The following is a 55966-nucleotide window of genomic DNA, read 5'->3' on the forward strand; positions in this document are numbered from 1 at the left end:
AGCATTTTTCGTTTGATCATTCGCATAAGGTAGGGCGGGACCGCCGGGCACGCCGCGTTTCCCTCATCACACAGTACGACTAACTAAACGAAAAAGGATCTAGTCTCCACGGTCGCTGGCTAAAGCACAGCGCTACAAACCCTACAGTCCCCGCTCCTCCACTTCCTCCTCGTCCCAACCAAAATGGTGGCCGAGCTCGTGCAGGAAGGTTGTCCTGACCTCGTCCTCGAAATCGAGATCCTCGTCCTCGCAGTACCACGCGATCGCGCCCAGGTAGAGAGCGATCACGCCGCTGCCGTCCACGCTGCCCGTATCGTCTCCGTAGGCAATGTATTCACCCAGCATATACATCGCTTCCGGATCGATATGCGGAGCATTCGGATGGTAGCGCTTGTAGAGGCAAGGCACCTTCTCAGCTGCCGGACGGATTTCGTCCGGCAATTCGCTCAGGCAGGATTCAACGATTCCCGTCGCAATGCGTTCGAGTTCAGGCCAATCGTATCGAGGAAGTTTCATTCGGGCAACAGGGTCGGCGCGAGCGCCGCTCCTCGTCAAGCAAGACCGCAGCGAAATCTAGTCCACGAAGATTTCGTCTATTTCGACCTGACGCAGCTCCCCATGCTTCTTGAGCTCCTCCATATCGATCGCCGCAGACGGACCGAGGATCGAAATCATCTTAGGCTGCCCCTTGATCTTTTCGTTGTAGAATTCGAACAAGCCGTCGAGGTCGCCCGCCATGATCCGTTCGTAGCGCCGCTCCCGCGGATCTCCTTCGAGTCCCACGCGTTCCCACGCCTTCACCGCTCCCAAGACGTCGCGGAAGCCGATTTTGGATACGCGGAACTGGTTATCGAGCGACTCCTTCACCACAGTGAAACGATCTTCCGACCGCGGCATGGTATTCCATAGGTCCAAGTAGGCCTCCAAGGAATCCACCGTCTTGTCCGCCTGGGTTCCGATGAATCCCATCACCAGATTTTCGCCGCCCTTAAAGCTGGAAACCAAGTAGTGGGCCCAGACCGAGTACGCCAAGGCCCGCGCCTCGCGCATCTCCTGGAAGACGATGCCGCCCATGCCTCCGTAGAAGTATTCGTTGAAGGTTTCGATCAATGGCCGCTGCGCTTCGTCGTAAATTCCGCCGGGAAACTCGATGCGGATCTGCGACTGAGCGGTTTCGTAGTCCACGTAAACGATCTCGTTGGCTTCCGGCTCGTGCAGCTTCGGGAGCACCGGCTCCGGAGCAGGCCTCAAGGCGCGTTTGGTCTTGGACAGCTTCTTCAGTTTCTTGGCCACTTCCTTGATCGGCATCTTTCCGACGTACAGGTAGTCGTGCTGGTATCCAGAAAGTCGATTCAACTGCCCCATCAAGTCTTCGACGCTGAGAGCCTTAATTTCTTCCGAGGAAAGCGCCGTCAAAAACGGCGACTCCTCCCCGTAGCGCGTGTAGTTGCGCAAGGCGTTGAAGATCATGTTTGGCTCCTTCATCGCATCCTGCTTCTGCTTGAGCTGGATCGCGACAAGCTCCTCGAGCACTTTGGCGTCGCCTTGCGAATCGTTCAGCACCTCCTGAAACAAGGAGAGCGACTTGTCGAAGTTCTCCTCCAGTCCACTCACGCTCAAGGTCGTATTGTGCTCGCCCACCGAAAATCCGAAGTCCGCTCCGATGGCGTACCAAGCCTTCTTCAGCTCCGGCGGCGACAGCCTCGAAGTGCCCGACTTGTCGAGCAAGGCCGCAGTCATCGGCAGCTCGCGAATCTCGCGGCTCCCCATCTCGTACACCTTGGACAAGGCAAAGAGATCGTTGGCCGGATTCTCCACGTAGAAGAGGCGGATCCCCTTGGCCAGCGTCATCACCTGGTAGTCCTCCCCTTCCTTCAGGAACTCGGGCTCGATCGGCTCCGACTCCATGGCGAGCACCTTCGCCGCAAACTCCGAGCGCTTGCTGCGATCGATATCGATCGGGTCAAACTCGGGCTTGGGCACTGTGGGCGGCGTGTAGTCTCCATCTTTCCGATACGCCACCACATAAGGCTGCGAGAAATACTTGTTGGCCACGCGTACCAAGTCCGCCTTGGTCAAGGCGTCCATGCGGTCGATCTCCGCCACGACATCCGCCCAGTCCTTCTTTTCCCCGAAGGCCGTGCTGATGATGCGCAGGCGGCCCGCGTTGGTTTCCATGGCGAGCTTCTCGTTCTTCTTAAAATCCGTGACGATGGCCGGCAGGATCCACTCGTCGAAGTCGCCCTGTTTGATGATCTCCAATTGCTCCAGCAAGAGTGCTTCCACCTCCTCTAGGCTCTGCCCTTCCTTGGGAGACCCGTAGAGGAATTGGCTGCCCGCATCGTTGCGAATGTAGGGAAAGGAACCTGCCTGGGCGACGCGTTGCTGCTGGTTCAGGTTCAGGTTGATCAAGCCGGCATTGGCATTGTCCAGGATCATATCGATCAGCTTGAGCGCGGGCTCGTCCTCATGCCCCGTAGGAGCCGTATCGAAGCCCAGCATCACGTTCTCCTGCCCCGGATAATGAACGGTCACGCTTTTCTTTTCCGTGATGGGCGCAGGCATGGGACGCGTAAACTCCGGGACGTCTCCAGATTTCCACGACGAGAAATGCTTATCGATCACCTTGATCGCTTCCTCCACCTCGAAGTCGCCCGCCAGAGCGATCGCCATATTGTTGGCCACGTAGTGGGCATCGAAAAACTCGTGAATCTTCTTGAGCGAGGGCTTCTTCAAATGCTCGACCGAACCGAGCGCCGTTTGGGAGCCGTAGGGATGTTCTCCATACAATAGCGAGAAAAGCGCTTCCTGGATCAAGCGATCCTTGTTGTCCATGGCTCGATTCTTCTCCTCGTAGACGATTTCCAGCTCCGGCTGAAAAAGGCGGAAAACCGGATTCTGGAAACGGTTGGACTCGATCATAGCCCACTGCTCGAGACGGTTCGACGGCAGCTCCTCCAAGTAAACCGTGCGGTCGGGAGCCGTGTAAGCGTTGATGCCCTGCCCGCCGAGACTGGAAATGAGGGTGTCGAATTCGCTGGGGATCGCGTACTGGGCCGCCAATTGCGACTCCCGATTGATCTCGGCATAAATCTCCGCTCGCTTCTCCGCATCCTCCTCCCGGAAATGCTCTTCGTAGAGCTCCGTGATGCGATCGATATGCGGCTTCTCCTTTTCCCAGTCCGAAGAACCGAGCTTGGCGTTGCCCTTGAACAGCAAGTGCTCGAGGTAGTGTGCCAGTCCGGTGGCGTCCTCCGGATCGTCCTTGGAGCCCGCCCGAACCGTAATCTCGGAGCGGAAGGTCGGTGTCTCGTGATTCTCGGTGAGATAAACCGTCAGCCCATTATCCAGCTCGTAGATGTGAACCTGCATGAGGTCGTCTTCAAGCGGAGCCTGCACCAGCTTATAGCCGGCCTGCAGGGAAAAGATGGGCAGTAGGAGAAGCGCCAGAAGAGCGTGCTTTGCTTTCATAGTCATCAAGGGGTTGGCTGTTGGAAAATTGGTTTTTGCTCGGAACTAAGAGCGTACGAGGAAGCGTTCATGGTTCGCCACCGTGGCAGGATGGACTTCCACCCAGTGCCCAGGAGAGACCTCAATATACTCTCCAGGTTGCGAAGCAACGTCCTCGGAAACTTCGATAGGGCTGCGCCGAGCGAAGGCGCAACCGGGCGGGGGATCGATAGGAGACGGAACGTCGCCCCGCAAGACCACCCGATCCTTCCGGACCGTCGGGTCCGGAACCGGGATGGCAGAGATCAACGCTTTCGTGTATTCATGCATCGGATTCGCGAAGAGCTCGTCGCCATCCGCAAGCTCCACGAACTTCCCCAAATACATGACCCCAACCCGATCGGATATGACGCGCACCACCGAAAGGTCATGGGCAATGAAAAGGTAGGAAATCCCCATGTCGCGCTGCAAATCCATCAATAGGTTCAGAATCTGGCTCTGCACCGATACGTCCAAGGCCGACACCGGCTCGTCGCAAACGATCAGCTTCGGCTCCAAGGCGATCGCTCGGGCGATGCCGATTCGTTGCCGCTGGCCGCCAGAAAATTCGAAGGGATACTTTTCGAGCGAAGATTGCGGCAGGCCGACCTTGTCCAACAACGCCCGCACGCGGCGGATACGTTCCTGCGCATCCCCAATCTTGTGGATGATAAACGGCTCTTCCAATATCTGCCCCACCGTATGGCGGGCGTTGAGCGATTCGGCTGGGTCCTGGAAGATGATCTGCAGATCCCGTCGGAAGGGCCGCATTTGCGACTTCGACAGGGATTCGATCGACTCGCCTTCGAAGCGTATCGAGCCCGCCGTCGGTTGCAGCAAGCGGCAGATCGCTTTGCCCAAGGTCGATTTGCCACAGCCCGACTCGCCTACCAAGCCCAGCGTTTCGCCTGGCTTGATGCTGAAGCTCACGTCGTCGACGGCCTTGCAGAAACGTTTCGCACGAGCGAACACGCCTTCCTTCACAGGAAAGTGAACCTTGAGGTTTTCGACCTCCAACAAGGGAGTACAATCAGATTGCGGCATAGGTATTCGGAAAGTTAAGACACTCGCACGTAAGGACAGTCCTCGACCCAATGCCCTTCGCCCACTTGCACCAGCCCCGGCTTCTCGCTGCGGAACGCTTCAGATTTCAAATACTCCTCGATTTGCGGGTGCGGCGAACGGGGCGCGAATCGAGCGCCGACCGGCATGTCCGCAAGCCCCGGAACAGTTCCCTCAATCGTATTCAATTTCTCTTTACGCGGCGAATCCACCCGCGGGATCGAATTCAGAAGTCCCTTGGTGTAGAGGTGCTGCGGGTTTTCGAAGATCGACCGCACTGGTCCCTTCTCAGCGACCCGGCCCGCGTACATAACCACCACTTCATCGCAGGTTTCCGCGATGACTCCTAGGTCATGCGTGATCATGATGACCGACATGCCCAAGCGATCTTGCATCGACTTGATCAACTCCAATATCTGGGCCTGAACCGTCACGTCCAAGGCAGTCGTCGGCTCGTCCGCAATCACGAGCGAGGGATTGCACGCGAGAGCGATGGCCACTACCACGCGCTGCCGCATTCCCCCGGAAAGCTGGTGAGGATACTCGCTCACTCGAACCTCAGGAGCAGGGATTCCTACCAGGCGGAGCAGATCGACAGCCCGCTGCAAGAGCTCTTTGCTGGACAATTTCTCGTGCAGCGAGATGGCTTCCATCAACTGAGGCCCGATGCGGTGCACAGGATTGAGAGCCGTCATGGGCTCCTGAAAAATCATGCCGATCTCCCCTCCCCGAATCTTCCGTAGTCTCTCTTCGGATACCGTTGCCAGATCTTCCCCCTTGTAGAGGATTTGTCCGGAAAGAATATTTCCAGCCGGCTGCGGCAGCAGGCGCATGATCGACATGGCCGTAACGCTCTTCCCGCATCCCGATTCGCCTACGATGCCAAGCGTCTTTCCCGCTGGCACGTCGAACGAGACTCCGTCGACCGCGACCACGCGGCCCGCATCCGTATCGAATGCGGTTACGAGATCGCGAACGGAAAGGAGCGGATTTCCTTGGTCCATGTTAGATGCCATCTAGTCGGCCGACTTGTATTGATCGTAGACCTTGACCGACTTCTCGAACGTCTTCCCCTTCTTGAGAGCATCCAAGATTTCGCGCTTTTTCTTAGGATCCATCCAGGACAAGCTAAACTCGGAGGGCGAATCGCTGGTCATGACGTTAAAGTCTTCCGGATACTCTCTCCAACTCCAGTAACCCGCGCGATAGAACGGTATGTAGAAAGCGGGTACGAAGACAGCTTCGTCGTGGATCAGCTGCTCCATCTGATGGGCGAGCTTAATCATCTCGCCGGTGTCGGAGGAGTTGCGATACTTTTCGATCATGGCGTCCAGTTCCGGTACCGCCATGGAGTTCAAGTTGTTGGTCTGCACCTTAATCGACCCGTCGGGATTGTAGGCGTTCAAGGAATGGAATGTTTCCCAGTATCGTGGATACATCTCCGCCCCATACCCCCAAGCCATGAAGTGGATATCGTGCTGCTTCTCGATCGCGCGCTTGTATCCAGCCGTGCTGTCGAGTACCTGCAAGCGGAGGTCGAGCCCAGCCTTGGCTGCCTCTTCCTTGATGATGGTAAGCGGCTCCTGGAAGGTTTGGTAGCCAGTGGTCAAGGAGAAGGAGAGCTTTTCGCCCTTGCTGTTCTCTAGGATTCCGTCGGAGCCACGCTTGTCGAAGCCTGCCTTCGCAAAGGACTCAAGCGCCTTCTCGATGGAAAAGGGACGCGCCTTGATGTCCGGGTTCGTAAATTCGCCGTAGCCTACGGCCGTGTGGTTGAGGCGCTCGTAGTCGCCCCGGAAATACTTGTCGATAACGAGCTCCCAATTCGAAGCATGCTGGATGCCGATACGGATGTTGCGATCGTTCAAGAGGGGCTTAGCGGTATTGATCCACATGCCATAGGGCGGACGAGGGCGCTGGTTGTAGAAGACCGCTTTCTTTATATAGCCGCCTTCGACTAGCTTATCGTCATCCGGCAACTTGTCGTACCAGTACTTCGGGAGCGAAAGGCTCGCGGCGTCTAGCTCCCCCTTCTTGAACATTTCAAACGCCTTCTCCACATCGCGCACCACTTGGAGGCGTCGCTTGTCGTAGTTGTAGCGGTAGCGAATGTTTCGCTTGTCTTGCGCCCACCAGTCCTTCTGGCGAGTGAAGACGATAGACTCTCCCTTGCGCACATCCCCTTCTTCGATGACGTAGGCGCCCGTCGTCGGCTCGAAGCGCCACTGGTAGCGCTCAGGGAAATCGTCTCCCAGCTCGCCGTAGAAATGCTCCGGGCGAGGAGAGAGGCCAAGAGCGTAGGTAGCGAAGTCCGGCTTCGCGATCGATACCTGAATCGAAAAAGTCTGGTCGTCGTACTTGGTGATGCCGCGGTAGGAGCGGTTGTAGAAATTGTTGTACCAGGGAGCCTTGATGTAGGAACTCTGCATGAAGAAGAACATGAACAAGAAGTCGTCCGCCGTGACCGCTTTCCCATCCGACCAGCGGGCCGAAGGATCGAGCTTCACGTATACCGTCTGGTTCTCCTTGTCCACGGCCCACTCTTCCGCCAACTCGGCAAAGAAAAGCGGCCCGTCCTCGCCCAGCTCGGTGGAGTTCGGATGCTGGCGGGCGATCTGCAGGGCATTGTAGTCGAGCAGGTAGGTGCGGAAGCTGCCGTTGGCGTCCGGGCCGATGGTGCGGAGCGTGCGCGGAAAGTCTTGGATCGAGCTGTAGGACGTGCCGCCCTTGACCGCTTTAGGCGAGCCGATCTCCGGCAGGTCCGAGCCGTCCTTCCAATTCAATCCGTCCGGCAGGTCGGCAGGCGTCTTGAAGTTGAAAAACTTGGGGAATTCGCCAGCGGCGATTCTCTTATCGACCTCCTCTTGCGTCACCCGCCCCGCTTCCAGGTCCTCGAACAGCTCCGGAGGCAGGGAAACCTTGGTCTGGTAGTACTCTTGCACCTCCGCCTTCATGGCTTCGATGCGCGCTTGCGTTTCCGGATCCGCAGGAGTCGCAGACTCGTCTTTCGACGAACAGCCAGCAAGCAGTCCTCCCAGCAAAAGAATCGGCAAAGGGGTGAATTTGAGAAGGTTGAAATGCTTCATACGTAGTTGAACGATTAACGGTAAACGGTGAATTTCTTAGGATCAAAGGCTTCGCGGATCGCCTCTCCAACGAAGGCTACCAAGGTGAGAATCGTCACCAAAGTGAAGAAGGACGAGACCACGATCCATGGAGCGGTGGTTAGGTTATCGGTTCCTTGCTTGAGCAATTCCCCAAGGCTGGGCGTAGGGGGCGGCAGGCCGAAGCCGAGGTAGTCCAGCGCCGTAACGGCCGTGATGGCGCCCACGATGGTAAACGGCATGAACGTCACCAAAGTCGCTAGCGTATTCGGAAGGATGTGACGGAAGATCACGCGCGTCGTGCTGGCGCCTATCGCTTCCGCTGCCGCGACATAGTCCCGAGCCTTCTCCTTGTAGGCTCCCGTGCGCATGTAGTAGGTCATTCCCATCCACGAGAACATCACCATCACGGTAAGCAAAATAATGATACGGGCCGAAACGGGAACCGAACTCGGCACCACCGAAAACACGATGATCACCACGTAGAGGAACGGAAGATTGGACCAGATCTCGATCAAGCGCTGACCGATCAAGTCGAACAAGCCGCCAAAATAGCCCATCAGGCATCCGATCGCGATTCCGATCAGGTAGGTCAGGATGAGGAACGCGAAAGAGAAGAAGATCGCGATCCGAAAGCCGTAGAACAACCGAGCCACGATATCGCGGCCTGTCGTATCCGTCCCCAACCAATGGCCCTCGGAAAAGCTCGGAGGAGCCGGCTTGAAAACCCCTTCGTATTCGTTGTTCTCATACGGATTATAGGGGATGATCGGAAGCAGGACCCAGTTATCGCTCCCCTCTTCCTCGAAGCGCTCCTTAAGCTCCCGGTAATTGGTCTCGTACGAATAGCCCAATCCAAAGGTATCTCCCGGAATCACGGCGCCATAAGTCGGAAAGTACAATTCACCCTCGTAGGAGACGACGATGGCGCGGCTGTTGATAAAAAGCTCCGCAAAAAAGCTAAACGCGACCAAAGCCAGTATCGCCAGAAAGGAGTAGTAGCCGCGCCGGATCTGCTTGAAGCGAGCTACCTTCTTGGCCGTCAAGGGATTGAATTTGAAAAGTCTCATCTCTCGTATTCGTGGGCTGCGTCTACTTAAAACGGATACGTGGATCCACAAGGGCTACCAAAGCGTCGGAAATTACGTTCCCCAGCAAAAGCAAAAGGCTGGACAGAAAAACGATGCCCATCACCACCGGATAGTCGCGGTCGAGCACCGCGCTGATCCCCAGGAGCCCGATCCCATCGATATCGAAAATCGTCTCGATCAAAAACGATCCCGTCAGGATCAGGGATACGTTTTGCCCGAATGTCGTCGCGATGGGAATCATGGAATTGCGCAAGGCGTGATGGAAAACCGCTGACTTGAAGGACACGCCCTTCGCCACTGCCGTGCGCATGTAGTCCGCCGCCATGTTATCCATCAAGTGGTTCTTCATGAGCAAGGTCGTTACCGCGAAGCTCCCCACCAAATAGCAAATCAAGGGCAGGACAGCGTGGTCCACGATATCGACCGCCTTTTCCCAGAGGCTGAGCTCCTCGAAGTAGATGCTCTTGAACCCACCCATCGGAAACCAACCCAGCTCCACCGAGAAGAACAGAAGGAGCAGCGAGCCCAACGCGTACCCAGGAATCGCATACCCGCAAAAGACCAGAATCGACGAATAGGTATCCAAGGCGGTGCGGTGCTTCAAGGCCTTCAACATCCCCAGCGGAATACAGATCCCGTAGGTGATGATCATCGTGGTCAGGCCGTAGAAGATCGAAATCGGAAAACGTTGGGAAATTTGCGACCAAACCGAGTCCTGGTAACGGGTCGAAACGCCAAGGTCTCCGCGCACCAACTTGCCCAGCCAGGAAAAGTAGGCGACAATCATCGGCTTATCGAAGCCGTAGTAAGCCTTCAGCTCGTTCAGTTGGTCTTCCGAAAGCCCGGTCCCCTCGCCTCCGCGAGCGCCTCCGCTCCCTCCGCCGCCTTGCGAGGCATCGGCGATCTGCGCCTCCATGATCGCCCTCTCCATAGGCCCTCCCGGCACGAAGCGAGTGATAGCGAAGACAATCAAGGTCACCCCGATCAGAGTCGGTGGAATGAGCAGAATTCTTCGGAGAAAGTAGTCACGCATAACTGGGTACAGGCGAAAGGTACGAAAGTAAAAATAAGGGAGGGCATTTCCCCAAAAAGCAAGTCCGGTAAGTCAGCAAGTACCGCACCACCCTGCTTCCAAGGCTTGCTACAGCTAGACAGGATTCCAAGATGCATCAAATGTACGATCGATCCGCTGCATATTACGACCTCATCTATCGGGAGCTGAAAGATTACCGGTTGGAAGCGGAGAAGATCGACACCCTGCTAAAGCGCTTCGACTCATCGGCCTCCCGGCTGCTCGACGTCGGCTGCGGCACCGGCGAGCACGCGAAGCGCCTTTCCCAGGATCACGGATACAAGGTCGACGGCGTGGACATCGAACCGACGTTCGTCGAAATCTCACAAGAGAAAAATCCCGAAGGCCGGTTCGTCACCGCGGACATGAAGGACTTCGATCTGGGACGCAGCTACGACGCCCTCCTCTGCCTCTTCAGCTCCATCGGATACTCCGGATCGCTCGAGGGGCTCCGCCAGAGCTTCCGCTGCTTCGCCCGCCACTTGAAGCGAAACGGACTGCTCCTTTGCGAGCCATGGGTCGACAGCGACCACTGGTCCCCCGGGCTCATCGACACCACCGAAACCCGCGACCCCGCGAGCGGCCTCGAAATCAAGCGCGTACGGGAGGCCAGCACGGAGGGAAAGCAATCCGTCCTATCGATAACCTACACCGTCGCGGTCGACGGACGGAGCGAATCCTTCGCCGAAACCCATCGCCTCGGGCTTTTCAGCAAAGCGGAAACGAACGAAGCGCTCGAGCAGGCAGGCTTCGAATTGCTCTCCGACAACTTCGACCCAATACGAGGCCGGCTCTTCGTCGCCACTAGGCGATAATCTCCATGCAGTTGGCATCGGATCAGAGTCAGCTACAACAAATACAAGTCGCCGCGCCGAAGCAGGATCGCTCTGAGCAAAAATAAAGCCCGGCCCCCGAAGAGGCCGGACTTCTCCCAAACAACATAAAGAAATTCGAGCTTTGCCGAGCAGGACTCACATCCTTCTAAGCAATAATCTTTGCATAGAAACAACCAATAGGGATATCGGGATTTGGAGCAAATCGATTGCGATTCGAGTTGTAAAAAATTTGATATTTTACAGGATTTTTAAGCTTTTTACGCCCTACTTAAGGGTTAAAAATCACGGCAAAAAAGAGTAACCCTATCAGGTTTTGGCGATCGCCGCAGCGCAGCCGCCCAAGAGCCCTACTTTTCCGCCGAAAACGGCAGCGAACCGCCCTCGATATGCACTGTGCGGGTCGGGAAAGCGATGGACGAACCGCGGGCCTCCACGGCCTTCATGATCTTCAGGTTGATCCGCTGGCGGATGTCCATATGGGCCAGCCAGGCGGTCGTGGAAGTGAAGTAGTAGACCAGGATTTGCAGGGCGCTTTCCCCGAAGTCGGTGAAGTTGACCAAAATGAAATCCTGGTTCACGCCCTCGTCCTCGCGAAGCAGCTGGCGGATATCTTCCACCAGCCCCTCCATGTTTTCCGGAGAGGTGCTGTAGGTCACTCCCACGTACTGCTTGACGCGCCGCTTGGGCATGCGGCTCCAGTTTTCGATGATCTCGTTGGCCAGCACCTTGTTGGGAATGGTCAAGAGCGACTTCGACCAAGTCCGCACCTTGGTGGAGCGCAGGCCGATCTCCTCCACGTCGCCGTCCACCCGGCTGCCCACCTGGATCCAGTCCCCCACCTTGAAGGGACGGTCCGCCACGATGCTCACCGACCCGAAGAAATTAGAAAGCGACTCCTGAGCCGCCAAAGCCAAGGCTAAGCCCCCGATCCCCATGCCGGCCAGCAGCGAGCCGACCGAGTAGCCCAGGTTCTGCACCACCAGCACCACCGCGACCACGATGAGGAAGATGCGGGCCGTCTTCTTGATCAGCGGGATAAAGTGGTAGACCCCCATGTCCCTCTCCCGCGCCACGTCGACCATCACTTCGGCCATCACGTCCACCACCCGCAAGAGGCCCCAGAAGAGCACCGTCATGGTCGAGGCCTGGAAGATTCTTAAAATCACGATATCCATCCCCGGCGACAAGCTGAGCACCGAGATGGAGAGGAAAAAGCCGATGACGTAAGCCATCGCTCCGATCGGACCGGTCAAGGCAGGAATCAGCTTGTCGTCGAAGGCCCACGAAGTCCGCTCCGCCGCCCGGTGAAACCAACGAACATAGATACCCAATACGATCTTGCGCACCACGAAGGTGGCCAGCAGCAAGATGAAAAACACCGCGAGGCGAGCCCCGGAATTGCCCCCGAAGTCCAAGTCGGTCAGCTGGCTGAGCTGATCCATCATCTGCTCCCGAGCCGAAGCAAATTCGTTCGCCCCCAACACCGGCTCCACTTCCGCGGGCTCGCTCTCGGCCTCCGCCTCCTGCCCGAGAGCAAGCGAAGCAAAAGACAGACTTAGGAACCAAAACGCCAGGGCTAGGAATTTCCGAATCATCGCCACAAAGCACAAAAGCCCGGAGACACTCGACACAAGCACGAAAAAGCCGGCCCCGCTTCCGCAGGACCGGCTTCCCTCCTGATCCATCTACCCCTGACGGACCGCTAAGCGATAGCGATCCGGCGAGGCTTCTTTTCCTCTGCTTTTCCAAAAGTGAGCTTCAACACCCCGTCCTGCAGTTCGGCCGAAATTTTGCCCGCATCCACCGCGTCGCCCAGCTCCAGATTCAGGCGATAGGTCAAGCCGTCCTCCGCCACGCCGGCCAGCGGGCTCCAGTCCGCGCGATCCTTCCAGCCGCGAGCGGCGGAGATTTCCAAAACACCGTCCGCAACCGAAAGCTCGACCCCGTCCTTGGGCACGCCCGGGAGATCAACCTCCGCGGTATACTGCGTATCCAATTCGCGAACACGGTACTGAGGTCGCGCGAAGCGTCGCTTTTCCCCCGAGGTCGCATCGCGCGACGCGGTCGAGCATTCCGGTTGCTGAGTTTTGGTGATGTTGAGTAAAGTCATGATAGATAGATTTGGTTTCGATTTAGTATTCGTTTCTTCGAGACGGAGCTTAGTTGATTGAAATGGAGCGCGGCTGAGCCTTTTCGGTTTTCGGCAAAGTCAGGCTGAGCACTCCATCTTCGAAGCGCCCGGAGATGCCCGCTTCCGACACTCCTTCCGGCACGCGAAAAGCCTTCTCGTAGCGAACTTCCTTCGCCTGCTCCGAGCCCGCGGCTTCCAGCTTGCGCACCGCGGAAACCGTGACCGTGCCGTCCTCCAGCTCGATGCTCGCGTCTTCCTTCTTCACTCCCGGCAAATCGACGCGGACCAGATAGGCATCCGCCTTCTCGTACCAGCGAAGCTTCGCGTCCTGAGCTCGCTGCCCTTGGGCAGACACGCCTTCCTGCACGTCGAAGAAAGAAGGCAATCCAGCGAAGATGGTATCCAGCTGCTTTTCAAGGTCTCCCAAGCCGAGCGGCCAGTGGAGAGCGTTAGGACGAGTATTGTTTGTTCTTAGGTATGTCATTGTTTTTTCCTCCTTATTAAATTCAAGCGAGTGATGTGATGCCGCCACTGTTGCACATCCAATACCAACCACCTAAAAGCGCTCTCCCTATTAACCTTCAACGACTTGCAAAACCCACCCCAGAACAAGCGAGTCAGAATGTCCCACTTAAACCAACATTCGAGTGGGACAGTCCCGCCAATGCCCCCCTGGGGGCGGCCCACGACTTTCCCATTTACAAGCTCCCCGCGATTCTCCTCTTTGCTCAGCAGATATGAGCACGCAGCTATCCATTTTCGACACCGTCTACGACCGCACTGAAACCGACAGCCAGAAATGGCAAAAGTACGAGGGCAAGGACATCCTGCCCATGTGGGTGGCCGACATGGATTTCCACGCACCCGAGGTCGTGCTCGACGCCCTGCACGAGCGCATCGACCACGGCATCTTCGGCTACGCCCGCCCCGAGCCCTCCTGCACCGAAGCCGTCATCGAAATGCTGGACCGCGAATACGGTTGGAAAATCGATCCTAGCTGGCTGGTCTGGCTTCCCGGCCTGGTAGTGGGGCTCAACATCGCCAGCCGTGCCTTTTGCGAGCCGCAGCACGAAGTGCTCACCACCACCCCGATCTACCCGCCCTTCATCTTCGGGCCTAAATTCCAGAAGCGACCTGTAGTCAAAGCCCAGATGGCCCTCGACGGCGACCGCTACGTGATCGACTGGGACGCCCTCGAAGCCGCCGTCACTCCCGAGACCAAGCTCTTCCTCTTCTGCAATCCGCACAACCCTTGCGCCCGCGTCTTCGAGCGCGAGGAACTGCTCAAGGTCATCGACTTCTGCGAACGCCACGACCTGATCTGCTGCTCCGACGAGATCCACTGCGAACTGGTGCTCGACGGCCGCAAGCACATCCCGCTCGCCTCCGTATCGGAAAAGGCCAAGGAGCGGGTCTTCACCTTCATCGCCCCGAGCAAGACCTACAACCTCGCTGGACTCGGCTGCTCCATCGCCATCATCCCCGACGAAAAGCTGCGCAACCGTTTCGTCACCGCGAGCCGCGGCATCATGGCCGAAGTCAACAACCTCGGCTACGTCGCCTGCGAAGCGGCCTACCGCTACGCCCAGGACTGGCGCGACGAGCTACAGGCCTACCTCGCCGGAAACCGCGACTTCATCCACGACTTCGTCAAGCGCGAGATCCCCGAGATCGGGCTCTACCAGCACGAAGCCACTTACCTCAGCTGGATGGACGTATCCAAGCTCGACCTACAAAACCCGATCGCTCACTTCGAAAGCCACGGCATCGGCCTCAGCGACGGCGTCCCCTTCGACAGCAAGAAGCACGTGCGCCTCAACTTCGGTTGCCCACGCTCCACCCTCGAAGAAGGCCTACGTCGCCTCAAAGCCGGCGTAGACGCCCTGCGGTAAGAGCCTCACCCCGTAGCGCGGTGCTTTAGCCCGCGACCGCGCTGCAGGATCAATCGTCGAAACCAACCGCTCAAAGCTCCACGCTCGGCGTCGCTTTCCGTTCCGCCATATATAGCGACAGAGCGTCGCTAACGCAGGCAAGCAACAAGATCGCCTCCTGGAAGCGCAGGCGCTGCGGCTCGTGCTCCATGACGCCGAGCTCACGGTACTCGATAAAGCCCTTGGAGAGACGAATCGCTCCTGCGCGTTCCTGCTTCGCCAGAAACGGAAAGCGACGCGCTACATTATCGTCGCGCCACACCCGCTCCAAGTTTTCGGAGGAACGCAAAAGCACGCCCTCGTTTTCGAGGGCGAACGGCAACTCCTCGCCTCCCGAGAAACGCGCCCCCTCTTCCGTGCCCGGAAATTCGATACGAAATTCCAAATCTTCGGCAAAAAGCGTTTCGAAAACGAGGGATGTCCAATCCGTCCGCACCTTTTCCTTCTTCAGAAAATGGCTGTAAAGGGAAAGCGGATACCCTCTGCTTTCCCCATGCAAGGAAAAGCGCTCGCCTATTCCCTTTCCCCAACGGCTTTGGGAAACACGACGCGCGAGGCCGAACCGCTTCTCGAGCACGTGGTACTGCTTGAGCATGCGTTCCTGTTGACGCCCCAGAAATCGAGGCAGCAACAATAGGATCGCCGCCGCGACCAGACCTGCGATAAGGATCGGCATCTAGGAAACCGCTCTAGCGGCAATTCGCCACGAACATGCGGCTGCTGGTACCGCCGGCGCCGACTCGCACCGCGAAGGACGTATAGCACTTCGGGCAACGGCCCACGTAAGCGCCGCCGTCGTCGTTGAGGTAGAGCCGCCCGTAGCAATTGCAGCTGGCGAAACGCACTCCCAAAAATTTCTTGTTCTTATTCGTCGTCCTAAACGATGGCTGCATGGACATGATAGCCTCCTATTTTATAGCATATTCGAACTGGCTGGAAAGTACTTGCATGGCGCCGATGACGTTCGACCAAGAGTAGTCTTCCCGTGAATACGGTTCGTAGCACTCCACTACGCCCGACTCGCCGTCTCGCTGCCAGAGCATGAGGTAGTAGTCGAGACCGGCGCGGCCGTCGCTGTAGTTTTCGCAGGACGACAAGGTACGACTGTCAAGATAGTCGAGCGCGGGGTGCTTACGGTCGACCTGCGCTTGCAAGGCGTCCAGTTCGGGCTTGCTCGCCCCATCCGAACCGAGGGTTTCAACCACTTCCCAAACCGCGCTCTTGTAGGCAGCGACCGTGAGGAGCGGTTGGTTTTCGTCCAAGACGAGCGAGTAAACCTTTTCCGGCCCCACCGCTGGCACGTGAATGAGAGCGATGTAGTCCTTGGTGAATCGGTTCGCAGCATTGCGAGGGACGAAGGTGAGGAGTGTCTTAAGATACTGGTCGACTGCTGAAATCATAAAAACGTGGGGATCTAGGTTACGAGTTGAGCCGAACGACTAGTTCAACAGACGGAGCACCGTTTCCGGCAGCGAATTCGCTTGCGTAAGCATGGAGGTACCGGACTGCACGAGGATCTGGTACTTGGCCAGACGAGTCGATTCTTCCGCGACATCCACATCTCGGATACGCGAGTTTGCAGACTCGAGGTTTTGGCTTTGCGTCACCAATTGGGTATCCACAAACTCGAGACGCGACTGCAAGGAACCAATCTCGGAGCGGTTCTCGGCGATCTCCTGAATCGTCGCGGTTAGGTGAGCGATGGTCGAGGTTCCGGCTACAGACAGACCGTTGCTGTCAGTAAGCAGCTGAGCGAAGTAGGAGTCGCTGTCCTTCAAGTTCATGGCCGGGATGTTCATGAACTGGTCGCCCGTAGCTCCAACCACGGTCGGCAGGTCGCCACGATCGCCGAAGAGGCTGATTCCATTGAAGGTGCCGATCGGCTCCCCATCGATGGTCCAAGCAGGTTCATTGGCCCCAACCACGCTACGAAGCTGGTCCTTGAGCTGATCGAATTCCTGGGTGTAGAGCGCCTTGTCGCTGTCGTTCTTAGTGATGTCTCGAGTCATCATCGAGAGCTCACTCATACGGTTCAGCGTTTGCATCATACCTTGCAAGAAGCCGTCCGTGGTATGCAGCATGGACATGGCGTTTTGCGTGTTCGTCCTTGCCGCCAAGACACGGGCGTTTTGCGCCTCGAGCTTTTCGGATACCGCTAGTCCGGCGGCATCGTCGGACGGGTTGATGATTTTCGATCCTGAGCTTAGGCGAGCTAAGCTCTTGCTGAGCATAGCGGAGCTTCTTTGAAGACTGCTCGCCGCCTCAACTGCATTGGTGTTTGTATTAATAACCATGATACGACCTCTTCCATTAGGTTAGTTGGGTTTACTAGCTGTGGCTGAACTTCTCGCGAACGCATCATGCGTCCTGGTTGTGCGAGAGGCCTGCCGTTTGTTTTGACTGCTTCTTCGATGCCAGGCTTTTGGCCAGACCGGAGAGCTTTGGCTTGGCTGGCTGGACGCCTGCCGCCACGACGGGTGTCGCGATCGCTTCCTGGTTGGTCTTTTGCATCTCTTCGAAGAGTTCTTTGCGAACGATCGGTACGGAACGCGGAGCGTCTATGCCGATCTTCACGGTGTCCCCGTCTATACGGGTGATCTTTATCTCGATGTTCTCGGCGATGACGATCGCCTCGTTCACTTTGCGGGAAAGTATTAGCATGTCGGAGTCCTTCCTTGGGGGCTGCTGTTTCGTTTAGGATGCCACGGCGCTCTCTGACAGCAACGGATGTCGGGCAGAGAACTTCATGTAGTTGGCGGCGATCAGCTGCTTGCCCGTGAGGGTCCGGCGGTTGAGTACGATAGGTCCGACTAGATTTACGGTAGCCGACTCGATGTCGTCGTCCTTGAGGGTGACGATATTGAGGATGAGTGCGTCTTCGGAGCAGTGGATGTCGAGCTTGTCGGCGTCCGCGTCCGCGATCTCCACGTCGTAGTCGTTGAGAATCTTGGAGGGCTCGATGACCACGAAAGCGAGCTCGTGGCGGTCGATGCAACGGATCCACATGAAGGGCTCTTCTTCTTCGTTGATGAGCAACTCGAAGCGAGTAGCGTCCTCCAAACCGATCAAGCCTGCAGGGAGCTCAAACTCCATCGGCTTGATCCAAACTTCTTTTTCCGTCCGGGATTCGGGTGCGACTTTCATGAATAAGGTGGTCTAGGTGGGTGTTAGGCGTCGTGGACTATTAGAGGTAGTCGAGCAGTGACTGGTTGAGAACCTGGCCGGCGCTCTTGAGCGAGGCCTGGTAGGCGTTTTGCACTTGGGTTAGCCTAACCACAGTTTGGGCAATGTCCACGTCGGCCTCGGAAGAGATGTTTTCTTCGAGGTCGGTGTAGCGTTGTTGGTTGAGAGTGAGGTCGAACTCGATACGCATCTGGACCGAGCCTTGGCGGCTGAGGGCGAAGATCAGCTCGTCTTCGGAACTCTCGAGGCTATCGCGCATTTCCGGGGTCACCGCAGTGACCTCGCCCGTCTCGAGGGCGTCGCGCAGCTCGACCATCTTGTTGATGAAGTCCGCGAATTGCTGGTTGGTCGTTCCGTCGGTGTAGGGGCGAATCTTGCCGGTTTCCGAAAGGTGAAACTCAGGTCCGGAGGCTGCTCCCTCGTAGGAAACGGAAACGATTTTGCCGTTGCTCGGAAAGCTATGGCCTTCCGCCGGCGCCGCGACCACGTTGCCGCTGCTGTCGGTTTTGACAATGTCTCCGGTTCCCGCGTCCCTCGCGTACCGGTTTCCGTCAGCGTCCTCCATTACCATCTCGAAGGGCTGGGAACCGGTATCCATGCCACCGAAAATGTATTCGCCGTTGAACTTCGCATTGGCGCTTTGCATGGCGTGCTCGATGAGCTCGTCCACTTCCTCGGCGTAGGCCTTCATCCCGTCCGGTCCCTTGAGCCCGTCCGCCAAGATCGCGAGCTCGCTCACGCGGTCGGATATCTGCATAAAGTTCTGCAGCTGCGAGATGGTGGTGTTGTTGATGTTCTGGGCGCGGGCCGCGTTCTTGGAAAACTGCGTGATGCGGCCCTTTTCTTCCTGCATGTCCAGGATGCGGTTCGCCGATGCAGAGTCTTCGGACACCTTGGAGATGCGCTGTCCGGTCGACACCTGCTCGTTGAGCTTGTTCATGTCCTTGGTGGTCCGCTGCAGGTGACCAAGAAGGGTGTCGGGAAATGTGTTAGTGGTGACTCTCATCGTTGTGGGAATGTGAGATTATTTCGTATTCAAAAATTGGGTTAAACGAGTCGGTTCACGATAACATCCAGCATCTCGTCGATAGCGCGGATGAGCTTGCCGGTCGCTTCGAAGGCTCGCTGGTACTTCATCATATCCGTCATTTCCTCGTCGAGCGACACGCCAGAGACGGATTCCTGCTGCTGCTTGAGCATATCGAAGACGATGTTTTCGTCCTCGAGGCGAGCGTCGACCTTGGCCACGTTTTCGCCGAGGTCGGTTACGACCGAACGGTAGAAGGTGGAGAAGCTGCGGTTTCCAAGAGAGGCAATCCGGTCGTCGTCGAGCTCAGCGATGGCGAGCGTGAGAGAGTTGTCTCCCAAGTTTTGGTCCGGATCGTTAGTGGTGCGCAGGGTGCTGGAAGTCAGGTCCGCCGCCAGCGTAATTCCGGCTGCGGTGAACTCGGCCGCGTTTCCGGTATCGGCAAAAAAGTTGGTGGTCGCCGGAGCGGTCCCCGTATTGTACAAGCCATTGATCTGCGTTACGAGCTCCTTGGCGAGCCCATCGAGCCCGCGACGGTATTCCGCGATCGCGCCATCCCTTGCCTTGAGGGAACCTTCGATGCTGCCGCTCTTGATCTCGATCTGTATTTGATCGTCCCCTACCACGAACTGGTAGTTCGGATTCGAGCTGGTGGAGTCGATGAAAGCAACTTCCTGGAAGCGGCCGCGCTCCACGAGATTGAGCTGTGGCGAGTCGCCGCCGACCGTGGGAACGTAAACGCGAATCTGTCCAGAGCTGTCGGGGATTTCCTCGACCTTGACCTGCATCAGTTCGGAAAGGTCTTCCAGAACGCCTTGGCGCTGGTCCCGCAAGCTGAGAGCCTGACCGGCCCGGCTAGACTCGGCGCGAGCGATCTCGGAATTCAGGCGGGCGATCTCTTCGATCATCTGGTTCGCCGAACCGAGATCCGTACGCACCTGCAAGCCGATGTCTTCGTGCAGGTCGCTGAAGCGTTCCGCGGTGACGTTGAGCTTTTCGGTGAGGATGTCTGCCTTTTGCAGGAGGGATTCCTTTTCCGCGTCGGACCCGGGATTCGCGGAGAGGGAATGGAAGGCATTGAAAAAGTTGTTGAGGGTTTCGGCGATGCCGCCGCTGCCGCCGCCATTGGCCGTAGCGCCGTCGATGAAGGGAGAATCTCCGGTACGGTCGATCTCCTGGCCGAGGCTGGATTCCGCCTTGGCAAGGGCCGCTTGCTGAGACGTGAGCGATGCGTTCAAGCTGGTTTCCCGCAAAACCTCGCGGTCGAGCACGGCGTCGCGCATATGCTCGAAGCCTTGCACCTCGACACCCAAGCCGCGCGGGCCGCCCACCGTCTGCACATAGCCATCCTCCCCGATCACCACCCTCTGGCGAGCGTAGTCGGGGTTGTTGACGTTTGCCATGTTGTTGCCAGCAGTGGTCACCCCAAAGCGGTGGGCAGTGAGCGCTTTGCTAGCGTTGGCAAGTTCGCCTAAGATGTTTCCGGACATATGGTGTGGGTATCCAAATTTTGAATTCGCGTCGCCGAGAGGCTACTACACGAACGCTTGATAGCGGGTTGGGAGCTTGGTCTTAACTCCGACGCGTCCCTTCTTGGTGTAGGTACGGTTGTAATTTTCTGGCTGCAGCTTCTGCATGGTCTCGTGGTTGATCTCCATGGTACGGGAGAGCAGCATGAAGTTCTGGCGCGCCTTCTGGCGGGTGCGGCGGATCATGTGGTTGATCTCGTCCACCAGGGCCTGCAGCATGGGCTGCATGAAGTCGGGGAAATGCTCGATGAGTTGGGAAAGCGGCTTCTCCTCGTCCGCTCCGCAACCGCGGGCCATCTCGCGGACGAACTCCTCGCGGCGTTCGCGCAGGCCGCCCATCTCGGACATGTAGCCTTCGATCTCGGAATTGGTGGCAAGCACCAGCTCCGGGTCGCGGCTGAAGATCTCCTCCTGCTGGCGCTCGAGGAGATTGTACAAACCTCCATACTCCTGCACCTCGTTGCGAAGGAGCTCTACCAGCGGGTTCCAATCCTTTTCTTCAAAGTTATTACTCATGGGAATCTGTTCCCTTTCCTTCGTTTAGTTCTTGAGGAAACAGCTGGGCCTGCAGCACCGAAGAGAATCCGAGGGATCCGCTCTGGGTGATGCTCGAGGCCAAGGAGTCCTTGATTAAGTGTTCGTACATGGGGGTCGATCCGGCTCCGAAGAGTCCGTGTTCCGGGTCCATCGGCTTAAGGGCTTCATCGAGAAATTGACGCAGGAGAATACCTTCGAACTCTCCACCGAGCTGCTGCATCTGCTCGGCTCTCGAGGTCTCCCCGGTGAGCATCTGCTCTTTCCAGGAAGCGCCGGTGAGGCCTGACATCGCTGTGCTTGTTACGTCCATTTCGTTTATTGACTAGTTCTAAAATTAAGGTGCGGGGCCTGCCTACTTGATGATGAGCTCGGCCTGGAGGGCGCCGGCGCTTTTCATGGCTTGCAGGATAGACATCATTTCACGGGTCGAAACGCCCATGGCATTGAGAGCGTTGGTCACTTGCTGGATGGTCGGGTAGTCGGGGATCATGTGGAAGGCGCCGAGCTCTTCGGTAACCTCCACTTCCGTACCCTGAGTCACTTCCGTATTTCCGGCCTGGGCAAAGGGTCCCGGCTGGGAAACGTTTTGCGAACGGGCAATGGTGAGGCTGAGCGAGCCGTGGCTCACTGCGACGGTCGAGACGCGCACGCCGGCCGTCGCCACGATGGTGCCCGTACGTTCGTTGATGATGATGCGAGCAGGAGTGTCCGGCTCGATGCTGATCCCTCCGATCGAGGAAATGAAGTCGACCTCGCGGCCAAGGTAGATCTCCGGGATGGTGACCTGTACGGCGGCAGCGTCGACAGCCATGGTGCTCGCCGGGAAAATGACGTTGATCCCTTCGGCCAACTTGGAAGCCGTGTTGTAGTCGGGATTGCGCAAGAGGAGCTTCACGCTTCCGCCCTTGCCCACTTCCATCTCGATCTCGCGCTCCACGATGGCACCGTTGGCGATCTGGCCGACGGTCGGATGGTTCTTCTGAACCGTCGCTCCCCCTGCTCCGCCGTTTCCGCCCAAGTAGCCCCCGACCGCGATCTGGCCCTGGGCCACCGCGTAAACCATGTCGTCCGCACCCAAGAGCGGGGTCTGCAACAGCACTCCGCCCTGCAAGCTTTCCGCATCGCCGATCGAAGAAACGGTCACGTCGATGCGAGTGCCCTCGCGAGCGAAGGGCGGGATGTCGGCCGTGATCATGACTGCAGCCACGTTCTCGGACTTCAATTCCTCCGCGTCCACGGTGAGTCCAAAGCGACGCAGCGAGTTCGCCACCGCGTTGATGGTCATAGGAGAGGCGCTATCGCCGTCGCCCGCCAAGCCGATGACAAGACCGTAACCCACGAGCTGATTGTCCCGCCCGCCGTCAACGATTACGAGGTCCTTAACTCGAGCCGCTTGTACCGAAACTGCGGATACAGCGAGAAATAAAAGTGTGCGTGCTAGGAATTTCACGATGCGAATGAGAGTATTGGCTGGAAGCTTTACTTATTAGAGTACGTTAGTCACATCGACTAAGCGCTGGATCCAGCCCTTGGTTTGAGCATTTTTGAGGTCACCTTCACTAAATAGCTCAATCGAAGCGTTGAGAACATGGAAGGAGGATATCGTATTGTCCGACTCAACATCATCCCCCCTAACAATACCTCGGACAACGAGGTACTGCGCTTCACCAGACGACTTGATTTTACGCGCCCCTTCGATCAATAGGTTGCCGTTTGGCTGAACATCGACGACCATAACCGCAATCTTCGACTGAAGCAGATTGGAATCTGCGAGCGACCCCGAACCATTGAAGCTCTCTTGAGGATTACCGAGATTAACCGAAGGTAATGTCTCATTGGCAGAGTTAAACACTCGAGGAATTACAATCGAATCGATGGCGTGGTTTAAGGTAGAACTCGTGCCTGATGACTTAGAAGTTGATCGATTCGCAATCGTTTCTTCATCAACTTCAACAGTTAGAATATCTCCGATGCCTGCGGCCGTGCGATCCGCGAACATGCCGCGCTCGGTATTGCGAGGTGATTCCCAAAGAGACTTGCCAAAAACAGCCCCTGCAAAAACGAGGGCACATGTAATTAAAATTCGTATACGCATTTCAGTGAGGTGCTAGAGTTGGCTTAAAAGATGACTTCGACACGGTTTTCCCCGATAACACGGGCTGAGAACTGCTTGGAGGAATCTAGGTTTTGCAGGAGAATCAGGTCGCCATCGCTGCCGTCCTGGCGGGCCACCGCTCGCATGGTGATCGCGAGCAGGCCGCTCACGGCGGAAACCTCCACAACGTCTCCCTTGCGAACCAAAGAGCGCTCTACCAGGTCGCTCCACTTGAGCGGCTTGCCGGGAACGATATCCCGAGCGTACTCGTGGCGAAGCAGGCTTTCGAGGCTCGCGGGAACCGCGTTGGGCTCGCCGAGCAGGTCGACGGGACGGCTTTCGAAATCGGATGGCGATGCCAGTTCGCCGCGGCGCAGGTGCGTGCGCGGATACCAGACCTCGCTGAGCAAGTGGGCGCGAAACGGTACCGTCCACTCCCCTAGCACGCCTTTGGCATTTTCAACCTGGAAGCGCAGGAGGATGTTTCCGCGAGAGAGATTGGCCGGCGCGTTGTTGAGCTGCACGACGAAAGGGTGCGAGTATCCTGAAAGGTCCGGCAAGTCGCGCAGGGCGACGAGCGAAAGGTCGCCTGCGATTCGCAAATGGGCTGCCAGCTCCTTGGTGATGGCCTCCTGCACTTCGGAAGCGAGAATCGCGTCTTCGGAATAAGTCTTCTCCGCTGGAGCGGCCGCTTCCGTTCGCGCTTGAACGGTGGATACGCTTCGCATTGGCTTCACGGACTGTACCTTCTGAGTGGATACAGAAGCCACTTCCGCCATAGGAAGCGGAGCGAGAATGTCGTCGAGCGAGGCGCGGAGCGCGGAAGCGAAAATGAAGATCGCGATGCCGAGACCGAACGAGAGGCGTAGGAAGATGGAGATTTTCATGACTAGCGCTTGAGTTGGCTGACCTGCTGCATCATGGAGTCCGAAGTCTGGATCGACTTGGAATTAATTTCGTAAGCTCGCTGAGCGAGGATCATGTTCACCATCTCTTCGACGATGTTCACGTTGGAAGTCTCGAGGTAGCCTTGCTGCAAGGTACCGGTTCCGTTCTCACCCGGAGCGCCCACGGTGGGAGTACCGCTGGCTTCCGTTTGACGGAAGAGATTGCCTCCCAAGCCCAGCAGACCCGCTGGATTCGCGAAGCGCGAAAGCGTGATCTCGCCGGTGCCGAGGATATCTCCGTTGTCGGAGGTGAAGGTCACCCCGCCATTAGAGTTGATGGAGATGTTATTGAAGCCGGCTGGCGGAGTCGGAAAGCCGACGATGGGCATACCTTGGGAATTGGTGACTTGCCCGTCCGGACCTACCTTGAAAGCGCCGTCGCGCGAGTAGAGCGAATCTCCATCCGGCCCCGTGACCTGGAAAAATCCGTCTCCCACGATCGCCACGTCCATGTCCTCGCCGGTCTGGGAAACCTGACCTTGGGTGAAGACCTTGGAGGTGGAAACCACCTGCGTACCGGTGCCGACCTGAATGCCGGTGGGAACGATGCTGCCGCCCGCGTCGGCTCCGACCGACTTGGGCACTTGGTAAAACATGTCCTGAAACTCGACCTTGCTCTTCTTGAAGCCGGTCGTGCTCACATTCGCTATGTTATTGGAGATAACATTGAGATTGGTCTGCTGGGCCTCCATGCCGCTCGCTGCGGAGTATAGTGAAATGCTCATGTTCTTGGGTCGTTTGAGTTTTAGGAAATTCGATTAGTTGGCTTAGTGGCCGCCAAGGGATTGGATCGCCTTGCCGAGCACCTCGTCGTGCTGCTGGATCACCTTCTGGTTGATCTGGAAGGAACGGGAGACGTTGATCATGTTGATCATTTCGGTAGTAGCGGAGACGTTGCTCTGCTCGAGAGCGCCGTGGCGGAGCAAGGGAGCGTCGACGTTGCGATTGTAGCCTACGTCATTCGGACCCACTACGAATCCGCCGTGCGAACGGACCATCTGGTCCGGATTTTCGATGTCGCGGATGCTGAGCTTGGCCAGAGGCGCCCCACCTTGGCTGATGGTTCCGTCGCTAGCGGCGGAAAACGCGCCGAGGCCGCGACGCAGCTTGATCGGGTGGCGCGTGTCGTCCAGGACGTGGAAGCCCTGCTTGCTGACGAGCTCGCCTTCGTCGTTCACCTTGAATTGGCCGTCGCGAGTGTAGACGAGCTGGCCGTCGTCGGTGCGAAGCTCGAAGAAGCCCTTGCCCTCGAGCGCGAAATCGTACTCGCCGTTGGTGGTGACGATGGATCCGCTGGAAAAGTCTACCGCCCCGACCCCCTTGGTCTGGATGGTCGCGTGCTGAAGGATGTTTCCGAAGTCGTTCTTGATTCCAACCTTGCCCGCTTCGACGCCTTCGAAGGACAGCACCGCCTTCTTGTAGCCTGGGGTAGACGACTGGGAAATGTTCTGGGCAATCGAATTGTTCCAGCTTTCCAGGCCCGTCATGGCCGCTGCGTTTTGGTAGACTCCGTTCAACATTTGGGTGCAACAAAGCAACCCACATGCCAGATCTACAAACAGCTAAACTGCAATAACTTGCAGCTTTCTTAAAATCATACGGCAAAAAATGCCCCAAAGGACAGGGCAGTATCTGCAGCGGCTACTCCTCGTAGCTGCAGTCGATCTCCGTCACCTGTCCGCAATTGCAGGTGACCACGATCTTGGTGACGCGTCCGTCTTCGGAGACGTAGGCGACCTTGCTGCCGCCCTCTCCGCAAACTTCGCTCTCCTCCCGGTTCTCCGACTCGGGAGCCGCAAGCTGCCCAAAGCCTTGGGAAACCGCGGGGAGCTTCATGGAGTCCTTGGCTTTCTTGGACTCTCCAAGTTGTTCTCTGCCTGAAAGATAGCTATCCATTCTTAATCGGGAAAGGCAGGAGGAGCTCCCTCCTTTTCACGTTCATCCAAGATGTTGTAGAGCTCCGACAAGACAAGGCTTATCGAAACGCGATCGTTCGACTCCGCCGTCGGATGCATGAAGGGAAGCGGGTCGCGGGTACCGTGCGCGGTGACGGACTCGAACTGCCCTGCCCTCACCCCGTAGCGCTCGAGCAAGCGGCGGGTCGAGTTCGCCCGGTCGCTGGAAAGCTCCCAAGCGGTGTAGTCCCAGCCATCGCCTTCGAAGCCTTCCGAGACGTAGCCGTCCACCCGCACCATGAAGGTGTGGCGTTGCACCAGCCAAGCCAAGGTTTCGATCACGAAGGATCCCCAAGGGGTGTAGTCGGCAGAATTTTCTACGAAAAAGGGATGGGCGTCGCGGTCGTAGAGCGTGACGCGGAGGCCGTCGCTGGTCACGTCCAGATCGATCGGCTTCTGGTCGGGATTGGCGCTTTCGATATTGAGCAGGCGCATGAACTCCTGGGCCATGTCGTAGAGCACCTTGAAGTCCGAGATCTCGGACTTGCCCTTGGCCTGACCTTCCCGGTTCGAAGGCTGCCCCTCGCTCTTGGTCTCGATCACTCCCATGGAGTTGTCCATCGGCGTGTTGTACGGGTCCTGGAAGTACTTGGCCAAGTCGCGCTTCAGGTTCTCGTCCTGGGAGGTGAGCCAGAGTACCATGAAAAGCGCCATCATCGCGGTCACGAAGTCCGCGTAGGCTACCTTCCAAGCGCCGCCATGGTGTGTCCCCATTTGCTTCATCGCCGCGTCTTAGCCTCCCGTGGAGGACTTGAGGATGTTTTCCAAATCGTCCGCGCTCGGAACCATGCCGGCTTCCAGGCTACGGCGAGCGAGCTCGACGGCCATGATGGGAGCCAGTCCGCGAGCGAAGGCGCCGATGGAGCGGGACATACAAATATAGTAGGTTTCTTCCGCCTCGTTGCCGAACTCGATCAGGTTACAGAGGGGATTGATAAAGCCGTAGGCCACGAAGATACCGAGGAAGGTACCGGTCAAAGCCGCAGAGATGCGTCCGCCGATCACCATAACGCCTTGGTCCAGCACGCTCATGGTCAGGATAATACCCAATACCGCCGCAACGATCCCGATACCTGGGAGCGAGTCGCCGAGCAGGTGGAGTACGTTGATCGGACCGTGGGCCGCGTGCTTCTTGGCGTCGATCTCAGCCTTGAGCAAGGGCTCCAGCTGGTCGGGCTTGATCTTGCCGTCGATGATCGGACGCAGCGCCGAGCAGAGGAAGGACACCTTGTCCTTGTCGGCGAGAAAATTGGGATAGTTGGAGAAGATGGAGCTCGATTCGGGCGAGCTGACGTGCTCGTCGAGGGCTAGCAAACCGTTTCTGCGGCCCAGCATGAAGAGCTCGTACATCACCTTCATCAGGTCCAGGTAGTCGTCCTTGTTCGGTCCGGAACCTTTAAGGGCGCCGATAGTGGCGTGGATGGTGTGGATCAACACATCCTTCGGGGCACAGATAATCGCTACCCCTGCCGTGATGCCGAAGATGGCGACAAATTCAGGCGGGTGCATCAGCAGGCCCATATTGCCTCCTGACATGATGAACGCGCCAAAAGTCGCGGCCAAAACAATTACTGCTCCGATTATTACAAACATGATTCGTGGTCTCTCCTATCGGTTGCCCGGCGGAGAACTTTACTCACGCGGTGAATTAAACTACTTATGCATCACGGTCGTGATGTAGCTTCTCAAGCTGATGATCGCCTGGGAGTGGATCTGGCAGATGCGAGATTCCGTCAGGCCAAAGACTTCCGCGATTTCCGCGAGGCGCATGTCCTGGAAATAGTACATCGCCAAAACCTTGCGCGGCGTTTCCGGCAGCTGGTTGATACGCTCCGCTACCAGACGCGTGACCTCGTCCTTCTCCATCTTGGAGGTGACGGGCACCACGTTGTCGTCGGGAATCACTTCGTAAAGGTCCGCCCCTTCCCCGTCGTCGCCGCCAGCGGCCGCGTTGTCGAGAGGCAGGAAGCTCACAGGCCGCGTTTCCGCCATCAACTGGTCGTACTCCTTGCGGCTGATGCCGAGCTCGGCCCGGATCTCCTCTTCCGTAGCCGGACGTCCGAGACGCTGCTCGACCTCCTCGATGGTGGCTCGCAGCTTCTTGAAATTGGTGCGGGCGTTGCGCGGCATCCAGTCCATGCGACGCAGCTCGTCGAGTATGGAACCGCGGATACGCATCGCCGCGTACGAGCCGAAAGACTTCTTCTGAGCCGGGTCGTACTTCTTGAGCGCCGCAATCAGACCGGTGATGCCGACGCTGTGCAAGTCTTGCTCGTCGATGTGAGGCGGCAGGTTGATTTTGATGCGGGCCACAATGGAACGTACAAGAGGCATGTACGTCTCAAAGAGTTCCGCGTTCTGAACAGCAGGCACCGAGGAACCGCTAGCGCCGTAAGCCTTAGCGGCCTGCGCCTTCTTTCCCTTTGAACTGTCTTTCCTCTCCTTCACGTTAATATCATTCATAGTTGGTTGAGTAGTTATACGGGTTTTGAACCGCGCTCTTTAGCGTCTCGCTTTTTTCTTTCTTCAGCCTCAGCCATCGCTGCGACTGCGGCTTGACGCTTTTCCATGAGCATCTGCCGAACGTTTTTTATCCAAATTTGACTAACCCACAGGAAGAGCAGGCCGCAAAGCAGGCTTCCTACGCTGGCTTGCCCCAGGGCGCTGAGCGGGTCCTTCCCCACTCCCAAGGCCACGAGGAAGATCGAAACGAAACCGAGCATCCCCCCTAATAGCATCGTGTACATCATGAGCTATACCCTGCCTCCCCGGTTTGAGCTGCAGCCATCGGCTTGCCCCGCTTGGTAGCGGCGGCGAGCTGTCGACCGTTCGGGAACGATCGCTCCAAGAGATAGCTATAGGTTTCCATCGTGTATTCGCCAGCTGGATTCGGGCCTTCGCTGAAGAAGAGCGGCTCCATGCGGCGGTTTAGCAAAAACTTCCAAAGCTTGCCCGCCTTGCGGGTTTCCTCGAGATGGGTGAAAATGACTTTCGTGGCGCCGATCGACTCGCCCGTGGCCAGCATGTCGGCGATCAGCTCCGTCTCGTAGGCGGCATTCACCACTACGATGCGCTCATCGATCCCCAGCTCGTCGAGAGTCGCACGACAAGCGACGACCGAGCTCGAATCCGCCAGCGAATAGCCGGGCAGGTCGACCAGGAGCGGCCTGCTCTCGTCGGTCTCCCCTACTTCCTGGGCGGAACGGGCCAAGCCCACGCCCATGATCTCGCAAAAGACCTCCAGCCCGTCGCTGGGATTGGGCAGTTCCGAATCGACCTTCAAGACCGTGGGAGCGAGCCCGTTCACGAACACGTCGGCGGAAAGCATCTTGCAAAGAGCGGAGGTCTTGCCGACTCCGCTGCAGCCGATAAAGGCGCGCCGCGCCCCTAGCTGAGGCTTGGACGTATGAGGAAAACGACTACGCAGCCAATCGCAAATCTTGGCGTAAAGGTCCATGGTCGGCAGCGAGCCGATATCGCGGAAGTCCACTTCGGAGCGGATGCGCTCGATCAGCGAACGGTCGAAGCCCACGGATTCGAGCATCGAAATGGCCCGCTGCACCGCTTCGAGGGTGCCTCGCTTAACCGGATTGGCGGCAGAGCCGAGCGGAGCTTCCTGGACGTCAGCGGCATCCTCCGCTTTCGGAGCAGGCTCCTCTTCCTCGAACTGGGAAAAGTAACCGCCCGAATCGCTTTCGGATTTGCTTTTCGAATACAAGTCGCCGATCGGGCTCTTGTTCAAAGGAGCTTGCTTTTGCGGCTCGGCTTGGGCCGCGGGGCTTGGAGCGGGAGCTGGCGTATCCTTTTTCTGAATATCCTGCTTCTCTTCCGCTGGAGCGGACGCTTGGGGAGCTGGAGGGCTAGGCTTCTTCGCGGGGGCCTTAGGCTGCGGCGCCTGCCCCAGCACTTCGACGATCACCTCCAAGCGCGGCTTGCTGACCAAGCGCTTCAAGCCACCCGCTTCCACTTGCTTGACCGAGAGCACGCGGGCCTGTTCGCCATACTTCTCGCGTATGACGTTTACCGCTTCGCTCGCGGTATTGACGAGGAGCTTGATCTGCGTGCCTGCTGGGGTCGAATTTTGGCTCATGGGAGAAAGGTACCTAAATAGTGAGGATTATCAATTAGGCTGGAAACTCGCAGCCATCGGGCCGTTCGCGGAGGCGTCGGCCGCGCCGCTCGCCTGCGCCCGGGCCTGCATTTCCTGCTGAGCGAAATCCGGGAACAGTATGATAGCGTGATTCATAATCTCGGTGCTCGACGGGAGCTCCTGGTAGCTCAGGATATTGAGCTTCGGCAGCGAAGGTTCGAAGAATCTCTTGAAGGGCAAGCGTATTTCCGCAGCGGTTACAAGAATAGGTAATAGACCATTTTCGATCTGGTCATTAGCCTTTATCGCCAGCTCTCGCAGTAGGTACTGCGCCAGCTTGGGATCTAGGGAAAGCGTGTAATCCGTATTTGTGCGTTGCACCTTAGAGGCCAATACCTGCTCGAGGCGCGGATCCATGGTGATCGCCTTAAGCACGCCCTTTTCCGACTCATATTCGGCCACGAAAAACTCGCCGGTGCGACGGCGAACGTACTCAGACAAATCGTCGGGGTTCTTAGAGATCGGAGCGAAATCCCCTATGCCTTCCAGGATCAAGGTCAGGTTGCGGATCGCCACGCCTTCCTTGAGTAGATTCTGGAAAACGCGATGTATCGTACCGATGGATACGAGATCCGGCATGAGCTCTTGCACCAAAGCGGGGTGAGTCTCTTCCACATGGTCCACCAGCTTCTGGGTATCCTGGCGACTGAGCAGGTGGTGAGCATTGTTCTTCAAGCATTCGGAAAGGTGGGTGATGAGCACCGAAGCGGAATCGACCACGGAGAAGCCATTGATCTCCGCGCTCTTCTTTTCGTCCTCGTCGACCCAAACCGCGTCGATGCCGAAAACAGGCTCCTTGGTCGGGATCCCCGCGAGCTCCACCTCGCTGCCGGAAACGTTCATCGCCATCCAGCGATGCGGCATCACTTCGCCGCGGGCCACTTCCTTGTCATGCAGCAGGAAACGGTACTCCTGGCCCTCGAGCTCCATGTTGTCGCGTACCGCGATCGGCGGGACGACGATGCCTAGCTCGCGAGCGAGGGTCTTGCGCACTCCGGTGACTCGCTCCAGCAAGTCCCCGCCCTGGGCCTTGTCGGCGAGCGATAGCAGGTTAAATCCAATTTCTAGGGCAAACACATCTACTTCGATTAACTTTTCAAACTCAGCAGGCAGGTGCTTCGAACTGTTCGGGTCCTCCGCATGGCCTCCCTGGGGTCCGCCCTTCTGGCGCGACTGAGCCTCCTCTTCTAGTTCCTTCATCTTTTCCTCCGCCTTCTTCTTGTCTTGGGCGCGGTTCAGGGCCACGGCCCCTGCTCCGACTCCCACAGCCATGATGAAGAAGGGAACGAAAGGCATTCCCGGTATGATCCCGAACATGCCGAGCATGCCTGCCAGCACGCCCAACGCCTTCGGGTAAGCAGCCACCTGGCCACCGATTTGCGAACCGAGATCCTCGTCTTCGCCCGAGTTACGGGTAACGAGAAGACCGGCTGCCAATGAGATGACCAGCGCCGGAATCTGGGAAACCAGACCGTCACCGATCGAAAGAAGAGTGAAGCGCTGCAGCGCCTCCTGGAAACTCATGTCCTGCTGCCACATGCCGATGGCGATGCCGCCGAGCACGTTGATCACCGTGATCAGGATACCCGCGGTGGCGTCACCGCGCACGAACTTGCTGGCACCATCCATCGAGCCGTAGAAGTCCGCCTCCTTCTGCACCTTCTCGCGACGCTTGGTAGCCTTGACCTCGTCGATGATGCCAGCGTTCAGCTCGGCATCGATCGCCATCTGCTTACCAGGCATGGCGTCCAAGGTGAAACGCGCCGCGACTTCCGCGATACGGCCCGCGCCCTTGGTGATAACGATGAAGTTGATCGCGACCAGGATCAGGAAGATAACCGTTCCCACCAAGTAGTTGTTTCTCACTACAAAGGAACCGAAGGAATCGATCACGCTACCTGCGTATCCATCGAGCAGGATCAAACGGGTCGAAGCCACGTTCAGCCCCAGCCTGAAAAGCGTCACGCCCAAGAGCACCGTCGGAAATCCGGAGAACTCGGAAGGCTCCTTCACGTAGACGATGATCAGCAGGATCAGCAAGGACGCGCCCACGCTGGCGGCCAGCAGCACGTCCAGCATCAACGGCGGGAGCGGCAAGACCAGCAGGAGAACCGTACCGAACAAGCAAGCGACGAGCGCCGTGTCTCCACGCTTGAGGAAAGCGAGAGCCTTGGCTGGAGAAAATGACTGTGATGCGGAATCGCTCATTATTTAGTCTTCTTGAGGGCGGCGCGACGGGCCTTGAGCTTATGGAAGTAGTAGCGGTGCGTCTTGTAGACGAACGCGAGGATTTCAGCTACCGACTGGAACATCTCCATCGGGATGGCCGAACCAACCTGAGAAACCTTGTAGAGCATGCGGGCGACCATCTTGTTTTCCACCACGGGTACGCCATGTTCCGCCGCCACTGCCTTGATGCGCTGGGCAAAGGCGTTCTCGCCCTTGGCCAATACCACCGGAGCGGAGTCCACCCCGCGCTCGTACTTCAAGGCCACCGCGTAGTGTGTTGGATTTGTCACTACAACGTCTGCCGTAGCCACGTCGTCGAGCATCTGGCCTTGCATGAGACGCATCGCCATCTGCATACGAGCCTTGCGGACTTCCGGACTCATGTCCTGGTCCTTGCGCTCCTGCTTGACCTCCTCCTTCGTCATCTTCAGCCCGTCCATGGTCTTCTTGTGCTGCCAGAGATAGGAGAGGATCGCGATGATGCCCACCGCGATCGTCAGGCGGATGAAGACATAAACCATGGTATCGGTGATGAAGAGACCGACGTGCGTGATGTCGATTTCCGCATAGAAGATCGGATCCTTGATGATCTTGCGCATCGCCACCCAAAGGATAAGCCCCATGGCCGCCATCTTCAAAAGGTCGATGCCGAAGCGTACGAAGACGTCCTTGGAGACGAGCTGCTTCGCGCCGTTGATCGGGTTCAGTTTGTTGAACTTGATGCCCAAGGCCTTCGGCGTCAGGCGGAACTTCGTCTGCAAGCCGCCCGCGATCACGCCTGCCACCATCGCCGTGAGCAGGAACGGAGCGGACAAACGGCCCAGCATCATAATGATCTCGTTTAGGAAATAGCTGATGTTGTCCACGGACAGGTCCACCGAGGACAAATTCCCAAACATGGTGGAGGAGATGCTAAAGACTTGGTTCGCGATCGAGCGCCCGGCAAACATCACCACCAGCAAGCCCGCCAACAGCGTGAAGGTTACTCCAACCTCCTGAGCTTGAGGCATGTTGCCCTCGCCCCTTGCCTGCTCCAACCGCTTCCCGGTTGGCTTTTCAGTCTTCGAATCCTTATCCGTATCAGCCATCTGGTTACGCCTCCGGTCTGAACAAAATGAAGCGAAGCATCATTTCTGGGGTTTCGGAAATGTAGTTTACCGCATAGTGCGCGATAAGGCCTACCGTGAGGACCAGCACCGTAGTGCCGAGAAAGATACGAGCCGAGAAGCTCAGGATAAAGACGTTCAACTTTGGAACGACCTTACCCAGGACCGCAAACACGAGGTTCACCAAAAAGTTTACCGCAATGATAGGAGCCCCCATCAAGATGCCGATCTTGAAGATATCCGCCGTCTTGAGGATGATGTAGTCCGCCGCGTAGGAATTCAGTCCGAAGTAGCCGACCGGAGCGATCTCGAAACTACGCATAAAGGCGATCAAGATATCGTACTCGCTGCCTGAAAGCAAAATCGCCAAGCCGAGGAAGTAGATAATCGTGCCCAGCGGATTTCCTTGGCTCGCGGATCCGGGGTCGAAGGCTTGGCCCGGCTGCAGGCCGATTTCCACCGTGATCACGTGCGAAGCGAAATCGAGCACGAAAAAGATCATGCGAATCGCAATCCCCATCAAGGCGCCCACCACGAGCTCCTTGGCGAACCAGAGGGCAAGGCTCCAAACGTCCGGCGGCATCACGATGTCGAGCTCCACCATGGGCAGCGCCATCATGGCGAACGCGGAGGCCAGAGTGATCTTGGCCACCGCTGGGATCGAGCCATGCGAAAAGACAGGAGCTGCCAAGAAGAGCCCGAGCACGCGCGTCAGGATCAACAAGAATACAGCTATATCGTCTATCGTCATGATTCAGTGGATACGTATTTCCGTTTACTTCCTAAAATGCGACCTCGGGGATCTTCTGGTAGATTTCGATGGTGAATCCCATCAAGGTTTTGAGCAGCCATGAGGATCCGATGATCAAGATCCCGCCCACCGCGAAAAGCTTTGGAGCGAAGGAGAGCGTCTGCTCTTGGATACTGGTGACGGACTGGATCAAGCTGATGACCAAACCGACCACGATCGTGGTAATGAGAATCGGGCTGACCAGCATGAGCGCGTTGGTCACAGCCTGACGGAAAAGTTCGATAGCGGTTTCGAGGTTCATATGTTGAAGCTTTGTACCAGAGATTTAATTACGAGCGTCCAGCCGTCCACGAGGACGAAGAGCAGGAGCTTAAAAGGGAGAGAGATTACGACCGGCGGCATCATCATCATACCCATCGCCATCAGCGTGGTACCGACCAGGAAGTCGACCATGATGAACGGGAGGAAGATCAAGAAGCCCATCTTGAAGGCCGTGCGGATCTCGCTCATCACGAAGGCCGGCACCACCACCCGCATGGGCAGGTCGGAAGCCGTAGTCGGACCGTAGTCCGCCAGGTCCAGGAAAAATTCGATATCGGTCACCTGAGTTTGCTTCAACATGAAGTCGCGCAAGGGACCCGAGCCCGCTTCGAAGGCTTCCATGGTCGTGATCTCCTTCGCCATCAGCGGCTGCAGCGCATTGTCGTTCACATTGCTGAGAACCGGCTGCATGATGAAGAAGGTAATAATCAAGGAAAGGCCTACGATGATCTGGTTGGAAGGCGCTTGGTGAACGCCGATCGCGGTACGCACGAATCCGAGCACGATGATGATGCGGGTGAAGCTGGTCATTAGCACCACGATCGATGGTCCCAAGGTGAGCAAGGTCATCAGGAGCAAGACCTGAATCGCCGCTCCCACGTCCTGCGTTCCGCCGTCGCCGCCCATGTTCACGCTGAGCTGCACGCCAGTGCCGCCGATCGAACCGGCGTCTTGGGCATCCTGAGCCGACAGCCCGCCCACGAAGGAGACAGCCAACAAAAGTATCCAGATAACGGATAGACGATGCTTCACGCCTGCCCTCCTAGATTCGCGGCGTCCTCGGGAGCTTCCACTTCCGGGAACTCCTCGCTGCTGTTCTGCAAAGTCGTCAGGTAGTCGATCTTGCCCGGCCCGACCCCGATCAGGATCTTTTGGCTGCCGTATTCGACCACGGAGAGAAACTGGCGATTGCCCAGCATGCGCGTTTCCGCGATCTTCAGCTTCCCTTCCGACTTGGAAAAGTTCTTCCGAATGATGCCGCTGCGGAAGAGAAACCAAACCACCACCGCCAAGGCCCCGATGATGACGGCGTAGCCGAGCAAGGTGATCAAGGCGCCCGAAGAGGCCGAGTCCCCGGAGAACAAGCCCTGCATGGCCTGAGTCGACGACTCGTCACCCGCTTCTCCCGCAGGACGAGGACCGCCAATGACCTCGTCTCCGTCGATTGCGGAGGCGAACTGGCAAAGGGCTGAAGCCGCTGCGATAGAGAGCGCGGCAATGGTTTTGCGGAATGACATAGGAAATAGGTGGTTGGTGCGCCCATAACTTAGCAACGCAGGTGCCAACCAAACCTACCCGAAGCTAACCCACTTCTAACCAATAAGATAAAAAACAAAAAAAGATTTAAGTTATTCGAAAAATGGTCGTGTAGGCAGATATTTCCTAGGGCAAGCCCGAGCCCCCGGGCAACTGCCTCCTAGTCCCGTTTCCGCCCCCCGACAGCTCCAGAAATGGGAGGAAAATCCTTCAAAAAACCGGCTTCCGGACTCCACAGAAGCCGGGGACCGCAGGTTTTAATACGGTGTTGATAAGTATCAGACTCGGCCCCCGTTAAGCGATAATCGCAGGGGACGATAGTTTTTAGGAAGCGAGGAACCCCTTCGCCCCTCCCCCAGAAACACCCCACCCGAGCACGCACATGAGCCTCTTCGGAAAGAAAATTCATACCAAAATCACCGTCCTATCCATCTCGCTGGTCGCCCTAGTGGCAACCTTCGGACTCATCCTCACCGTCAGCGCCTGGAAACGCACAAGCCAGCAACGGGACTTCGAAATCCTAGCGAAGCTATCCGAAAACACCGCGACCCTCTACTCCAGCTTGAACAACGCGAAGCACTACACCTCGGCTTACGCGCGATCGAAAGGGCTCTACGACGACCTCAGCCTCTTTAGGACGAACATCTACACCAAGCAGATCGACAGCGTCCGCAAGGAGTTCGCCAGCATCCAACCCCTTCTCGAACAAGTTGGGGAAAGCGTAGGCTCTCAGGATTTCCAGCAAGCCATCCACGAACTACGCGATGCTTCCCGGCTCATCGAAGACGCATTCGCGTATATTGAAGGGCTCCGCAGCTTGGAGGATCGAAAGGTAAGGCCAAATCGCAGCCAGTTCGAAGAAGCCGAGGATAAGATAATCGAGTTCTACTCAATCCTCATCCGCGAAGCGAACCAGCCTGACCTCGTACGCCAGATGGTTTGCATCCAGAGCGCCCTCCGCATGAAGCGTTTCTTCATGCTCTCCCGCGGCACCTTCATGGCCGCCTATTGCAATCGAGGCAACGCAACTCCCTCGGAACGCACCAATGCCCTTTCCTCCTACGACGCCTTCGAAAACCAGACCGGCATCATTCGAAGTTTCGCGAATGGAGAAAACCTTCCCGTCCTGGAGGAGCTTCTACAAAGCGACGCCATCGCCCACTTTAGCGAACTCGCAAAAAATCTCCGCTCCCTCTCCGTCCCGGCTGGCGAGTCGCTTATTATAACGAATACCGACAAGTACGCAGCGAACACCCGCAACTATTATTATAAAGTAGACGACGATTTCCAAAAGGCTCTCAACGCCTTCGCCCGCAACGCCAGCCAGTTCAGCACCCAAGAAAGACAAAAGTCGCAAAGCGCGAGAAACTGGCTCACCAGCCTGATGCTTTTCACTATAATATTTTCGGCAACGATCTCCTATCGGATCGGAAAATCGATCATCGACCCGATCAAGCAGGTCGTAGCGACTCTGAAGGAAAAGTCGGATCGCAGCACTGCTGCCGCGAAAAGCCTAGCCGAAGGCAGCATCAACCTCGCGAACGCATCGAGCCAGGAAGCCGCATCCCTCGAGCAAATCAGCGCCACCATCCTAAGCATTACAAACCTAGTGGAAAACAACGTTCAGCTTATCGACGCAGCCACCCAGTCTTCAGGCAAGACCAGCGACGAAGCCGACTCCGGCCTGGAAGCGATGAAGAACATGAACGAAGCAGTCGCCCTCATCCAGGAGTCCAGCCAAGAGGTAGCTAAAATAATGGAGACGGTGGAAGACATCGCCTCGCAAACCAATATACTCGCCCTCAACGCAGCCGTGGAAGCAGCCCGGGCAGGAGAGCAAGGAGCAGGTTTCGCAGTCGTAGCCGACGAAGTCCGCAACCTCGCCATGCGAAGCTCCGCTGCCGCTCGGGAAACCGCGAGCAAGATCAATGCGGCCCTCGCCAACTCGAACAAAGGCGCCAAGATCAACGACGGCGTAAACCAAAACCTCAACGCGATCGTCGGCACCTCCCACGAATGCCTCAGCTCCGTCGTAGAGATCCAGAACGCGCTGCAACGACAGACCGACTCGATCGCCCAAATCAATACCGCCATTTCCCAACTCAACGGCGTCACCCAAGGCATCGCCGCATCCTCCGAGGAAAACGCCGCCAACGCAGCCGACATACGAGCGCTCGCGAATTCCCTAACCGACACCGTCGGCGTCCTAGAAGAACTCGTAACCGCCGATCCGCACGCCTAGCCACTTATATCGTTATACGATCACCCGCTCTCTATAGCGACCGCCCCACCTTCTCCCAAGGCCCCGTCTTCCAGCCCGAGCAGCCATTCGTCGAATTCGATACAGGCACAAAGAAGCCGCGCCCCTCTTCACAAGGGCACGGCTTCTTAAACATATCAGTTATACAATCAAATACTACGGCGGCCTCAGCGGCGCCTGCTAGCCATTGGCCATCTCGGTTATCTTGATGCCGAAATTGTCCTCCACCACGACCACTTCCCCGTAGGCGATGAGCTTGTCGTTGATATAGAGTCCGACCGGGTCCTTGGCTTCCTGGTTAAGCTGGATCACGGAGCCAGGCACCAGTTCCATGACCTCCCGCATCGGCATGCGGCAAGATCCGAGCTGGACCGTGAGCTTCACGCGCACGTCCATCAATAGGCCGAGGTCCTTTGTTTCTTCTAGCATGTTCATTCTTCAGGCAATTCCTCTTCTACTTTTTTATTAAGTTTCACGCCGACCCGGTTGTTCTCCAAGCCGATCTCTCCAGTAAATTTTATCGTATTCGAAAGTCTAACACGCGTGTTCTTAAGCACGCTCTTGGGGAAGCGGATCACGTCGCCCGGACGCAAGTTCAGCACTTCCTTGGTGGTAAGGCTATCGCCGTCCCACTCCGCTTGCACAGGGATGTCGATCTGGTTGAAGCTCGACTGCCAGCTGCTCTCCGACTGAGCCAAGTCCAAGCCGAGATCCTTCTCCTTGGCCTCGTGCATGCGCTTGATGATCGGCTCCAAGGTGTAGTAAGGCAGGCCGATCTGGATCGTTTCGGAGCAGTCCCCCACTCCCGCTTCCATAGAAAGCACCAGCATGATGGCATCCGCCGGAGACGTCTCCAAGAAACGTCCGTTGCTTTCGTGCCCGATGATAGTGGTATCGAGCTCCTGCTCGGACTTCCACTGGCGGCACCATTCCTCGAGTACGATGCTCACCACGTCGTCGACCAAGTTCGTCTCGATCTCGGTCAGGTAGCGCTCGCCTTGCACGGAGTGCCCCTTGCCCCCGAGCATGCGGTCCACCATGGTGAGAGCCAAGCGCGGGTTGATATCGATAACGCCTACCCCGAAGAGCTGCTCGATCTTGAAGAGCACCACGTGGGCCGGGTTCGGGATCGTCTCCGTGAACTTGCTATAAGTCAGCGTCGAGAGACGGGACATCTTCAGCGAGTATTCCAGACGGAGGAAAATGGAGAGACGAGCCGCGAGGTAGCGGATAAATTCCTCATGGCGGATACGGACGCGACGCAGCTCCACTTCCGTCAGGAAGATCGGGTTGCGGAAGTCGTAAGGCTCGATGCGAGTCCCCTTCGGGGTCTTAACCTTGTTACCTTCGGGATCGTAAATGATCTCCTCCGGTTCCTCCATCGCCTCTTGGATAAGAGCGTCGATGTCGGTTTGGTTTAGCAGTTCGCCTTCTGTCTGGTCGTCGTCAGCCATGTTTTATCGGTATGCAGTTCCTGCTACTGCGTTACGAAGGAGTCGAAATAGATTTCCTCGACGAGCGGCTTGCCGAGGTGGTGGTTGAAGCCTTCGCGCAGCTGGTTGCGCACGATGTTCTTGATCTCGCGCTTCTCGAGATCGGCCAAGGTTAGACCTCCCAAGACGCTGTCCGCATGGTCGCGCAAACGCACCTTCTTCGCTTCGATCAAAGCCACGAAGTCCGGATGCTTGCCGTATACGGTAAACACGGCCTGCACGAATCGCGTTTGGCTGGTACCCAACACATTGGCGATAACCGGCTCGAAGGAGTACTCGAGCTGAGCCCCGGACTCGTCGTACGTGATCGAGAGATCTTCCGCCGTAATCGGAGCGGCCTCCCCTGGTTCGGGAAGCTCGGCCTTGATCATGGGGATGATCATGAACTTGAACATAGCGAAGGAAATCACCGGCATGAGCACGATAACGAGGAGGGCGGGAATCATCCCGCTACCTCCTCCACCTTTCGCGGACTGTTGTGGGGCTTCTGAAGCTGCTTGTTCTTCTGCCATATTATTCAGTCTTCGAGGTTATTACTACTATTTTAGGTTAGGTTACCTAGTTGTTGGTTATCGCTTCAGGTTTACGACTTCCTGAAGAATATCATCGGATACCGTGATGATACGGGATCCCGCCTGGAAACCACGCTGCGTGGTGATCATGTTGGCAAATTCGTTGGTGAGATCCACGTTGGAAAGCTCAAGGGCCCCCTGCTTGATAACACCCAGGCCACTGGTTCCTGCGACCTGCAGGCCTTCGGTGTTCTCTCCATACGGATTCTCCTTCAGACCGGCGGCTCCAAAAGCTGAATACAAATTCTGGCCTTCGCGAATAAGGGCGGTCTTATCGTTGAAGTCTACGAGTTGGATCTGGCCGCGGCTAAAGCTGTCACCGTTGTTCAAGAAGTATACGATCCCTCCCTCGTCATCGATGGAGAAACGGCTGAGTTCCGGCGTTTGCTCGCGAGTGACCGCCGATACGACCGCCTTGGCTTCGTCCAATGATTGCGGGAAAGTCGCCATTATCGATTCAACGGTACCCGCTGCATCGATATTCGCCGCCCAAGACAACTCGCCTCCGGACGATAAATCCGCGAACAAATCTCGAACTGCGTTTCCATCTAGAGTGATGGCGTCATTCGCATCGATGTCCGCACCGTACATAGCATAGAAGAAATCGCTGCTCACCGCCTGTTCGATTTCAGCATCGGTTACGACTCCCGAAAGACTTCCCTGGTCGCTCACGTTCCTTAGAGTCTTCAGATTCGTCACCGCATCCTCCATGAAAGCATGCCAACCAGTGACACCCGTGATTTCAGTCGGAGTATCCAAATCGTCAAAAACGAAAGCGCCCACTCTATGCGGATTCTCAGCATCCGCTCCATATACGACCGAACTCGTATCGATGGTGCCATCACCATTGAGAGTCGCGCTTCCCCAAGTGGTCGAGCCCGATGAGGTTTCACCGATAAGGTGATTCGTATACATCACTGTATTACGCTTCTGACCGCCACTCTGGAACGCTTCATCGTACACTTCAGCATCGCCCACATTATAGTCCAAGCGAATATAATCATATTCGGAAGGGCGGATCGTTCCCGTCTGCGTATCCTCGTTGACGACGAAGTTCATCTTACCGTTTGCGTCTACGTCAACTTCGTAGCCGATAGAACCACCGGTCAAACCTCGCACCCGCATGCCGCCACTGGTCACCAAGTAACCTTGGTCATCGATACGGAAATCGCCGCCACGAGTCGCGTACTGGGTGTTCGTTTTCGGGTCCTCTACGAGGAAGAAACCTTCACCCTGGATAGCGAGGTCGGTCAATTGGTTGGTCGAGGAAAGTCCACCTTGGTGGAACTGGCCCACGATGCCTTCCACCTGCACGCCCAAGCCCACTTGGGACGCCTGCACGTTCGAGCGATCGCCGCTTGCCGGCGACGGAGCGGATTGCTTGAGGACCTGATTGAACGTCTCCGAATACTTGATACGGGAAGACTTGAACGAGACGGTGTTAACATTCGCGATGTTGTTACCGATGACCTCCATCCCTTTCGAGAAACTGTTGAGGGCGCTGATTCCGCTGCTGAGTGCTCCAAATGCCATGATTAATTAGTGAGTTTTAAATTGTTGCTGGTTGGAAAATGAGGGTGATCGAAAATGCTGCCTAGTCGGAGCTCTGCTCGCCGACGAAGGGTTCGGTAATTGTCTGGGCCGCCTGGGTGATCGCATCCGCTACCGCTTGAGCGATATCGCTGGATACCTGCTTGGAAGAGCTGACCGCGCCAGTGTCTCCACCGCCGGGAGCGACTCGGAAGATATTGTCGACGCTACGCCCGTTGGTGTTGCTACCGTCTAGAAATACAATGGTCTCGCCGTTCTGGCGCTCCACCGAAGTGACCATGCCCTCCTCGCCGGTTGAGAGGCTCACTGTCTTGCCGATGTAGCCGTGGGCAGAAGCGAACTGCTGCACCTGGCTCATCTTGTCGAAGCTCTTGGTCATTTCAGAAGTCATCTCGAGCTGGCTGAAGCTCGCCATCTGAGCGATAAAGGCCGTGTCTTCCATGGGCTCGAGCGGGTCTTGCGACGCGAGCTGAGTCGTAAGCAACTTGAAGAATTCGTCCTGTCCGAGGGCCTGTTGTTCAACACGGTCCTGTCCCGAGCTGCCCGAGCTCGTCGTCGTGACTCCGTCAAGAGTCTGTGCTGTACTGCCTATTGCGTCTACTGGCATTGGGTTGGGTCAATATGGAGGTTCTTGTTGTTCGCGTACGTTTTTGACTGACCTCTTCTAAGCAACAGCGATGCCAACTTCCCACAAACACACGCAACCCACTATTTATCAGCATCTTAAAATGTAACATTTATTCCCGCTAATCCCTTTTTCCCACAGCGGCAAGAACTGCCCAGAAGGAGGGAAAAGCGTGCCTGCGGCACCCGTAGCGCGGAGCTTCAGCCCGCGACCGCAGAGAACAGATCAACGACCGCTACGGCGCGCCGCCCCCGCTCAGAAAAGAAGAAACGGGGACCCCGCATGGGATCCCCGTTCCAGTCTCGAACAATGTACGCGTGTTCGAAAAGTTATGTTGTCGGCTAAGCGTAGGTCTTGAGCTCCTTGTCGGAAATGACTTCCGCCGCTTGCTCGGTTCCCCGTTCGCGGGTTTCGCCTTGCTCGGAGGTCCCGCTGGAGAAACCGCGAGCGCCGGAATTCTGTCCGGCTCCACGACCGCGTCCCTCGCCCATACGTCCTTCGCCCTGGCGTTCCTGCTTGGAGGCAAACTCGCTGAAGTTTTCGAAGGAGGAGTCCTTGCCAGATTCGGAATTCTGGAAATGCGGCGTGGCGAGCTTCACTCCCTTTTGATTCCAATCGTTGGCCAACTCTCCCCAATTCGCCTTGATGGCGCCTTCGAGTCCGACCACATCGGTCTGCATGGAGGTGGCTACCTTTCCGCCTTCCATGGAAATGCTGAGCTTGAGGCTGCCGCCCCCTTCGAAGTTGATCTTCAAGTTCATCGCTCCGCTCTTGTCGGTGACGAGGCGATCGATGCTCTTGGTCAAGGTAGCGACCACTTCCTTCACCTCGGCTGCGGTCTTGCTGACGTAAGAGGTTTGGCGAGCCTTGCTGGCCGCTTCGGAACGGCGGTTCGCGGCAGCTTCTACCTTGGCATCGAAGGATTGCCCTCCGTCCAACGGCTTTTCGCTCCCCTTGCTCGTGGAAGCCTGCTTCAAGGCCGCGCCGAAATCTTGCTTGGCGGCGGGATCGCCCTCCGAGTTTTGAGAGTTTCCGCGTTGGGAATTCTGGGCAGCGGGACCGCTAGCCAAGCCTTGTCCACCCGAGACGCCCGTCACACCTGCCGGAGCGGGAGCGTTGGTCGCGTTCGAGCCCGCCTTCGCTTGGGCAGCGACAGGTTGGCTTCGATTAGCAGCCGCTACGGCCGACTCGCGAGCGAATTGGTTGGCATTCGCTTTGGCGGCTGCGGCGCCCTGAGCCAGCTTCGCGTCGAAACCAGCCCCTTCCTGAGCTCCGCTGCGAGCGGGATTGGCGTTCTCGTTAGCCGCCTTGGCTGTGGCGGCGCGTTGCTGGGCGCCCAGGCTTTGATCGCGCTTGGAAGCGTCCGTCGCGGCAACATCCTTCGCTTCAGCGTTTGCAGCTTCCAGCGTACGAGACGCGCCCAGGTCTCCCATAGGAGCTGACTTAGGCGATGCATCGGCGGCTGACTGGGCTGCTGAAGACGCCGACGCTTGCTGGGAAACGGTCGCCGGCGCAGGAGCCGCGGTCTTAGCGGCGGCCTTCGACAGCCCTTCCGCCACGGCTTCCTTTGCCTTCGCTAAGTCGAAGCCAAGACTATCTTTCGCTGCGGCCGCGTCCTTAGCAGGAGCGCCCTGCTCCTTGCTCAAAATCTGCGTTTCGGAAGCCGACTTGGCAACCGGAGCCTCAGTGGCGGCGGGAGCCATCGGCTTTTCCGGCTTAGGCGCCGACTCGGCTAAAGGCAGCTGAGCTTTCTCGCCTTCCGGCTTCGCGACTTGCATAGGCTTCGTCGCAGGCGCGGGATTCACTGGCGTCTGCTCCTTCACCTCGCCGCTCTGGGCCGGCGCAGGCGTTGCAGCGGAATTGCCTGCCACGGGAGACTGGGCAACTGCTTGGCCCTTCGCTTGGGACTGAGCTGCTGCCTGCGTAGTTGCGGCAGCGCTACTCGCTTGAGTTTGAGTAGCGGTTGCCTGCTGGCTAACGGCTACTGGGGTGGCAGGAGTCTGAAGCGTTGCTGGGGTTGAAGATAGATTCGCAGACGACTCCGTGGTTGCTTGAGCCACCGACGCGGTGATATTTTGCTGAACCGCAGCCGCTGCCACCGTTTCAGCGATCACCGGCGATGGCGTGACCAGAGGAGGAGGAGCGACGGGAGCTGAGCCAGCAGTCCCCTTCCGAGCGAGCTTGGCCGCGCTCGCATCGAGGGCCTTACCCTTGTTCGAGGCGGCATCCTCTTCGGACAGGTCCTCGACTGCCACCTTCGCCTTTTCAGGCGCTTCGGAAACTTGCGGCCGTTCCTGAGCGACTTCCTTTTGAGTGTAGTCAGCTTTCGCCTTCGGAGCGTCGAAGGAGGAAGCGGGCTCCATTTCGTTGCGATTCGTATCCGCTGCAGCGCGGGAAGTCGCCACCGATCCAAAGGTGTTCCCGCCAAACGCCGCGCCGCCGAAGCTGCCGAAGCGACGACCGGAGAAACCGCTGGAGGTATCAAAACTTTGTTCGCCACCCGAAGCTCGAGCGGAGCTCGATTCGGAGCTTTCTTCCTGTTCGCCCTGCTCGTCGAGCATGGCCGATCCAGACTTGTCTGAACCAAAAAGCTTCTGGGCGCCATTGATGGCTTTTTCCCAAAGGCTGTTAAGGGGGCGATCCTTGCCTCCGGTAGAGCTTCCTTGCATGGACGTCCAAGTACCAAAGTTGGCGGACGTCGATTCGACTTCGCGTATCGCTGGTTTAGATACGCTGGTAGGCTCTATTGGCATGATTATCTTTGTGCTAAGTTATCCTTCGAAGTGTCCGTGAAGAGACGGAGCATATCGGAGATTTTGGCAGCGCGGCGCACCTGCTCCGCAATCCCGCCGTTCGCAGTAGCCATCTCTTGGAGGACAGCTCCCACAGTGTCGGATTTCATGAAAAAGAGGATCTTGACGACGGTTGCGTCGTCGAGGTCGCGAAAGATATTTACGGTAGCGTCCGGAGTCAGCGTCGCATAGACCTTGGCCAAGCGCTTGAGGTTTTCCACCTCGTCCGCCTCGAGCCTTACGACCCCCTCCAAGAGGTTCTCGCGCATGAGCTCCACCTCTTTTTTGATTTCCTCGATCTCAGCCCGGTCCGAACCGAGGCGAGCTTCGTAAGCGTTGAGCTCCTCTTCCCGCGCATCCAACATCATGATACGCTTGTGCAGCTCCCGCTCGAGCTGCGAAATGTATTCGGAGGCGAAGCCCCACTCGAAGGGCTTAGGCTCCTCGCGCTTGACCACGAGGGCGGTTGCCTGCGGCTCCGGAAAGAGTTCCGTCCAGTACATCTTCAAGGCTACGAATTGCGTCCCTACCATCAGGACGAGGGCAAGCAGCGCGATTACCAGTGGTTTGGATAGCATTTGCATAACGACTAGATAGCGCTCCTCCGCGCGTTATAAATGTCTTCGATCTCGGTTGCTTCCTGCTTTTCAACCTCAGCAGTGTATTCCTTGAAGCGCTTTTCCTTCAGGTTGGTCACGATCTTGCGGTTACGGGTCGCTTCCTGCAGCGCTTGCATGGCCTTGGAGCGACGCTCCTGGGCCTTTTGCATCAACTTGCGGGCTTCGTCCGCCTGCCGCTTCAAGTCGGCCACCTGATGGGACAAGCCCATGCGATCCATAGGCGAAAAGCGTCGACCGCTCTGTCCATCCCAGGACGCGTAGGTCCCGGTCACCGAGTCTTCGAGTTTCGCGATGTGCTGGTTGATCCGCTCGACCTGGGCGTTGACTTCCGAAAGAGCATTGCGGGCGTTTTGCTCGTCGCGTTCCCTAAGCGCGAGCAGCGGGTCTAAGTTGAAGCTAAATTTTTTCATCGGATCAGAGCAGAGAGTTTCTGGTAACTTTCTTCCCGAGGGACGTTCTCGGTGTACCCTTGTTTCAAGTAGTTCATCACGCGCTCGTTGGCGATGATGGCGGCATCGATCCTCTGGTTGGTACCTCGCACGTAGGCGCCAAGATTTACGATGTCCTCATTCTTTCGATACAGAGCGAGGTAGTCGCGAGCGAGTCCCGCAGTGGCGAGTTCCTCTTCGCTGGAAATGTCGTTTCTCAAACGGCTGATGCTTTCGAGCACGTCGATGGCAGGGAAATGGTTCGCCGTAGCCAGCTGGCGCGAAAGCACGATGTGCCCGTCGAGGATACCGCGCACGGTGTCGGCAATCGGCTCGTTCAAGTCGTCGCCTTCCACCAAGACGGTGTAGAAAGCGGTGATCGAGCCCTTGTCGGAGTTTCCGGTGCGCTCGAGCAAACGAGGCAACATGGAAAAGACGGATGGCGTGTAGCCGCGGCTGGCAGGCGGTTCTCCCACAGCCAAGCCGACCTCGCGCTGAGCCATCGCATAGCGCGTAACGGAGTCCATCAGGAAGAGGACTTTTTTGCCGGCATCGCGGAAGTTCTCGGCGATGCTCGTCGCCATGTTCGCCGCCCGCAAACGCATCGGCGCCGACTGGTCGGAGGTCGCCACTACCACCACCGTGCGAGCCATGCCTTCCGGACCGAGATCCTTCTCGATGAATTCGCGCAACTCGCGACCACGCTCACCCACGAGGGCGATCACGTTGACGTCCGCCTTGGAACCGCGAGCCAGCATGCCGAGCAAGGTCGACTTGCCCACGCCGGAGCCTGCGAACACGCCCATGCGCTGCCCCTCCCCTACCGGAGAAAAGAGGTCGATCGCCTTCACCCCCGTGTTGAAGGGTTCCGAAATGCGACGACGCAAAAGTGGATTCGGGATCTTGCCGGTCTGCGAACTGGGCGTCTGGTAGTGCATCGGGCCGATTCCGTCGATCGGACGCCCTAGGCCATCCACCACGCGACCGAGCACTTCGTTGCCAGCAGGGACTTTGTTGAAGCCGCTGCTCAGCTTCACGTCGCAGCCCGGGTGCACGCCCGCGACATCGCCCAAAGGCATCAGCAAAATACGTTGTTCGCGGAAGCCGACGACCTCCGCATAAACCTTGACCGAAGTTCCCGGCGAAGTGATTTCGCAAACCTCGCCCAAGCTCGCCTGCGGTCCTTCGGACTCGACGATCAAACCAGTCACCTGGGCAACCTTGCCGAGGTGGCTAAGCGTATCCAAAGCGCCAACACGAGCTCCGATATCGGAGGCCCAATCTGGAAGCAAGCGGTTCATGAGGGACGCAAGCTCTCCCCTAGCTTTTGAAGTTTATTGGAAAGCGTTCCATCGATCTTGCCGAAACGGCTGGAGAGGACGCAATCGCCTCGACGCAGCATGTCGTCCGGCACGAACTCGAGCCCCGGGTGCTTGGCTCTCAGGTCGGAGTCGAGCTCGGACAAGAGCGCGATATCCGCCGAGTGCAGGCGTACCTGCATGCGCTCGTCTTCGAGCCCCGCTTCCTTAACCACGCCTTCCACGACCGCTTCCACCGCTTCGGCCGGCATCTCGAAGCCGCCCAGCGTTTGCTTAACGCATTCGTAAGTGAGCGTCATGAGCGCTTCGCGGGCTTCGCCGACGATGGTGGCGAACTTGTTTTCCAACTGCGAGAAGGTGCCTTCCCGCAAGGAATTGATCTCGGAACGAAAATCGATGATCTGCTGATTGTACTGGGAGCTCGCATCCTCGTATCCGGTCTTATAGGACGCGTCCACCTCTTGCTTGTGGGCCTGGCTATCCACACGCGGCATGCCGTCGTAGGCAACCGAGAGGGATACCAGCTTATCCTCGAGTACGAGGCGATGTTGCTTAGACTGTTTGGCCGCCACCATCGAGTGAGATCTCCTCTTGTTCTTCGAGTCTGCGCACCACTTGGATAACGCGTTCCTGAGCTGCTTCCACTTCGGTCAGCTTGACTGGGCCCATCATTTCGAGCTCTTCCTTCAAGGTCTCCGCAGCCCGCTTCGATACCGCCTCCATGACGGAGTCGCGCAGCGATTCGGTCGCGGACTTGAGCGCGATGATAAGGTCGCCGGAATCCACCTCGCGCATGATGCGCTGCAAGTCTGGGAGCTCGAGGCGAGACAGGTCCTCGAAGCTGAACATCTTCTTGCGAATCTCGGCCCCGAGAGATGGGTTGCGCTCTTCGATATTGGTAAGGATAGACTTGCTGTCCTCCTTCTCGAGCGTGTTGAGCAAATCCGCCACCATACGAATGCCGCCGCTCTTGTTGAGCGTGGTCTTCTGCTTCGTATCCAAATTCTTAGAGAGAGCGTTGGCTACCTTGTTGATCAATTCCAAGGACGTTGGCTCCATGATGCCAAGGCGCTCGATCACTTCCTCGCGCACTTCGTGATTGAACATGCCGAGAATCGGGCCGGCCTTGTCTCGTTCCAGATAGGAAAGCACGAAGGCGATGGTCTGAGCCTGTTCGGTCTTGATCATATTAAAGATCTGACGCGGCTCCATCTGCTCGATCTCCTTGATAACCTCCGCCGAGTTGCTGGTCGGCGCGATACGCTCCAAGATGCTGGTCGCCTTAAAGTCGCCCTTGGCGATCTCGAGGGCGCGGCGCGTGTAGAGCGGGCCGCCCAGCAAGGAGCCGTAGCTCGAGAGAATGAAGCTCGAAAACTCCTCGACCGCGGCCTTTTGCAGGTCGGTCTCGATCGCGGAGATATTGGTCATCTCCTTACAGATGATCTCGATGGATTCGTCGTCGAACTCCTTGAGGACATGGGCAGCGGCTTCCGGACCGATCACCACCAGAAAGGTGGCGAGGCGTTGCACGCGTGAAAGGCTTTTGTAATCAGCAGACATAGGAACTACTTCTTATTGACTTCCTCTCCAATCCATTCGCGCAGCGATACGCCGATGTTGGCGGGCTTCTGGCGAATGAGTTCGTTAAGCATCTCTGGGGTAACCACGCTGGTGTCTTCCATCTTGCGGGTCTCAAGCATTTGATCGGGCTGCAGCACCTCGATAGAAATCTTCTCGGGCTTGTAGCGCTTGAGCATCTGCATGAAGAAGAGAATAACTCCTAAACCGAGCAGCGCTCCCACGCCGTTCTTGCCCATTTCGAAATAGCGCTGGAAGTTCGCTTCCTCCTTCAGCAGCTCGCCGTGATCCTCGAAAGGATCCGCCGCGAAGGCCATTTCCTTTACGGTGACAAAGTCGCTTGCCTGCTGCCCGGGGGCGAGTTGGATGCCTAGAGCGGTCAGAACGATGTCGGTCAATTCCTGGAGCTCTTCCGGGCTACGGGTTACGAAATCCATCTTGCCGCCGACGTCCTGCATCCGCTTCGCAACTACAAGGGAAGCGGTCAAGCGCTTGATCGAACCGGGGCTTTGCACGCTGCTAACCACGCGCTCGTTGATCTCGTAGTTTTCGGTGCGGGTCTTGTTCTTGTCCTCGCGCTCCTTAATCGTCGAAAACGAGCCACCAGCGCCGCCTGTCCCTGGGGTGTTGGCAGTGATCCCCGCAGCGGTCGTAGAACCGTCGCCCGAAGTCTCGCGCTCGATCTGGGAGTCGTCATCCGTAATGAGCGAGCGAGCCACTTGGCTCTCGGGATCGAATATCTTTTCCGTGGTCTGCACCGAGGCGGTATCGATATCGACCGCGACCCGTACTTCGGACTGGTTGGGCCCCAACACCCGATCGAGCATGGACTGAACCTTGTTCGTGAAGTAGCTCTCCATCGACTTGCGGTACTTCATGACATCGCTGCTCATGCCGCCACCCAGTCCGTCGCTGCGTAGTTCCTCGCTCAATACAGTGCCCATGCTGTCGACGACAACCACGTCATTGACGTTGAGGCGCTGGATGGCGTTGGCCACGAGGTGGCGAATGGAATTTACGGTGCTCGTGGTCAAGCCGCCGCCGTCTACGAAAACCGAAGCGGTCGGACGGTCCTGGCCTTCGCTACGGGAAAGCAAACGATTCTCCGGCATGACCACCATGACGCGGGCGGACTCGATACCGTCAAACTGGGAGATGGTACGGGAGAGCTCTCCCTGAACGGCGCGAAGGAAATTGGTACGTTGCACGAAATCGCTGATGCCGAAGCTACCTTCGTCGAAAAGCTCGAAGCCCGGGCCGCTTCCGCCAGCGGGGATGCCCTCGGTCGCGAGCTCCATGCGGAGGCGATGCACTTGGGAAGATTCCACGTAGATGGAGTTGCCTCCAGCTCCGGTCTCGAACTTGATTCCCTTTTGCTCGAGCTTGGCCACGATCTTGCCCGCCTCCTCAGGCGAAAGCTTACCGTAGAGCAGCTGCAGGTCCGGCTGGGCCGCCCAGATCATCATGCCGATCATGGCGAGGACTACCAGGCCGGAAGCAAGGATGAGCGAGATGCGTTGGTTGGCTCCCAACGACTGCCAGATTTCTTTAAATTGTTTTCCCATAGTAGTTAATCTCTATCGTATTTGTAGCTTAACTACACTGGCATCTTCATCAGTTCCTGATAGGACTGAACGAGTTTGTTGCGAACTTCGACCATCATGTTGAAGGCGACTCCTGCCTCCTGGCTGGCGATCATGGCTTGGTGAACGTTGTCGGCTTCGCCGAGTAGAACCCTGTTTGACTCCGCTACCGCGACCTTGTGCTTGGCATCCACCTCGCCCACGAACTTGCCGACAATGCCTTCGAAGGACTTTGCCTCGGAAGTCCGATTGAGGGATTCGGTTGGATTGGGAAACTCAACGCTTTGCAGCTTCTTTTGATGCTCTAGCTGGTTGGTTTTGAAAAGCTGTTGCGCTGCTAGATTGGATACGGAGTCTATCATGTGGAGTGGGCGCTATCGGTATAGGAAAGTGGTATTCGGAAAATGATTACTAGTGCTTGCCGATCTTCAGAGCTTGCTGAGCCATTTGCTTGGAAGTGCGGACAACTTGCAGGTTCGCTTCGTAAGAGCGGGAGGCGGAAATCAGATCAACCATCTCATGAGTCAGGTTTACGTTCGGCAGACGAACCATGCCTTTATCGTCGGCGTCGGGATGGCCGGGATTGAAGACGAGCGGCCCGGCGGTCTCGTCGGTGACGATGTTGCGGACGTTAACGCCCTGAGCCGTTTGCATCTGTCCGTTCTGGTCGCGACCGAGCTCCAAGAGCTTCGCTTCGAACTGAACCGTCTGGCGCTGGTAGGGCTTTCCGTCCGCTCCACGGGTGGTGTGGGCGTTGGCGATATTTTGCCCAATGATGTCCATGCGAAGCTTCTCTGCCTGCAGGGCAGAAGAAGTTGAGTCGATTCCTGGCATTAAGTTCATAGCGCGTATCTATCTAAGAGAGGTGATCGTTTAGATTCTGCCGGAAATGGCGGTCTGCAGACGGTTGAGCGAAGTAGAGGTATAGGTCGCGAGAAATTCGTACTGGATGGCGTTCTTCTGCATAGCGAGCAGCTCCTGGTCGATCTGCACGTTGTTTCCGTCCGCTCGCTGGTTCGGCGAGTTCAGGTCCTGCACAGTGCGGAACTCGAGGTCGCGGATCCCCTGCACGTCGTTCGACGCGGCCGCCCGCTTCAGCTGGGCATCGAAACTGGTCTCGATGTCCATGCGCTTGTAGCCCGGGGTCTCCACGTTCGCCAGGTTCGAGGCGATCGCGTTCTGCTTTGCGTGGGATACGTCCAACAGCTTTTTAGCTAGGACATAATTTTCGCGCTGCATCAGATCATCAATCATGCCTCGCACTAAGCAAAGCCTATGCCCACACGAAAAATTGAAAGGCTTAGCAATTCACAATCAACGACTTAAAATTTAGAATAAGTTCTAAAGCCGAAGCGAAATCAGCCGAGGGCAGAAATTGCCTAGGCCTCGAATTCCCAGTTTCCAGCGTGCTCGAGCGTGAAGCTTTCGCCGGACTCGGGAAACACTTCCGTACGCTCGGCGACGCGATTAGCCGACCAAACGTAAGGGCATTGCTTGGCGAAGGGAGGCACGCTCGGCATCGAAATCTCCTGCTGGGCAGGCCCCGACTCCGCGCCTGAGAGGGCCCCGGAAAGGTCCATACCATCCTCGCCGCAACCGCCGCCGGCTCCGGCCAACGCCAGCAAGCTCGGCCCCAAATCCACTAGGCTCATGAGCAAGCCCTCGTCCACGCCGCGCCGGCCGCAACCGGAAATCAGCAAGGGCACCCGCACCGCCTCCTCGTGGGGCCAGCCCTTGCGAAACTTGCCGTCCACCCCGTGCATATCTCCATGCACGGAACTGAAAGCGAAGAGCCCGCCCTCCAAAGCGCCCGCTCGTTCCAAACGCCCGATAGCCCGATCGGTCGCCTCGATGTGAGCGTAGTAACCTGCCAGCTCGCGACGGGCCGTAGCCCTGTCCTCCGGGTCTTCCGTCGTGCCCGCCAGCAGGCGCAGCGCTTCCGGACTCGGGGCCGTGATTCCCGAGGCGTCCGCGGCATAGGGCGGATGGGGAGCATCCAAGCTCAAGACCGCGAAAAGCGGCCGCTGCGAATTCCGCTCCTCTCGAAACCGCAGAAAGCGCTCTACCAGCACGTCGCTTTGGTAGCCTTCGAATCGAGTCGGCTCCGGCAATTCGCTTCCATGCAAAAGAGGATCGTTCAACAAAAAGCCGGACTCGAAGCCCTCCCAATAGCCGAAACCGCCGCGCCGTTCCTTCGGCACCACCACCCGAGCATGGGGCTCGCCCACCACCGGATCCGCCGGGTTCCGCTCGAAGAGCTGCCACTTGCCGAAAAACGCCGTATCGTAGCCCGCCTCGCCAAAGGCATGGGCCAAGGTGCGGGCATCGGCGGGCAAGGTATCGTAATAATCTCTCAAGCCGTTCGCCGGAGAGCGCGTTCCAGTCAAAAACGCGGCCCGGGCAAAAACGCCGAACGGGTGCGGCGTCACCGCCTGCTTTACCCAGAGCGAGCGGGCAGCCAATCGATCGAGGCAGGGCGTGCGAGCATTGGGGTCGCCGGCAAAGCCGAAGGCGGAAGCCCGCCATTGCGAGGTCAGGACGACCAAGACGTCGGGCCGATTCGAACGGGTTTGGGACTGCTCAAGCGGCATGCCTTCATTCCTGAGCAGGCGCCCACGCTTTGCCAGTCGGAAACGCGGCCCGGGCAAATTTCGACGGTTGTCCGAATCTCGCTCGCCTGCCCTGCCCAATTCCCTTTCATAGGCCGGCATCCATGCTGGCACGACTCAAATGGCTCACCTTCCTTTCGCTCGACGCTCCCCTCGTCGCCGTCAGCTGGCAGGCCCTCTTCGCGAGGGAACACGGAACTCGCTTGTCCTGGCACCATTCGCTCATCGTATTCCTGTCGGTCTGGCTCGGATACGCGGCCGACCGCTGGTGCGACAACCTGAAGCGAGACCGCCCCGCGAGCGAGCAGCACCGCTTCTACGCCTTGCACAGCCGCCAGATCCTCGCGGTTTGGCTCGGCGTCCTCGTCACGGCCGTAAGCCTCGCCTTCGCCTGCCTCACCGCGCCAGAGCTGGCCCACGGCTTCGTCCTGGTGGGACTCTCGCTCGCCTACACCCTCTTCGCCCAAAAAGGACGGAAGCTCAAACACTACCCCTTGCTCAAGGCCATCTTTACCGCGCTGCTGGTGCTCGCCAGCTCCCTGCTCTTCATCCCGATCGACTCCATCCCTTACCTCGCGAGAGCTTGCGTTTGGCTCCTCTTCTCCAGCAACTGCCTTTACATCCGCTCCTGGACGCACGCCGGCGAAACGAACGCAGCATTCCAAGCCACCCTCTTCGCAACCGCCGTCGCGACGCTAGCCGTATTCACGCTTTGGACACGCGACTCCTCCGTGGCTGCCGCAAGCCTCCTGGCCCAAGGCGCGATTCTGCTCCTGCATCTTTTTCGCCACCGAATCGACTCCGCGACCCTGCGCACGGCCGCCGACCTTTGCCTGCTCAGCCCCTGGCCCATCCTATTCCTTCTGTGAACGGCTTCGACTCGCTCGCTAGAATTTACGAACCGCTGGAGCGGCTCAGCTTCGCGGGGCGGCTCCAGGAGATTCGCCGCTTCTGCCTGCCCTATCTCAGCAACTGCAAACGCGGCCTGCTCATCGGCGACGGCGACGGTCGTTTCTCCTCCGAACTGCTACAGCATAACACAGGAATCGAAATAGACAGCGTCGACATCAGCCCCCGCATGCTCGAAGTCGCTCGCAGGCGGGCTGGCGTACGCAGCGATCGACTGCGATCTCACGCCTGCGACGCTCTCGACCACCCGTATCCAACGAACGCCTACGACTTTGTGGGGCTGCACTTCTGCCTCGATTGCTTTTCCCAAGATGCCATCGACAGACTGCTGCCCCAGCTCGAAGCCAGCCTCAGGCCCGGCGGACTGCTTGCCTACAGCGACTTCCAGGCAAACACCCCCTGGCAAACTCGCGTGGTCCAACTGCTCTACCTTTGCTTCCGGCTCAGCGCCGGACTGACAACCCGCCGGCTTCCAGCAGTAAGCTGGAGCGACGACTTCGAGCCAGTCGCCCGCAAGGAATGCTTGCGCGGGCTCGTATTCAGCCAAGTCCTACGAAAAGGATAGCCGCCTCTTCGAGCCGGCGACGTCGCTACTGCAACGGTCTCGGAAATCCGTTCAGCGTGCCGTTGAGCAGTCGGAGCGTTTTCTGGAGTTCGCCCGTATCCAGCCGCCCGCTCAAATCCAAAGTGGCTACCGGTACGAAATTATTCACCAAGGCGCAGTAGCGTCGATTCACCATCACGCCCAACAGTTCGCCTGTCTTGGACAGGACCAAATCGCCGGTCGAAGGCGAAAATTCGCCGAAGATCGAACTGAAAATTTTGGTCTGCATCTTCACGAAACCTGGCGTATCCGCATCGAGCTTAAACTCGACCTCGCCATAGTAGTCACCTTGACGATTCACCAAAACCGCTTCCGCAAATTTGAATGGCTCGATCGCAGTCAAGTACGGTTTGCCGCCGAGACGAGCCGCCTCCTCTTGGCTCAAGGGAATCACGACGATGCGGGGATCGAGGGCGAGGAACTGCATCAAATCCGAACTCACCTTTTCCCCTTGTCGGCCTAGAACCAGCTTCATTTGGCGAACCGTATCGGCCACCGTCCTCAAGCCAAAGGGAAGGCTTTCCAAGTGGGCGATGGCATAGATGTTCGTTCCGTCGCTCACCAAAACCGTGGAGGTGGACTCTTCCGTATTCACGTAACGGTTACGGAAAAGCTCGACCGCAGAAAAGTCAGCTCGAATCTGGTTGTTCTTAAAGTCACTGAATAACTGATTAGCATTGATCTCGAAACTGGACCGCAACTCCTGCCGTAGGTCCTGAGAGCTCGCAGCCAATTCGCTCACGCCTTGAGCCAGCACGGAAGATTGCTCCTGCAGCTTCAGGCGCTCCTCGCGCTCGGCAACCACTTCGTTCTTCAAGCTGCTAACGGAGTTTTGCAAGAAGCTGTTCTCCTGCTCCTTCATGCGTACCTGCACGTCGAGCTCCTGCACCTTTTGTTGAGTCGCGGCGAGCTCGCGATTCCTCTTCTCCAAGGCCGCTTCCTTGGCGGCGATGTCTGCGAGCTTCTTTTCGAGCTCCTCCTGCAGCATGCGGGACTGGGCCTGGTTCTCCAAAGCTTCCTTCTGCGTTTCGGCGAGCTTCTGGCTCACGCTGCTAAACTCGTTGCGCACCGAGGAAACCTGGTTCTCCAGCTCTTGGGTTTCTTGCTCCAGCTTGGCCCGAGCTGCGGCGAGCTCACGTTCGCGTCGCTCGGCTTCGGTAAGCGTTTCCTCCAAGTTTTGGATACGCTCCTGACGCTCCGCAAGCTCCTGCTCGCGCTTGGCC

At 57.5% G+C, this 55966-nt stretch carries 58 protein-coding genes (1 of these 58 cut by a window edge); 5 read left to right on the top strand and 53 right to left on the bottom strand.

Annotated elements, in window-relative coordinates; translation table 11 throughout:
• Nucleotides 1–141 precede the first annotated feature (141 nt).
• The 7 genes from QEH57_RS16575 to QEH57_RS16605 are packed head-to-tail and all read right to left on the bottom strand — an operon-like array spanning nt 142 to nt 9776.
• Nucleotides 142–516, bottom strand: coding sequence for a metallopeptidase family protein (locus QEH57_RS16575; protein ID WP_309007884.1), 375 nt, complete (start codon nt 514–516; stop codon nt 142–144).
• A 57-nt stretch (nt 517–573) separates the two neighbouring features.
• Nucleotides 574–3471: an insulinase family protein gene (locus QEH57_RS16580; protein ID WP_309007885.1), complete on the bottom strand. Its 2898-nt coding sequence runs from the start codon at nt 3469–3471 to the stop codon at nt 574–576.
• A gap of 45 nt (nt 3472–3516) precedes the next feature.
• The gene (locus tag QEH57_RS16585; protein ID WP_309007886.1) at nt 3517–4533 is read right to left on the bottom strand and encodes an oligopeptide/dipeptide ABC transporter ATP-binding protein; all 1017 of its coding nucleotides are present in this window, start codon (nt 4531–4533) and stop codon (nt 3517–3519) included.
• A gap of 14 nt (nt 4534–4547) precedes the next feature.
• Nucleotides 4548–5567 carry an ABC transporter ATP-binding protein gene (locus QEH57_RS16590; RefSeq protein WP_309007887.1) on the bottom strand — a complete coding sequence of 340 codons (1020 nt, stop codon included), beginning with the start codon at nt 5565–5567 and terminating at the stop codon, nt 4548–4550.
• Nucleotides 5568–7634, bottom strand: coding sequence for an extracellular solute-binding protein (locus QEH57_RS16595; RefSeq protein WP_309007888.1), 2067 nt, complete (start codon nt 7632–7634; stop codon nt 5568–5570).
• 14 nt (nt 7635–7648) lie between these two features.
• Complete coding sequence (locus QEH57_RS16600; protein ID WP_309007889.1) at nt 7649–8722, bottom strand: ABC transporter permease subunit; 1074 nt, start codon at nt 8720–8722, stop codon at nt 7649–7651.
• Between the two features lie 22 nt (nt 8723–8744).
• On the bottom strand, nt 8745–9776 hold the full coding sequence (locus QEH57_RS16605) for an ABC transporter permease (protein WP_309007890.1): 1032 nt from the start codon (nt 9774–9776) through the stop codon (nt 8745–8747).
• Nucleotides 9777–9916: 140 nt separating this feature from the next.
• Between QEH57_RS16605 and QEH57_RS16610 the strand changes: the two genes are divergently transcribed.
• Nucleotides 9917–10630 carry a class I SAM-dependent methyltransferase gene (locus QEH57_RS16610; RefSeq protein ID WP_343224801.1) on the top strand — a complete coding sequence of 238 codons (714 nt, stop codon included), beginning with the start codon at nt 9917–9919 and terminating at the stop codon, nt 10628–10630.
• Between the two features lie 368 nt (nt 10631–10998).
• Here QEH57_RS16610 and QEH57_RS16615 read toward each other — a convergent pair whose 3' ends face one another.
• From QEH57_RS16615 to QEH57_RS16625, 3 genes are all read right to left on the bottom strand, one after another.
• Nucleotides 10999–12246 (bottom strand): mechanosensitive ion channel family protein, encoded by a 1248-nt coding sequence (locus QEH57_RS16615; protein ID WP_309007891.1) that lies wholly within the window; start codon nt 12244–12246, stop codon nt 10999–11001.
• Nucleotides 12247–12353: 107 nt separating this feature from the next.
• Nucleotides 12354–12761, bottom strand: a complete 408-nt coding sequence (locus QEH57_RS16620; RefSeq protein WP_309007892.1) for an Hsp20/alpha crystallin family protein — start codon at nt 12759–12761, stop codon at nt 12354–12356.
• Nucleotides 12762–12810: 49 nt separating this feature from the next.
• A complete protein-coding gene (locus QEH57_RS16625) occupies nt 12811–13266 on the bottom strand; it encodes an Hsp20/alpha crystallin family protein (RefSeq protein WP_309007893.1) in 456 nt (151 codons plus the stop codon).
• A gap of 253 nt (nt 13267–13519) precedes the next feature.
• Between QEH57_RS16625 and QEH57_RS16630 the strand changes: the two genes are divergently transcribed.
• Complete coding sequence (locus QEH57_RS16630) at nt 13520–14674, top strand: PatB family C-S lyase (protein ID WP_309007894.1); 1155 nt, start codon at nt 13520–13522, stop codon at nt 14672–14674.
• Between the two features lie 70 nt (nt 14675–14744).
• Here QEH57_RS16630 and QEH57_RS16635 read toward each other — a convergent pair whose 3' ends face one another.
• The 26 genes from QEH57_RS16635 to QEH57_RS16760 all read right to left on the bottom strand — a co-directional run bounded on the left by QEH57_RS16635 (nt 14745) and on the right by QEH57_RS16760 (nt 35781).
• Complete coding sequence (locus tag QEH57_RS16635) at nt 14745–15389, bottom strand: hypothetical protein (protein ID WP_309007895.1); 645 nt, start codon at nt 15387–15389, stop codon at nt 14745–14747.
• A gap of 13 nt (nt 15390–15402) precedes the next feature.
• The gene (locus tag QEH57_RS16640; RefSeq protein ID WP_309007896.1) at nt 15403–15612 is read right to left on the bottom strand and encodes a hypothetical protein; all 210 of its coding nucleotides are present in this window, start codon (nt 15610–15612) and stop codon (nt 15403–15405) included.
• A 9-nt stretch (nt 15613–15621) separates the two neighbouring features.
• Nucleotides 15622–16113 carry a hypothetical protein gene (locus QEH57_RS16645; protein ID WP_309007897.1) on the bottom strand — a complete coding sequence of 164 codons (492 nt, stop codon included), beginning with the start codon at nt 16111–16113 and terminating at the stop codon, nt 15622–15624.
• Nucleotides 16114–16152: 39 nt separating this feature from the next.
• Complete coding sequence (locus QEH57_RS16650; RefSeq protein ID WP_309007898.1) at nt 16153–17007, bottom strand: flagellin; 855 nt, start codon at nt 17005–17007, stop codon at nt 16153–16155.
• Between the two features lie 64 nt (nt 17008–17071).
• Nucleotides 17072–17374 carry a carbon storage regulator CsrA gene (csrA, locus tag QEH57_RS16655; RefSeq protein WP_309007899.1) on the bottom strand — a complete coding sequence of 101 codons (303 nt, stop codon included), beginning with the start codon at nt 17372–17374 and terminating at the stop codon, nt 17072–17074.
• A 33-nt stretch (nt 17375–17407) separates the two neighbouring features.
• A complete protein-coding gene (locus tag QEH57_RS16660) occupies nt 17408–17857 on the bottom strand; it encodes a flagellar assembly protein FliW (RefSeq protein ID WP_309007900.1) in 450 nt (149 codons plus the stop codon).
• Nucleotides 17858–17897: 40 nt separating this feature from the next.
• Entirely contained in the window at nt 17898–18902 is a 1005-nt protein-coding gene (locus tag QEH57_RS16665; protein ID WP_309007901.1) for a hypothetical protein, read from the bottom strand.
• 41 nt (nt 18903–18943) lie between these two features.
• Entirely contained in the window at nt 18944–20413 is a 1470-nt protein-coding gene (flgK, locus tag QEH57_RS16670) for a flagellar hook-associated protein FlgK (protein WP_309007902.1), read from the bottom strand.
• Between the two features lie 45 nt (nt 20414–20458).
• A complete protein-coding gene (locus tag QEH57_RS16675; protein ID WP_309007903.1) occupies nt 20459–20968 on the bottom strand; it encodes a flagellar protein FlgN in 510 nt (169 codons plus the stop codon).
• Entirely contained in the window at nt 20961–21299 is a 339-nt protein-coding gene (locus QEH57_RS16680) for a hypothetical protein (protein WP_309007904.1), read from the bottom strand. Before QEH57_RS16680 ends, QEH57_RS16675 begins: the two co-directional genes overlap by 8 nt.
• Nucleotides 21300–21341: 42 nt before the next feature.
• The gene (locus tag QEH57_RS16685) at nt 21342–22439 is read right to left on the bottom strand and encodes a flagellar basal body P-ring protein FlgI (protein WP_309007905.1); all 1098 of its coding nucleotides are present in this window, start codon (nt 22437–22439) and stop codon (nt 21342–21344) included.
• Nucleotides 22440–22475: 36 nt separating this feature from the next.
• On the bottom strand, nt 22476–23084 hold the full coding sequence (locus QEH57_RS16690) for a flagellar basal body L-ring protein FlgH (protein ID WP_309007906.1): 609 nt from the start codon (nt 23082–23084) through the stop codon (nt 22476–22478).
• 23 nt (nt 23085–23107) lie between these two features.
• A complete protein-coding gene (gene flgA / locus QEH57_RS16695) occupies nt 23108–23971 on the bottom strand; it encodes a flagellar basal body P-ring formation chaperone FlgA (protein WP_309007907.1) in 864 nt (287 codons plus the stop codon).
• A 2-nt stretch (nt 23972–23973) separates the two neighbouring features.
• On the bottom strand, nt 23974–24756 hold the full coding sequence (gene flgG / locus QEH57_RS16700) for a flagellar basal-body rod protein FlgG (protein ID WP_309007908.1): 783 nt from the start codon (nt 24754–24756) through the stop codon (nt 23974–23976).
• 42 nt (nt 24757–24798) lie between these two features.
• Nucleotides 24799–25551, bottom strand: coding sequence for a flagellar hook-basal body protein (locus QEH57_RS16705; RefSeq protein ID WP_309007909.1), 753 nt, complete (start codon nt 25549–25551; stop codon nt 24799–24801).
• A 121-nt stretch (nt 25552–25672) separates the two neighbouring features.
• Entirely contained in the window at nt 25673–25927 is a 255-nt protein-coding gene (locus QEH57_RS16710) for a hypothetical protein (RefSeq protein ID WP_309007910.1), read from the bottom strand.
• Between the two features lie 2 nt (nt 25928–25929).
• Nucleotides 25930–26700, bottom strand: coding sequence for a flagellar motor protein MotB (locus QEH57_RS16715; RefSeq protein WP_309007911.1), 771 nt, complete (start codon nt 26698–26700; stop codon nt 25930–25932).
• Between the two features lie 18 nt (nt 26701–26718).
• A complete protein-coding gene (locus QEH57_RS16720; protein ID WP_309007912.1) occupies nt 26719–27579 on the bottom strand; it encodes a motility-associated protein in 861 nt (286 codons plus the stop codon).
• A gap of 60 nt (nt 27580–27639) precedes the next feature.
• Complete coding sequence (locus tag QEH57_RS16725; protein ID WP_309007913.1) at nt 27640–28449, bottom strand: FliA/WhiG family RNA polymerase sigma factor; 810 nt, start codon at nt 28447–28449, stop codon at nt 27640–27642.
• Nucleotides 28450–28732: 283 nt separating this feature from the next.
• The gene (locus QEH57_RS16730) at nt 28733–30076 is read right to left on the bottom strand and encodes a hypothetical protein (protein ID WP_309007914.1); all 1344 of its coding nucleotides are present in this window, start codon (nt 30074–30076) and stop codon (nt 28733–28735) included.
• Nucleotides 30077–30106: 30 nt separating this feature from the next.
• Nucleotides 30107–32344, bottom strand: a complete 2238-nt coding sequence (gene flhA, locus QEH57_RS16735) for a flagellar biosynthesis protein FlhA (protein WP_309007915.1) — start codon at nt 32342–32344, stop codon at nt 30107–30109.
• Nucleotides 32344–33453: an EscU/YscU/HrcU family type III secretion system export apparatus switch protein gene (locus QEH57_RS16740; protein WP_309007916.1), complete on the bottom strand. Its 1110-nt coding sequence runs from the start codon at nt 33451–33453 to the stop codon at nt 32344–32346. The genes flhA and QEH57_RS16740 overlap by 1 nt, the downstream gene beginning before the upstream one ends.
• 4 nt (nt 33454–33457) lie before the next feature.
• Entirely contained in the window at nt 33458–34222 is a 765-nt protein-coding gene (locus QEH57_RS16745) for a flagellar biosynthetic protein FliR (protein ID WP_309007917.1), read from the bottom strand.
• A 31-nt stretch (nt 34223–34253) separates the two neighbouring features.
• Nucleotides 34254–34523 (bottom strand): flagellar biosynthesis protein FliQ, encoded by a 270-nt coding sequence (fliQ, locus tag QEH57_RS16750; protein WP_309007918.1) that lies wholly within the window; start codon nt 34521–34523, stop codon nt 34254–34256.
• The gene (gene fliP / locus QEH57_RS16755) at nt 34520–35296 is read right to left on the bottom strand and encodes a flagellar type III secretion system pore protein FliP (RefSeq protein WP_309007919.1); all 777 of its coding nucleotides are present in this window, start codon (nt 35294–35296) and stop codon (nt 34520–34522) included. Before fliP ends, fliQ begins: the two co-directional genes overlap by 4 nt.
• Complete coding sequence (locus QEH57_RS16760; protein WP_309007920.1) at nt 35293–35781, bottom strand: flagellar biosynthetic protein FliO; 489 nt, start codon at nt 35779–35781, stop codon at nt 35293–35295. Before QEH57_RS16760 ends, fliP begins: the two co-directional genes overlap by 4 nt.
• A 401-nt stretch (nt 35782–36182) precedes the next feature.
• Between QEH57_RS16760 and QEH57_RS16765 the strand changes: the two genes are divergently transcribed.
• A complete protein-coding gene (locus tag QEH57_RS16765) occupies nt 36183–38042 on the top strand; it encodes a methyl-accepting chemotaxis protein (RefSeq protein WP_309007921.1) in 1860 nt (619 codons plus the stop codon).
• A 198-nt stretch (nt 38043–38240) separates the two neighbouring features.
• Here QEH57_RS16765 and fliN read toward each other — a convergent pair whose 3' ends face one another.
• From fliN to QEH57_RS16845, 16 genes are all read right to left on the bottom strand, one after another.
• Nucleotides 38241–38489, bottom strand: coding sequence for a flagellar motor switch protein FliN (fliN, locus tag QEH57_RS16770; RefSeq protein WP_008102439.1), 249 nt, complete (start codon nt 38487–38489; stop codon nt 38241–38243).
• Nucleotides 38490–38491: 2 nt separating this feature from the next.
• On the bottom strand, nt 38492–39514 hold the full coding sequence (locus tag QEH57_RS16775; RefSeq protein WP_309007922.1) for a flagellar motor switch protein FliM: 1023 nt from the start codon (nt 39512–39514) through the stop codon (nt 38492–38494).
• A gap of 23 nt (nt 39515–39537) precedes the next feature.
• Nucleotides 39538–39999, bottom strand: coding sequence for a flagellar basal body-associated FliL family protein (locus QEH57_RS16780; protein ID WP_309007923.1), 462 nt, complete (start codon nt 39997–39999; stop codon nt 39538–39540).
• A 123-nt stretch (nt 40000–40122) separates the two neighbouring features.
• Complete coding sequence (locus QEH57_RS16785) at nt 40123–41658, bottom strand: flagellar hook-basal body complex protein (protein WP_309007924.1); 1536 nt, start codon at nt 41656–41658, stop codon at nt 40123–40125.
• A gap of 61 nt (nt 41659–41719) precedes the next feature.
• Nucleotides 41720–42283, bottom strand: coding sequence for a flagellar hook capping FlgD N-terminal domain-containing protein (locus QEH57_RS16790; protein WP_309007925.1), 564 nt, complete (start codon nt 42281–42283; stop codon nt 41720–41722).
• A 359-nt stretch (nt 42284–42642) separates the two neighbouring features.
• Nucleotides 42643–45054 carry a hypothetical protein gene (locus QEH57_RS16795; protein WP_309007926.1) on the bottom strand — a complete coding sequence of 804 codons (2412 nt, stop codon included), beginning with the start codon at nt 45052–45054 and terminating at the stop codon, nt 42643–42645.
• A 2-nt stretch (nt 45055–45056) separates the two neighbouring features.
• Complete coding sequence (locus QEH57_RS16800) at nt 45057–45671, bottom strand: hypothetical protein (RefSeq protein WP_309007927.1); 615 nt, start codon at nt 45669–45671, stop codon at nt 45057–45059.
• A gap of 11 nt (nt 45672–45682) precedes the next feature.
• Nucleotides 45683–46123, bottom strand: a complete 441-nt coding sequence (fliJ, locus tag QEH57_RS16805; protein ID WP_309007928.1) for a flagellar export protein FliJ — start codon at nt 46121–46123, stop codon at nt 45683–45685.
• A complete protein-coding gene (locus tag QEH57_RS16810) occupies nt 46120–47442 on the bottom strand; it encodes a FliI/YscN family ATPase (RefSeq protein WP_309007929.1) in 1323 nt (440 codons plus the stop codon). Before QEH57_RS16810 ends, fliJ begins: the two co-directional genes overlap by 4 nt.
• On the bottom strand, nt 47439–48035 hold the full coding sequence (locus QEH57_RS16815; protein WP_309007930.1) for a FliH/SctL family protein: 597 nt from the start codon (nt 48033–48035) through the stop codon (nt 47439–47441). The genes QEH57_RS16810 and QEH57_RS16815 overlap by 4 nt, the downstream gene beginning before the upstream one ends.
• Nucleotides 48013–49020, bottom strand: coding sequence for a flagellar motor switch protein FliG (fliG, locus tag QEH57_RS16820; protein WP_309007931.1), 1008 nt, complete (start codon nt 49018–49020; stop codon nt 48013–48015). The genes QEH57_RS16815 and fliG overlap by 23 nt, the downstream gene beginning before the upstream one ends.
• A gap of 5 nt (nt 49021–49025) precedes the next feature.
• On the bottom strand, nt 49026–50603 hold the full coding sequence (gene fliF, locus QEH57_RS16825) for a flagellar basal-body MS-ring/collar protein FliF (protein ID WP_309007932.1): 1578 nt from the start codon (nt 50601–50603) through the stop codon (nt 49026–49028).
• Between the two features lie 32 nt (nt 50604–50635).
• The gene (locus tag QEH57_RS16830) at nt 50636–50983 is read right to left on the bottom strand and encodes a flagellar hook-basal body complex protein FliE (RefSeq protein ID WP_309007933.1); all 348 of its coding nucleotides are present in this window, start codon (nt 50981–50983) and stop codon (nt 50636–50638) included.
• 49 nt (nt 50984–51032) lie between these two features.
• Complete coding sequence (gene flgC / locus QEH57_RS16835; RefSeq protein WP_309007934.1) at nt 51033–51464, bottom strand: flagellar basal body rod protein FlgC; 432 nt, start codon at nt 51462–51464, stop codon at nt 51033–51035.
• A 30-nt stretch (nt 51465–51494) separates the two neighbouring features.
• A complete protein-coding gene (gene flgB, locus QEH57_RS16840) occupies nt 51495–51875 on the bottom strand; it encodes a flagellar basal body rod protein FlgB (protein ID WP_309007935.1) in 381 nt (126 codons plus the stop codon).
• A 125-nt stretch (nt 51876–52000) separates the two neighbouring features.
• A complete protein-coding gene (locus tag QEH57_RS16845) occupies nt 52001–53212 on the bottom strand; it encodes a sulfatase-like hydrolase/transferase (protein ID WP_309007936.1) in 1212 nt (403 codons plus the stop codon).
• A gap of 122 nt (nt 53213–53334) precedes the next feature.
• Between QEH57_RS16845 and QEH57_RS16850 the strand changes: the two genes are divergently transcribed.
• Together QEH57_RS16850 and QEH57_RS16855 are read left to right on the top strand one after the other, a co-directional pair.
• Nucleotides 53335–54099 (top strand): hypothetical protein, encoded by a 765-nt coding sequence (locus tag QEH57_RS16850; protein WP_309007937.1) that lies wholly within the window; start codon nt 53335–53337, stop codon nt 54097–54099.
• A complete protein-coding gene (locus QEH57_RS16855) occupies nt 54096–54704 on the top strand; it encodes a class I SAM-dependent methyltransferase (protein ID WP_309007938.1) in 609 nt (202 codons plus the stop codon). The genes QEH57_RS16850 and QEH57_RS16855 overlap by 4 nt, the downstream gene beginning before the upstream one ends.
• Nucleotides 54705–54729: 25 nt before the next feature.
• On the opposite strand, the gene QEH57_RS16860 is transcribed toward QEH57_RS16855, so the two are convergent.
• Nucleotides 54730–55966, bottom strand: the 3' portion of a protein-coding gene (locus tag QEH57_RS16860; RefSeq protein WP_309007939.1) for a hypothetical protein. 245 nt of this gene lie beyond the right edge of the window; 1237 of the gene's 1482 nt are visible here — the last part of the coding sequence; the start codon falls outside the window, past its right edge; the stop codon is at nt 54730–54732.

Source organism: Pelagicoccus sp. SDUM812005, from assembly GCF_031127875.1.
In the GTDB taxonomy this organism is placed as follows: domain Bacteria; phylum Verrucomicrobiota; class Verrucomicrobiia; order Opitutales; family Opitutaceae; genus Pelagicoccus.

Bases quoted from the DNA above. Each gene is read 5' to 3' on its own strand.
- QEH57_RS16725 (WP_309007913.1), bottom strand. From the start codon at position 28,449: ATGAATGATATTAACGTGAAGGAGAGGAAAGACAGTTCAAAGGGAAAG.
- QEH57_RS16765 (WP_309007921.1), top strand. From the start codon at position 36,183: ATGAGCCTCTTCGGAAAGAAAATTCATACCAAAATCACCGTCCTATCC.
- QEH57_RS16575 (WP_309007884.1), bottom strand. From the start codon at position 516: ATGAAACTTCCTCGATACGATTGGCCTGAACTCGAACGCATTGCGACG.
- fliF (WP_309007932.1), bottom strand. From the start codon at position 50,603: ATGGGAAAACAATTTAAAGAAATCTGGCAGTCGTTGGGAGCCAACCAA.
- QEH57_RS16780 (WP_309007923.1), bottom strand. From the start codon at position 39,999: ATGATTCCCGCCCTCCTCGTTATCGTGCTCATGCCGGTGATTTCCTTC.
- csrA (WP_309007899.1), bottom strand. From the start codon at position 17,374: ATGCTAATACTTTCCCGCAAAGTGAACGAGGCGATCGTCATCGCCGAG.
- QEH57_RS16705 (WP_309007909.1), bottom strand. From the start codon at position 25,551: ATGTTGAACGGAGTCTACCAAAACGCAGCGGCCATGACGGGCCTGGAA.
- fliJ (WP_309007928.1), bottom strand. From the start codon at position 46,123: ATGAAAAAATTTAGCTTCAACTTAGACCCGCTGCTCGCGCTTAGGGAA.
- QEH57_RS16850 (WP_309007937.1), top strand. From the start codon at position 53,335: ATGCTGGCACGACTCAAATGGCTCACCTTCCTTTCGCTCGACGCTCCC.
- QEH57_RS16620 (WP_309007892.1), bottom strand. From the start codon at position 12,761: ATGACTTTACTCAACATCACCAAAACTCAGCAACCGGAATGCTCGACC.
- flgB (WP_309007935.1), bottom strand. From the start codon at position 51,875: ATGATTGATGATCTGATGCAGCGCGAAAATTATGTCCTAGCTAAAAAG.
- QEH57_RS16720 (WP_309007912.1), bottom strand. From the start codon at position 27,579: ATGTTTGTAATAATCGGAGCAGTAATTGTTTTGGCCGCGACTTTTGGC.
- QEH57_RS16650 (WP_309007898.1), bottom strand. From the start codon at position 17,007: ATGGTTATTAATACAAACACCAATGCAGTTGAGGCGGCGAGCAGTCTT.
- QEH57_RS16775 (WP_309007922.1), bottom strand. From the start codon at position 39,514: ATGGCTGACGACGACCAGACAGAAGGCGAACTGCTAAACCAAACCGAC.
- QEH57_RS16645 (WP_309007897.1), bottom strand. From the start codon at position 16,113: ATGATTTCAGCAGTCGACCAGTATCTTAAGACACTCCTCACCTTCGTC.
- QEH57_RS16760 (WP_309007920.1), bottom strand. From the start codon at position 35,781: ATGTCATTCCGCAAAACCATTGCCGCGCTCTCTATCGCAGCGGCTTCA.
- QEH57_RS16615 (WP_309007891.1), bottom strand. From the start codon at position 12,246: ATGATTCGGAAATTCCTAGCCCTGGCGTTTTGGTTCCTAAGTCTGTCT.
- QEH57_RS16680 (WP_309007904.1), bottom strand. From the start codon at position 21,299: ATGGACGTAACAAGCACAGCGATGTCAGGCCTCACCGGCGCTTCCTGG.
- flgK (WP_309007902.1), bottom strand. From the start codon at position 20,413: ATGTCCGGAAACATCTTAGGCGAACTTGCCAACGCTAGCAAAGCGCTC.
- QEH57_RS16710 (WP_309007910.1), bottom strand. From the start codon at position 25,927: ATGGATAGCTATCTTTCAGGCAGAGAACAACTTGGAGAGTCCAAGAAA.
- QEH57_RS16580 (WP_309007885.1), bottom strand. From the start codon at position 3,471: ATGAAAGCAAAGCACGCTCTTCTGGCGCTTCTCCTACTGCCCATCTTT.
- QEH57_RS16730 (WP_309007914.1), bottom strand. From the start codon at position 30,076: ATGAGCCAAAATTCGACCCCAGCAGGCACGCAGATCAAGCTCCTCGTC.
- QEH57_RS16715 (WP_309007911.1), bottom strand. From the start codon at position 26,700: ATGGGGACACACCATGGCGGCGCTTGGAAGGTAGCCTACGCGGACTTC.
- QEH57_RS16830 (WP_309007933.1), bottom strand. From the start codon at position 50,983: ATGATAGACTCCGTATCCAATCTAGCAGCGCAACAGCTTTTCAAAACC.
- QEH57_RS16635 (WP_309007895.1), bottom strand. From the start codon at position 15,389: ATGCCGATCCTTATCGCAGGTCTGGTCGCGGCGGCGATCCTATTGTTG.
- flgC (WP_309007934.1), bottom strand. From the start codon at position 51,464: ATGAACTTAATGCCAGGAATCGACTCAACTTCTTCTGCCCTGCAGGCA.
- QEH57_RS16845 (WP_309007936.1), bottom strand. From the start codon at position 53,212: ATGCCGCTTGAGCAGTCCCAAACCCGTTCGAATCGGCCCGACGTCTTG.
- QEH57_RS16690 (WP_309007906.1), bottom strand. From the start codon at position 23,084: ATGCGTATACGAATTTTAATTACATGTGCCCTCGTTTTTGCAGGGGCT.
- fliQ (WP_309007918.1), bottom strand. From the start codon at position 34,523: ATGAACCTCGAAACCGCTATCGAACTTTTCCGTCAGGCTGTGACCAAC.
- QEH57_RS16590 (WP_309007887.1), bottom strand. From the start codon at position 5,567: ATGGCATCTAACATGGACCAAGGAAATCCGCTCCTTTCCGTTCGCGAT.
- QEH57_RS16665 (WP_309007901.1), bottom strand. From the start codon at position 18,902: ATGAGAGTCACCACTAACACATTTCCCGACACCCTTCTTGGTCACCTG.
- QEH57_RS16630 (WP_309007894.1), top strand. From the start codon at position 13,520: ATGAGCACGCAGCTATCCATTTTCGACACCGTCTACGACCGCACTGAA.
- QEH57_RS16625 (WP_309007893.1), bottom strand. From the start codon at position 13,266: ATGACATACCTAAGAACAAACAATACTCGTCCTAACGCTCTCCACTGG.
- QEH57_RS16675 (WP_309007903.1), bottom strand. From the start codon at position 20,968: ATGAGTAATAACTTTGAAGAAAAGGATTGGAACCCGCTGGTAGAGCTC.
- QEH57_RS16585 (WP_309007886.1), bottom strand. From the start codon at position 4,533: ATGCCGCAATCTGATTGTACTCCCTTGTTGGAGGTCGAAAACCTCAAG.
- flgG (WP_309007908.1), bottom strand. From the start codon at position 24,756: ATGAGCATTTCACTATACTCCGCAGCGAGCGGCATGGAGGCCCAGCAG.
- QEH57_RS16745 (WP_309007917.1), bottom strand. From the start codon at position 34,222: ATGACGATAGACGATATAGCTGTATTCTTGTTGATCCTGACGCGCGTG.
- flgA (WP_309007907.1), bottom strand. From the start codon at position 23,971: ATGAAAATCTCCATCTTCCTACGCCTCTCGTTCGGTCTCGGCATCGCG.
- QEH57_RS16815 (WP_309007930.1), bottom strand. From the start codon at position 48,035: ATGGTGGCGGCCAAACAGTCTAAGCAACATCGCCTCGTACTCGAGGAT.
- QEH57_RS16795 (WP_309007926.1), bottom strand. From the start codon at position 45,054: ATGCCAATAGAGCCTACCAGCGTATCTAAACCAGCGATACGCGAAGTC.
- QEH57_RS16610 (WP_343224801.1), top strand. From the start codon at position 9,917: ATGTACGATCGATCCGCTGCATATTACGACCTCATCTATCGGGAGCTG.
- QEH57_RS16785 (WP_309007924.1), bottom strand. From the start codon at position 41,658: ATGGCATTTGGAGCACTCAGCAGCGGAATCAGCGCCCTCAACAGTTTC.
- flhA (WP_309007915.1), bottom strand. From the start codon at position 32,344: ATGAGCGATTCCGCATCACAGTCATTTTCTCCAGCCAAGGCTCTCGCT.
- QEH57_RS16790 (WP_309007925.1), bottom strand. From the start codon at position 42,283: ATGCCAGTAGACGCAATAGGCAGTACAGCACAGACTCTTGACGGAGTC.
- QEH57_RS16595 (WP_309007888.1), bottom strand. From the start codon at position 7,634: ATGAAGCATTTCAACCTTCTCAAATTCACCCCTTTGCCGATTCTTTTG.
- QEH57_RS16740 (WP_309007916.1), bottom strand. From the start codon at position 33,453: ATGGCTGATACGGATAAGGATTCGAAGACTGAAAAGCCAACCGGGAAG.
- QEH57_RS16660 (WP_309007900.1), bottom strand. From the start codon at position 17,857: ATGAAAGTCGCACCCGAATCCCGGACGGAAAAAGAAGTTTGGATCAAG.
- QEH57_RS16640 (WP_309007896.1), bottom strand. From the start codon at position 15,612: ATGTCCATGCAGCCATCGTTTAGGACGACGAATAAGAACAAGAAATTT.
- QEH57_RS16800 (WP_309007927.1), bottom strand. From the start codon at position 45,671: ATGCTATCCAAACCACTGGTAATCGCGCTGCTTGCCCTCGTCCTGATG.
- fliG (WP_309007931.1), bottom strand. From the start codon at position 49,020: ATGTCTGCTGATTACAAAAGCCTTTCACGCGTGCAACGCCTCGCCACC.
- QEH57_RS16600 (WP_309007889.1), bottom strand. From the start codon at position 8,722: ATGAGACTTTTCAAATTCAATCCCTTGACGGCCAAGAAGGTAGCTCGC.
- fliN (WP_008102439.1), bottom strand. From the start codon at position 38,489: ATGCTAGAAGAAACAAAGGACCTCGGCCTATTGATGGACGTGCGCGTG.
- QEH57_RS16605 (WP_309007890.1), bottom strand. From the start codon at position 9,776: ATGCGTGACTACTTTCTCCGAAGAATTCTGCTCATTCCACCGACTCTG.
- QEH57_RS16810 (WP_309007929.1), bottom strand. From the start codon at position 47,442: ATGAACCGCTTGCTTCCAGATTGGGCCTCCGATATCGGAGCTCGTGTT.